Origin of the sequence: Enterobacter asburiae (assembly GCF_008080435.1) — a bacterium.
Classification (GTDB): Bacteria; Pseudomonadota; Gammaproteobacteria; order Enterobacterales; family Enterobacteriaceae; genus Enterobacter; species Enterobacter asburiae_C.
In genome coordinates, this window is the sequence record NZ_VRKN01000011.1 from 1 (window position 1) to 57,671 (window position 57,671).

The window sequence follows — 57,671 nt, forward strand, 5'->3', positions numbered from 1 at the left end:
GCGGGGGCCGGATTTGAACCGACGACCTTCGGGTTATGAGCCCGACGAGCTACCAGGCTGCTCCACCCCGCGTCCGTGGATGCGCACTATACTCGGATAGGTTTGTGATGCAACCCCTTTTTCACATAAATCATGATTTTGTATGCAAATTGAACGACATGGCTTTGTTTGGACTATTTTTTGCGCAAAATTTGCCAAAGGGCATGCGATCGCATTTCATTAGCCCTGGCGGTTTGTTATCTTCATCACGCGGAAATGGGCAACTTAAAGACGAGATATAATGAAAGGACGTTGGGCGAAGTATCTTATGGCGGGCGCAATGGTAGCGATTCTTGCGGCCTGTTCTTCCAAACCGACCGATCGCGGTCAACAGTATAAAGACGGGAAGTTATCCCAGCCTTTCTCTTTAGTTAATCAGCCTGATGCTGTCGGCGCACCGATTAATGCCGGTGATTTCTCTGAACAGGTCTACCAGATCCGCAACGCGTCGCCGCGTCTGTATAGCTCACAGAACAGTGTTTATAGCGCGGTACAGGACTGGCTGCGTGCAGGCGGCGATACGCGCAACATGCGCCAGTTTGGTATCGACGCCTGGCAGATGGAAGGGGCCGATAACTACGGCAACGTCCAGTTTACCGGCTATTACACTCCGGTTATCCAGGCACGACACTCGCGTCAGGGCGAGTTCCAGTATCCTATCTACCGTATGCCGCCAAAACGCGGTCGTCTGCCGTCTCGTGCTGAGATCTACGCCGGTGCGCTGAGCGAAAACTACGTTCTGGCCTACAGCAACTCCCTGATGGATAACTTCATCATGGACGTTCAGGGCAGCGGCTACATTGATTTTGGCGACGGTTCGCCACTTAACTTCTTCAGCTATTCCGGTAAAAACGGCCACGCCTATCGCAGTATTGGCAAGGTGCTGATCGACCGCGGCGAAGTGAAGAAAGAAGACATGTCGATGCAGGCTATCCGCGAGTGGGGCGAGAAACACAGCGAAGCCGAGGTGCGTGAGCTGCTGGAGCAGAACCCGTCGTTCGTCTTCTTCAAACCGCAAAACTTCGCGCCGGTGAAAGGGGCGAGTGCAGTTCCGCTGATTGGCCGCGCGTCGGTAGCATCGGATCGTTCGATTATTCCTGCAGGCACCACGCTGCTGGCTGAGGTTCCTCTGCTGGACCATAACGGTAAGTTCAGCGGCCAGTATGAGCTGCGTCTGATGGTGGCGCTGGACGTCGGCGGGGCGATTAAAGGCCAGCACTTCGACATCTATCAGGGTATTGGCCCTGACGCAGGCCATCGCGCGGGCTGGTATAACCACTACGGACGCGTGTGGGTACTGAAGGCGGCTCCGGGTGCTGGAAACGTATTCAGCGGCTGATTGTGGTATTCTGAACGCAATATGGATTACTGTTCAGGGTGAGGAAAACCTCACCCTTTTTACATCTGAGGTTTTATGTCTGTGGTAATCAGCGACGCCTGGCGCCAGCGTTTTGGCGGTACGGCACGTTTATATGGTGAAAAAGCCCTGCAGCTGTTTGCGGATGCGCATATCTGCGTCGTGGGCATTGGTGGTGTGGGGTCGTGGGCGGCAGAAGCGCTGGCGAGAACCGGTATTGGCGCAATCACGCTGATTGACATGGATGACGTTTGCGTCACCAACACCAACCGCCAAATCCACGCCCTGCGTGATAACGTCGGTCTGGCGAAATCTGAGGTCATGGCGGAGCGTATCCGTTTGATCAACCCGGAGTGCCGCGTGACGGTGATTGATGACTTTGTGACGGCAGATAACGTCGCGGAGTACATGAGCAAAGGCTACAGCTATGTGATTGACGCCATCGACAGCGTGCGGCCAAAAGCGGCGTTGATCGCATACTGCCGTCGCTACAAGGTGCCGCTGGTCACGACGGGCGGTGCGGGCGGGCAGATCGATCCGACGCAGATCCAGGTGGCCGATCTGGCGAAAACCATTCAGGATCCGCTGGCGGCCAAGCTGCGTGAGCGCTTAAAAAGTGACTTTAACGTGGTGAAAAACAGTAAAGGCAAGCTGGGTGTGGACTGCGTGTTCTCCACCGAAGCGCTGGTCTACCCGCAGGCGGACGGGTCAGTGTGCGCAATGAAGAGTACAGCGGAAGGGCCAAAACGGATGGACTGCGCCTCCGGTTTCGGTGCGGCCACCATGGTGACCGCCTCCTTCGGCTTTGTGGCGGTGTCTCACGCCCTCAAGAAAATGATGGCGAAGGCGGAACGTCAGGCCTGAGCCTGACGTGCGGCATCCAGTACCGCGTCGCTGAGCGCGATCAACCCCTGACCGCGCGAGGCGCTCAGCTGCGCGCGCAGCCCAAGCTCATCAAATAACGCCAGCGGCGAATGTGCCAGCAATTCCGCCGCGCTTTTCCCTTCCACAGCGGTCAACAAGACTGCCAGCAGACCCCTGACGATGCGGCCTTCGCTGTCGCCGAAGAAGTGCAGCTTCTCGCCGGAGACGCTCACGCCCAGCCAGACGCGGTTTTCACAGCCTGCGATCTCTTTCGCCTGCGCTTTGAGATCGTCTGAAAGCGCAGGGAGCTGTTTACCCAGCAGGATCAGCTGACGATATTTATCTTCCCACTGTTGGAGCGGGGCGAAGGTCTGTTTTAAGGTCTCTTCTGTGATGACCGTGCCAAACGGATGTCCGGCTAAAGCAGCGCTAGTCATTAATCCACCAGTATTTCAAGGGCGCGGTCAACGGCGGTAACCAGCGCGTCGACATCGCTTTGGGTATTATACGGCGCAAACGAGGCGCGCAGCGTACCGCTCACGCCTAGCGCTGCCAGCAGCGGCTGGGCGCAGTGCTGTCCGGCACGCAGGGCAATACCATACCCGGCCAGCAGCGTCACCATGTCGCTATGATGAACGCCCGCAAAATCAAAGGCGAGCAGGCTTGAGTCCTGAACGCGGAACGAGCGGAAACCCGGGCGCTTTTTGAGTTCTTCTTCTGCCAGTGTCGCCAGTCCCCGGCTCCAGCTTTCAGCCTGAACAATGTCTGTTTCAGCCAGCCACTCCAGCGCCGCGCTTAAGCCAATCACCCCCGCCACGTTCGGCGTACCGGCCTCCAGACGATAGGGAACATCCTGAGTTTTGAAGCCATCGAACGACACTTCGGTAATCATTTTGCCGCCACCGAGCCACGGCGTCATTTTTGCCAGCAGTTCTGGCTTACCGTACAACGCCCCTATACCGGTTGGCCCGTAGAGCTTATGTCCTGAGAAGGCATAGAAGTCGATATCAAGCGCCTGCACATCAGCAGGGAAGTGCACCACGCCCTGAGCGCCGTCGACCATCACCACCATCCCGCTGGCATGGGCAATGCGAATGGCCTGAGCCAGGTCCGGGCAACCACCCGTGACGTTCGACATCTGTCCGAGCGCCAGAATGCGGCTGCGGGGGGTAATCAGCTCAGGGAGACGAGCCACATCGGGCAGAAGGTCTGCACCCAGTGGAAGTTTCACCACGCGTGCACCCGTTTGCTCGGCCACCATCAGCCATGGCACCAGGTTGGCGTGATGTTCCGCCTCGCTGACGACGATCTCATCGCCCGGCTGAAGCAGTGGGCGCGCGTAGCACTGGGCCACCATATTGATGGCCTCGGTCGTGCCGCGCGTCCAGACGATGTTTTTCCCGCTTTCGGCATTGATCAGGCGCGCGACCTGATCGCGTGCGGCTTCGTAGCGCGCGGTTAATCGCTGCGCTTCGGCAAACTGGCTGCGATGCACATTCCCGGCGCTCAGGCTGTAGAAGTGCTGTGTGGCCTCAATCACCGCCTGCGGCTTAAGGGCGGTGGCGGCGCTATCCAGGTAAATACCGGCATCGGCCAGCGCCGGAAACTGTGTGCGGAACTGCGCAGGACTGAAAGCGTTCATGGGATTCCTCATTTCAATATAGCGATCGTCGCGCAATTTCAGCGGCAGGGCAAGGAGGTTGATATCTATCAGAATTGTCTGCTTATCCTGATGACCCCAAAAAAGCAGGTTATGCTAAATAGTGTTAGGCGGATGTTTTAGCCTGTTATAAATCGAGGTTTGAATAGCATTAATTGCTAAAGGAGAATAATCATGAATAAGACAGCTGCAATCATTTCTGCCTGTGCGTTTACTTTTGCCCTGAGCGCCTGTTCTGGTAACAACTACGTGATGCACACCAACGATGGTCGTTCTATCGTTTCGGAAGGGAAACCGACTACCGATAATGATACCGGGATGATTTCGTACAAAGATGCTAACGGGAACAAGCAGCAGATCAACCGCACGGACGTGAAAGAGATGAAAGAGATCGCGCATTAACAGATCGCAGGCGAAAAAAAAGCACCGCAAATTGGCGGTGCTACATTAATCACTATGGACAGACAGGGTAAATGTACAGGAAGTGAAAAATTGGTAGCGTTGCTACCGTGGTCTGAATCGCAGACCAATTGCAAACACAACAACACAACATCACAACCGTAAGCCAAAAGCCCTTCAGAACACGCATTCCGAAAAAAGCTCTTCGTTCCGGCTCAGGAAGTGCCGCCACTATAGGTATTTGCTGGTAGTTCCTCAACGGACAAATTATAATGGCTCAGATAAAAAAAACTAATAGGTTAAACGTTGTTTCCTGTTTGTTAAAATCCGTTAACATCTAAGCCAGATAACCATGTCAAAGCGATTGCCACCCCTTAATGCATTACGTGTTTTTGATGCAGCAGCACGTCACCTGAGCTTTACCCGCGCAGCAGATGAGCTTTTTGTGACACAGGCCGCAGTAAGTCACCAAATCAAGTCTCTGGAGGATTTTCTGGGCCTTAAGCTGTTTCGTCGACGCAACCGTTCGTTGCTGTTGACCGAAGAGGGGCAGAGCTATTTTCAGGATATTAAAGAGATTTTTTCCCAGCTTACGGAAGCCACGCGTAAGCTGCAGGCTCGCAGTGCAAAAGGTGCCCTGACTGTCAGTTTATTGCCCAGTTTTGCCATTCATTGGCTGGTGCCCAGACTCTCAAGCTTTAACTCAGCTTATCCGGGGATCGACGTTCGCATCCAGGCGGTAGATCGTCAGGAGGACAAGCTGGCCGATGACGTGGATGTCGCCATTTTTTATGGTCGCGGTAACTGGCCGGGCTTGCGTGTTGAGAAATTATACGCAGAATATCTCCTGCCGGTCTGTTCTCCTCTGCTTTTAACAGGTGAAAAGGCGCTGAAGTCACCCGCGGACCTGGCTCAGCATACGCTTTTGCATGATGCCTCTCGCCGCGACTGGCAAACTTATACCCGTCAATTAGGTCTTACACATATAAACGTGCAGCAGGGACCCATCTTTAGCCACAGTGCGATGGTGTTACAGGCTGCCATTCACGGGCAGGGCGTGGCGTTGGCGAACAACGTCATGGCGCAGTCCGAAATTGAGGCAGGCCGCCTGGTTTGCCCTTTTAATGATGTACTGGTCAGCAAGAATGCGTTTTATCTGGTTTGTCATGACAGTCAGGCAGAACTGGGTAAAATAGCCGCCTTCCGGCAGTGGATACTGGCGAAAGCGGCAACCGAGCAAGAAAAATTCCGCTTCAGGTATGAGCAATAACGTTTGTGTGCCGGGCACGCATCAATTCAGGACTTAAACATGACCAGCCGATTCATGCTGATTTTTGCCGCGGTGAGTGGCTTTATTTTTGTTGCACTGGGCGCCTTCGGCGCACATGTATTAAGTAAGTCTTTGGGCGCAGTAGAGATGGGCTGGATCCAGACCGGCCTTGAATATCAGGCATTCCACACGTTGGCTATTTTTGGGCTGGCGGTGGCGATGCAGCGCCGTATCAGTATCTGGTTTTACTGGAGCAGCGTGTTTATGGCGCTGGGTACCGTGTTGTTCAGCGGTAGCCTGTACTGCCTTGCGCTCTCACATCTGCGCCTGTGGGCGTTTGTTACACCTGTCGGCGGCTTCAGCTTCCTGGCGGGTTGGGTATTAATGTTTATCGGAGCTATCCGTCTGAAACGCAAGGGCGTTGTTCATGAATAAGGTTGTTTTATATTGTCGCCCGGGGTTTGAGAAAGAGTGCGCCGCGGAAATTACCGATAAAGCGGCGAAGCGCGAAGTCTTCGGCTTTGCCCGCGTAAAAGAGAACGCGGGCTATGTGGTATTCGAGTGCTATCAGCCTGAAGACGCAGACAAGCTGGCACGCGAGCTGCCGTTCAGCTCGCTGATCTTTGCTCGCCAGATGTTTGTTGCGGGTGAGCTGCTGAAGGATCTTCCGCCGGAAGACCGCATCACGCCTATTGTCGGCATGCTACAGGGCGTGGTGGAGAAGGGTGGCGATCTGCGCGTTGAAGTGGCGGATACCAACGAAAGTAAAGAGCTGATGAAGTTCTGCCGTAAGTTCACCGTGCCGCTGCGTGCGGCGCTGCGTGATGCGGGCGTGCTGACGAACTACGAAACGCCGAAGCGTCCGGTGGTGCATATCTTCTTTATCGCACCGGGCTGCTGCTATACAGGCTATTCGTACACCACCAACAACTCTCCCTTCTTTATGGGCATCCCGCGTTTGCGCTTCCCGTCCGATGCGCCAAGCCGTTCCACGCTCAAGCTGGAAGAGGCGTTCCACGTCTTTATCCCGGCGGATGAGTGGGATGAGCGTCTGGCAAACGGCATGTACGCGGTCGATCTCGGCGCGTGCCCGGGCGGCTGGACCTATCAGCTGGTGAAACGCAATATGTGGGTATCGTCCGTTGATAACGGCCCAATGGCGCAAAGCCTGATGGACACCGGACAGGTGACCTGGCTGCGTGAAGACGGTTTCCGCTATCGTCCAACGCGTAACAACATCTCCTGGATGGTGTGCGATATGGTCGAAAAACCGGCGAAAGTGGCCGCGCTGATGGCTTCCTGGCTGGTGAACGGCTGGTGCCGTGAGACCATTTTCAACCTCAAGCTGCCGATGAAAAAGCGCTACGAGGAAGTGTCTCAGAACCTGGCGTACATTCAGGAGCAGATGGATGAGCACGGTATTAACGTGGTCATTCAGGCGCGCCAGCTGTATCACGATCGCGAAGAGGTGACGGTACACATTCGTCGCTGGTGGGCGGCTGTGGGCGGGCGTCGCGACGAGCGATAGTACGTGCTTTGTTTTGCCCGGTGGCGCTGCGCTTACCGGGCCTACAAAACCGTGTAGTCGTTTTAACGTTCTAACCGTAACTGCTGTAAATTCCCGTCCAGCTGTAAATCCGTCTGTAGCGTTGCGATTTCCCGGCAGATAAACGCCATCTCTTTATGCGCCTCCAGTTTCTTGCGCCACTTTTCTGGCACCTCATCCAGACGGGCGTAAATCCCTTCCAGACTCTGAAAATCGGTCAGCAGCTGCGCGGCGCTCTTCGGCCCAATACCGGCGACGCCAGGCACCTTAGAACTGCTGATGCCTGCCAGCCCCCAGTAATCCGGCAGTTGCTCAGGCGAAACGCCGAACTCGCTGGCAATAAACGGCGCGTCCAGCCAGCGTTTTTGAAAATAGTCGCGAATGCGGATAGTCGGAGAGAGCAGCTGGCAGTAGCCTTTGTCAGTTGAAACGATAGTGGCCTGATGCCCGGCACTCGCCACCTTTACGGCCAGGGTGGCCGCGAGATCGTCGGCTTCATTTCCCTGTGCACCCCAGCAGGGGACGCCCCGCTGTTCAAATGCAGCGCGCAGCATGGGCATTTCGGCGTGAAGATCGTCCGGCATCGGTGCGCGTCCGGCTTTGTAGTCCGGCAGAAGCTGGTGTCGCCAGCCGGTATTGCGCGCTTCGTCGTCGAAGACGGCAACGACATGCGTGGGTTCACTGTGGCGGATAAGCTGTTCCAGCGCGTGCAGGCAGGTGTCTTTACAAGGCGTCCCCTGTACCGCATGGATACGGCGAATCAGGTTAAGTGCATCGACAATAAGTAAATGAACGGCCACAGATAATCTCCCTTCTATCTCATGCGTGAAGGGTAACACTGTCAGCAACGTGAAACTATGGATGGTGGGGAAAACAGGAAGAAGCCTCGCAAAACGAGGCTTCCTGAGAGGCTTAATCGCAGGTCACGATCTTCATTGCCAGGCCGCCGCGCGAGGTTTCGCGGTATTTGGCGTTCATATCTTTACCGGTTTCGTACATGGTTTCGATAACCTTATCGAGACAGACGCGCGGTTCGCTGGTACGGCGCAGCGCCATACGTGCCGCGTTCACCGCCTTCACGGAGGCAATCGCGTTACGTTCGATGCACGGCACCTGAACTTGTCCGGCGACCGGATCGCAGGTCAGCCCCAGGTTATGTTCCATGCCGATTTCTGCTGCAATGCACACCTGTGTCGGGCTTGCACCCAACAGTTCGGCCAGACCCGCCGCCGCCATGGAGCACGCCACGCCGACTTCACCCTGACAGCCCACTTCCGCACCGGAAATGGAGGCGTTCATCTTATACAGCGAACCAATCGCACTGGCGACCAGCAGGTAGCGGGCCAGTGAGTTCGCGTTCACTTCACGAATAAACTTGTCGTAGTACGCCAGCACCGCCGGAACGATACCGCAGGCACCGTTAGTCGGCGCGGTGACCACGCGGCCCCCAGCGGCGTTCTCTTCGTTCACCGCCAGTGCGAACATGTTGATCCAGTCTACGACGGCCATCGGGTCCGTTGTCGTTTTGTCGGTGCTCACCAGCATACGGCGCAGCGCGGCAGCACGACGCGGCACGCGAAGCTTGCCCGGCAGAACGCCTTCGGTGGTGATCCCGCGCTCAATACCGCCGCGCATCACTTCCCAGACGTTAGTGAAGTGCTGTTCGAGCTCTTCTTTGCTGTGAAGTGCCAGCTCGTTTTTCATCATCAGGCCGGAGAGGGAAAGGCCCGTCTCCTGGCAGTGACGCTGAAGATCCGCCGCCGTTTTGTACGGATACGGCACCTCGACAGAAGCGTTATCGGTTTGACCAAAGTGGTCTTCGTCGACGATAAAACCGCCGCCGATAGAGTAATACGTCTGGCTGTATACCGCTTTGTCGCCGGCCAGCGCGGTAATGCGCATACCGTTTTCGTGCAGCGACAGGTTGTCCGCATGGAAATTCATGCAGTGATCAACCGGGAATTCAACCTCATGCTCACCGTTCGCCAGTAGCAGGCGACCGTGGGTGTTCACATCCTGGATGAAGCCAGGGATCGCATCAATATCAACGGTATCCGGCAGATTTCCCGCCAGGCCCATGATAATGGCGATATCGGTATGGTGGCCTTTCCCGGTCAGGGAAAGCGAGCCGTACACATCGACAACCACGCGGGTGATGTCATGCAAGATGCCGCGTGCAATCAAGTCATCCGTGAACTGCTTACCGGCTTTCATTGGTCCGACGGTGTGAGAGCTGGAAGGACCAATACCGATTTTGAAGATATCGAATACGCTAATCATGATGCGTCCATTGCTTTCAGTCAGAGAGGGAGGAGTGCGCCGTCCGAAGACGGCGCGGGTGATAATCAGAACATGGTGTACAGGGAGTAGAAGATCGCAGAGATTGCGATAAGCCCCATGATAACCACAAAGACATTGCTCACATGACCGCTGTACTTGCGCATAGCAGGGACTTTCTGAATCGCGTACATCGGCATCAGGAACAGAATCATCGCGATGACCGGGCCGCCCAGGGTTTCAATCATGCCCAGGATGCTTGGGTTCAGGGTCGCTACCGCCCAGGTGGTGAGCAGCATGAACAGCGCAGTGATTTTGTTCAGCTTGTTGATTTCAATGCTCTTGCCTTTACCGCGCAGAGATTTAATCACCATACCGTTGAAGCCTTCACGTGCGCCGAGGTAGTGGCCCAGGAAGGATTTGGTGATGGCGATAATCGCGATGATCGGTGCCATCCACGCAATAACCGGTGCGTTAAAGTGGTTCGCCAGGTAAGACAGAATAGAGATGTTCTGCTCTTTCGCTGCCGCCAGATCCACCGGGGAGAGGCTCAGTACGCAGCTGAAGACGAAGAACATAACGGTCAGTACCATCATGATGTGAGCGCGTGCCAGGATGCTGGAGCACTTCTTCTCTGCGCCATTACCGTACTCTTCACGTTTCGCAACAGCGAAAGAAGAGATGATTGGGGAGTGGTTGAAAGAGAACACCATCACCGGAATCGCCAGCCAGAGGGTCATCAGCAGGCCGTTACCGGTTACCGATGCGTTGCTCAGAGACAGGGTTTCCAGCGCTGCACTGTTCCACTGTGGGATCAGGTAGCAGGCCAGCACCATCAGAGCAATCACGAACGGGAAGACCAGTACGCTCATTGCTTTCACAATCATCTGCTCACCGAAGCGCACGATGGTCATCATGCCCACAATCAGGATCAGAGACAGAATCGCACGCGGAGGCGGCGTCATGTGCAGCTGGTGCATCATGAAGCTTTCAACGGTGTTGGTGATCGCCACGCTGTAGACCAGCAGAATAGGGTAAATCGCGAAGAAGTAGAGCAGGGTAATCAGTTTGCCTGCGCCAACGCCGAAATGCTCTTCAACCACTTCAGTGATGTCTTCTCCCGGATTTTTACCGGACAGCACGAAGCGGGTCAGACCGCGGTGTGCAAAGAAGGTCATCGGGAAAGCAATGATAGCCATAATGATCAGCGGGATCAGACCGCCGACGCCTGCGTTGATAGGAAGGAACAGTACACCAGCGCCGATTGCTGTGCCATAAAGGCCAAGCATCCACATGGTATCCGTTTTGCGCCAACCACTTCGGGATTCAATCGAAGCAACGGTGCTGGTTTGAGTGGTTTCCATCTGTATCTCCTGGAGGAAGCGAATTGTCAGGTTTTTTAGTCAAATCCGATGAAAAAGTGCCTGACGGTAATATGAAATTCGTTCAGTGACGGTTTTTTAATAATTTTCACCCGTAACTATTGGCGGGCGGAAAGATACATTCTAGTTATGAATCTATCAGTGATCCTGATCCCAAATGCAATAATCCACTTATGATGTGGGCATCTTTAGACCATTTATCTGTTAAAAAAACATCAAAGAGAATTTACGGGCGCGAAGGCTACCACCAACGACATGTGAGCTGAAAGACTGACCCGTGATATAGGTGTCTTTAGCTGTAAAGAATTGGGTTTTTAGGATTTTCTGGCGGGTAATTTGGATTAAGGCTGATAACTTACGGTTGTAAAAATGAGGTAATCGTTTGCGTTTGTGAATAGTTTGTAAAAGACATAAGTGATGCCTATGAATTGCTTCAGTAAAAAAAAACCGGGACGCGCAAGAGGGCGACCCGGTTTGATGAGATGCTGCAAAGCGTTAGGTGCAGATTTCGTAGCAAGGAATGTAGGCGGAGCCTGGCAGCTTCATGCGGTGCTGAGCGACAAAGCCCTGCAGCATGTCATCCATACGGCGCATCATCTCCGGGTCGCCGTGGATCTTGTACGGACCGTACTGCTCGATTGCGCGGATGCCCATCTCTTTGACGTTGCCTGCCACAATCCCGGAGAAGGCGCGACGCAGATCGGCGGCCAGAACTTCCACCGGCTGGTCCGGGTAGAGTTTCAGGTTCGCCATATTCTTGTGCGTTGGTTCGAACGGGATCTGCAGGTCCGGCGCAATACGGATTGACCAGTTAAAACTGTACGCATCGCCGGTATCGCGACGGTTCTCCTTCACCAGCGGCATCGCTTTTTTCATCTGGCGCGCCACTTCTGCGGCATCGTCAACGATGATGCGATAGTGACGACGCGCGGCTTCACCCAGCGTGTGCACGATAAACTCGTCCAGCACGCGGAAGTAGTCGGCGCTCTCTTTTGGCCCGGTCAGGATCAGCGGCAGAACCTGATCTTTGTTGGCCGGGTTCATCAGAATACCCAGCAGATAGAGCAGCTCTTCCGCTGTCCCCACGCCGCCCGGGAAGATGATAATGCCGTGGGCGATACGGACAAACGCTTCAAGACGTTTCTCGATATCCGGCATGATAATCAGCTCGTTAACCAGCGGGTTAGGTGGCTCAGCAGCGATGATTGACGGCTCGGTCATGCCGATAAACCGCCCCTCTTTATAACGCTGTTGCGCATGCCCGACTGCCGCTCCTTTCATGGGCGCTTCCATCGCACCTGGACCACAGCCGGTACAAATGTTCAGTTCACGCAGGCCGAGCTGGGTGCCCACCCGACGGGCATAAAGGTATTCGGTTTCGTTAATGGAGTGACCACCCCAGCAGACGACCATGTTCGGTGCTTCACCAACGTGCAGGGCACGGGCGTTACGCAAAATGGAGAACACCAGGTTGGTAATATGGACCGAGCTTTCCAGGTCGAGATGCTGGAAACGGCCTGCGTTGTGGATCTGCCCGTTAACAAACAGGATGTCACGCAGCACGGCAAACAGGTTAGCCTGAAGTGAACGAATGATGCGCCCGTCGACGAAGGCCTCTTCCGGCGGGTTGATGACTTCAAGCTTCACGCCACGCTCGCGACGCAGCACGTTGATATCAAAGCTTTCGAAGCGGGACAGCAGTTCTTTACTGTTATCTGTCAGGCTTCCGGAGTTCAGTACGGCAAGTGAACAGTTACGAAACAGTTGATAAAGATCGCTGCTGGCCGTGCGCTTAAGCATGTCCACTTCCAGCTGCGACAACATATCCATTGAGCCAAGCGGGCTAATATGTGTAATCAAGTGAGCTCCTTACGGGACGATTATCGTCTTTCCCTGTTGATTACAATAGCCCTGGCGCGTGACGTTTCACAACCTAAAGCGCGGAAGATACCGCGCATATTGTGAAAATATTTATATTATTGACGCACCAGCCGTCCCGTTGCTGGCACAAAATCAGTGTTGGTGCGCCACGGGTTAATGTCCAGACCGCCACGGCGGGTGTAGCGCGCATAAACGCTCAATTTTTCTGGCTGGCAGAAACGCTGAATATCGCTAAAGATACGCTCCACGCACTGCTCGTGGAATTCGTTGTGATGGCGGAAAGACACCAGATAGCGCAGCAGTTTTTCCCGGTCGATTTTCGGGCCGCGGTATTGGATCTGCACCGAGCCCCAGTCCGGCTGGTGGGTGATCAGGCAGTTGGATTTCAGCAGATGGCTGACCAGCGTCTCTTCGACCACCTTTCCGCTCGCCGCGTTTTCGAGGTAATCGGCGCTGAATTCATAATTCTCCACCTCAATATCCTGATCGTCGATGCAGGTCCCGTTGAAGTGGGCGACTGGCTGCCCTTCCAGCTCGTACAGGCGATACAGTGAAACGCTTGCCTTTCCCTGCGCGCAGGCGCTTAAATCACGTTCCAGGGTGTGCTGAACGTCGTCCCAGCTGTTGAATTTTGTCTGGTTAAAACTGTTGAGATAGAGCTTAAAGCTTTTGGACTCGACGAGATTAACGCTGGCGTAATCCAGCTCAACGTGGCCCACCGCCACCTGCGGCAGACCGCGTGCGTTGAGCCAGGAGAGTTCGTACAGCGTCCAGATATCACCGCCGACAAACGGCAATGCGTCCGCATGCAGACCCAGAGGATCGCGATTCAGGCTGCGCGGCACGCCCTGCAGCAGGCTTGCATCGTAGGTATCGCGGTAATCGGTCGATTTACCCAGCGTTAAGCCGGTTAACGCATGATGATTTTCGTAAGACATGTTTCATAGCCACTTTGCAGGTACACTTATGGCCTGAGTTTATCCTGTCTGACAAGAAGAGAGAAATCGGTGGACATCGAAACTGCAAATGCCCTCACTACCTTCACGACCCGCTATTGCGACGCATGGCATGAAAAGCAGGGCTCGTGGCCGCAAAGTGCTGATTTATATGGCGTACCCTCGCCGTGCATTATCTCTTCTCTCGAGGATTACGTTATCTGGCAGCCGAAGCCCAATACCGGCGAGCAAAACGTAAATGCGGTTGAACGGGCAATGGACATTGTGGTACAACCAGCGGTTCATGCGTTTTATACCACGCAGTTCGCAGGGGATATGCCTGCGCGCTTTGCTGATATCACGCTGACGCTGTTGCAGACCTGGAGCGAAGACGATCTGCAGCGTGTTCAGGAAAACCTGATTGGTCATCTGGTCACGCAAAAACGCCTTAAGCTTTCTCCGACGCTCTTTATTGCCACGCTGGACAGCGAACTTGACGTTATCTCCGTTTGTAACCTGTCAGGCGAAGTGGTTAAAGAGACTATCGGTACCCGCAATCGCGAAACTCTCGCCCCCTCTCTTGCGGATTTCCTCACCCGACTTGAGCCACTTCTGTAATCCATGATGCCATAGCGCGTGTGAGAGATCTCTTACAAGGTTTGTGAGAGATCGCTGGAACATTCAGTATCGCCTCATTTAATTCAGATTAATATCACGCTGTTTTTCAATGAATTACTGATTCATTACATCGTTTTTAGGGATTTCTTACGGCTTACAACCCTAAAGGGGTGGGTTGTAAGACGAAGCGGAATAGCGGATTCTATCTCCGTCGACAGGAAGCCGACACGAGAAACGAACATCAGGATGATGGCGTTTCTCACTCAGGACTCGTCAGGACGGCGCTGCAGGAAGGCTTCAGGATGAAGCGAAGTGAATAACGCAGGATGCGTAAGGGACACCTCCAGGAAGGAGAACGAGAGCCGGTCAGGATGGTCGGTGGGTCAGGAAGGCCAGGACGTTTCAGGATGAAACAAACACGTCAGGAAGATGTGTGCAGGATGCTTGGGTTTACGGATGACCAGGCCTTCGGGCTTCAGGAAAAGTTGTCACGGATGAGCAGGGAGCACGAATTGTAGCTGGAATGCTGCGGAACGAACCGGGAGCACTGTTTTTACAGTGCTCCCTTTTTTTATTTCTGCCTTCCGCAATGCTATGCTGCGCGCCGTTCACTTTTTCAGTTGAGGTTACTATGACGCAACACGATAGCGTTCGTGCTCAGTTGCACGCCATCGAAGCCCTTTTGCGCCAACATCAGCTGTGGCAGGAGACCGCGCCGCAGCCAGAAGCGTTCGCGAGCACCCAGCCCTTCTGCCTGGATACGCTGGCCCCGTTTGAGTGGCTGCAGTGGGTGTTAATTCCACGCATGCGCGCCCTGCTTGAGGGCAGTCACCCGCTGCCGCTGGCGTTTGCTGTCTCTCCCTACTATGAAATGGCGCTTGAGGCGACGCACCCTGCGCGCGACGTGATGCTGGTCGAACTGGAAAAACTGGATGCCCTGTTTGCCGGTGAAGATGTATGACGCTTGAGATCCTCTATCAGGACGAGTGGCTGGTGGCGGTGAATAAACCGTCAGGCTGGCTGGTACACCGCAGCTGGCTCGATCGCGATGAGAAAGTGGTGGTGATGCAGACCGTGCGCGACCAGATTGGTCAGCATGTTTTTACCGCCCATCGTCTCGACAGGCCGACCTCCGGCGTGCTGCTGATGGGGCTTTCCAGCGAGGCGGGGCGTCTGCTGTCACAGCAATTTGAACAGCATCAGATGCAAAAACGCTACCATGCGATCGTCCGTGGCTGGCTGACCGAGTCCGCCACGCTGGACTACCCGCTGGTGGAGGAACTGGACAAAATCGCCGATAAATTTGCCCGCGATGACAAAGGTCCGCAGCCCGCAGTGACGGATTATCGCGGCATGGCGACGACCGAAATGCCGGTGGCAACCAGCAAATTTCCGACCACACGTTACAGCCTGGTTGAGCTTCTGCCTAAAACCGGGCGTAAGCACCAGCTGCGACGCCATCTTGCGCATCTGCGCCACCCGATTATTGGCGACAGCAAACACGGTGATTTGCGCCAGAACCGCAGCGCGGCCGAACACTTTGGCTGTCATCGTCTGATGCTGCACGCCAGCGAGCTGAGCCTGACGCACCCGTTTACCGGCGAACCGCTGACTATCCGCGCGGGGCTGGACGACGTCTGGATGCAGGCGCTGTCACAGTTTGGCTGGCTGGGACAACTCCCCGAAAATGAAAGGGTTGAGTTTGTATCGGGCAACGTTCAGGATGAACAGTAAACGCATTCATTATGGGAAAATATCATGGCTGAAGTAGGCATTTTTGTCGGCACAATGTACGGCAACTCGCTGCTGGTAGCGGAAGAGGCTGAGGCAATACTCGCCAGCCAGGGCCATAAAGCCACGGTCTATGAAGACCCGGAACTGGCAGACTGGGAAAAGTATAAAGATAAATACATTCTGGTGGTGACCTCCACCACCGGGCAGGGCGATCTGCCGGACAGCATCGTGCCGTTGTTCCAGGGTATTAAAGACCAGCTTGGCTATCAGCCGGACGTGCACTACGGCATCATTGCCCTGGGCGACAGCTCTTACGCCAACTTCTGCGGCGGCGGCAAGCAGTTCGATGCGCTCCTGCAGGAACAGAGCGCGCAGCGCGTCGGCGAGATGCTGCTGATTGATGCCGGGGAGCACCCGGAGCCAGAAAGCGAGTCGAACCCGTGGGTGGAGCACTGGGCAACGCTTCTTAAATAGCACTCTGCCCGGCGGCGCTTCGCTTGCACGGGTCTACGGGTTTTCCAGGCCGGGTCAGGCGGAGCCGCCACCCGGCGCTACATACCGCACCAAACGCCAATTCCGTGAACCATCTTCCACTCCATTAGGCTTATGCCCCAAATTACGTCTTCTTCCTCCTGCAATGTTGTGTTTTTGCACGGTGAGGAGAAGAGGCACTCCTTCATATACTTTCCCGGTCACTATAAAACGGCTTCAGGCCGTACCAAAACGACAAAACACAAATCTCATTCTGATTACCCTACCGGTGCTGTACAGAATGAACCTGGCGAAAGCTATGTTTCAGGAGTGCAACAATGAGTACATTAAGCCACGCAGCGAGCAGCGCTGAAAAGCGCACCAATGCCCGCTACTGGATAGTGGTGATGCTGTTTATCGTCACGTCCTTTAACTATGGTGACCGCGCCACGCTGTCGATTGCCGGCTCGGAAATGGCAAAAGATATCGGCCTTGATCCCGTGGGCATGGGTTACGTTTTCTCCGCATTCTCATGGGCCTACGTCATCGGGCAAATTCCTGGCGGCTGGCTTCTGGACCGTTTTGGATCTAAACGCGTCTATTTCTGGTCCATCTTTATCTGGTCGATGTTTACCCTGTTGCAGGGTTTCGTCGATATTTTCAGCGGCTTCGGCATTATCGTGGCGCTCTTCACGCTGCGCTTCCTGGTAGGCTTAGCGGAAGCGCCTTCCTTCCCGGGGAACAGCCGTATTGTGGCGGCATGGTTCCCGGCGCAGGAGAGGGGGACGGCGGTGGCTATTTTCAACTCCGCACAATACTTTGCGACGGTGATCTTCGCGCCAATCATGGGCTGGCTGACGCATGAGGTGGGCTGGTCACACGTCTTCTTCTTCATGGGCGGGCTTGGGATCGTCATCAGCTTCGTCTGGCTGAAAGTGATCCACGAACCCAACCAGCATCCTGGCGTGAACAAAAAAGAGCTGGAGTACATCGCGGAAGGTGGCGCGCTGATCAACATGGATCAGAAATCCGCAAAAGCAAAAGTCCCGTTCAGCCAGAAATGGGCGCAGATCAAGCAGCTCATCGGCTCGCGCATGATGATCGGTATCTATCTGGGCCAGTACTGTATTAACGCCTTAACCTACTTCTTCATCACCTGGTTTCCGGTATACCTGGTGCAGGCACGCGGCATGTCGATTCTGAAAGCGGGATTTGTCGCCTCGATCCCGGCAATCTGCGGCTTCGTCGGCGGCGTACTCGGCGGGGTGATTTCCGACTGGCTGATGCGCCGCACGGGGTCACTGAACATCGCGCGTAAAACGCCGATTGTGCTCGGCATGCTGCTCTCCATGACCATGGTGTTCTGTAACTACGTCAGCGCCGAATGGATGATTATCGGCTTTATGGCGATGGCCTTCTTCGGCAAAGGCATTGGCGCGCTGGGCTGGGCGGTGATGGCGGATACGGCACCGAAAGAGATCAGCGGCCTGAGCGGCGGTCTGTTCAACATGTTCGGCAACATCTCCGGGATTGTTACGCCAATTGCTATCGGCTACATCGTCGGCACGACCGGCTCTTTCAACGGGGCGCTGATCTACGTGGGTGTGCATGCACTGGTGGCGGTACTGAGTTACCTGGTGCTGGTAGGGGATATCAAACGCGTCGAACTTAAACCTGTTGCGGAGCGTGGATGATGACAACGCAATCGAGTCCAACCGTCACTGAGATGAAGGTCATCCCGGTGGCCGGTCAGGACAGCATGCTGCTCAATATTGGCGGGGCGCATAACGCCTGGTTTACCCGAAATATCGTCGTACTCACTGACAGCGCAGGAAATACCGGCGTGGGCGAGGCGCCGGGCGGAGAGGTAATTTACCAGACGCTGGTGAATGCCATTCCGCAGGTGGTGGGCCATGACGTGGCCCGTCTGAACAAGGTGGTTCAGCGGGTGCATAAGGGCAATCAGTCGGCAGACTTTGATACGTTCGGTAAAGGTGCCTGGACGTTCGAACTGCGCGTGAATGCGGTTGCCGCGCTGGAAGCCGCGCTGTTGGATTTACTCGGCAAAACGCTGAACGTTCCGGTCTGTGAACTGCTGGGACCCGGCAAACAGCGCGATGCGGTCACCGTGCTGGGCTATCTGTTCTACGTTGGCGATCGCAATAAAACCGATCTCCCCTATCTGGCTCGAACGACGGGCGACCACGACTGGTATCGCCTGCGCCACCAGGAAGCGCTCTCCAGCGACGCGGTGGTGCGTCTGGCGGAAGCTGCGCAGGATCGCTACGGCTTTAAAGATTTCAAACTGAAGGGCGGCGTCCTGCCGGGCGAGCAGGAAATCGAAAGCGCCCGCGCGCTGAAAAAACGCTTCCCGGAAGCGCGCATCACCGTCGATCCGAACGGTGCCTGGCTGCTGGATGAAGCAATTAGCCTGTGCAAAGGGCTGGGGGATGTCCTGACCTATGCGGAAGACCCTTGCGGCGCGGAACAGGGCTTTTCGGGCCGTGAAGTGATGGCTGAGTTCCGCCGTGCCACCGGGCTGCCTGTCGCGACCAACATGATCGCCACCAACTGGCGTGAAATGGGTCATGCGGTGATGCTGAACGCCGTCGACATACCGCTGGCGGACCCGCACTTCTGGACGCTTTCAGGCGCAGTGCGCGTGGCGCAGCTGTGCGATGACTGGGGGTTGACCTGGGGCTGTCACTCGAACAATCACTTTGATATTTCGCTGGCGATGTTTACCCACGTTGGCGCGGCGGCGCCGGGTAACCCGACCGCCATCGACACCCACTGGATTTGGCAGGAAGGGGAAGCTCGCCTGACGAAAAATCCGCTGGAAATCATAAATGGCAAGATTGCCGTACCGAATGCGCCGGGCCTGGGCGTGGAGATTGACTGGGATCAGATCCATAAAGCCCATGAGGCGTATAAAAAACTACCGGGCGGCGCGCGTAACGACGCGGGCCCGATGCAGTACCTTATCCCCGGCTGGACATTTGACCGTAAGCGCCCTGTTTTCGGACGTCACTGATAAAAGGATTGAACGATGAGTACTTTTTCTACCCCAGTAGTCACCGCCATGCAGATCGTTCCGGTTGCGGGCCATGACAGCATGTTGATGAACCTGAGCGGCGCGCATGCGCCATTCTTTACCCGCAACATTGTCATTATCAAAGACAATTCCGGCCATACGGGCGTGGGCGAAATTCCGGGTGGGGAGAAGATCCGCCAGACGCTGGAAGATGCCATTCCGCTGGTGGTGGGCAAAACGCTGGGTGAGTACAAAAATGTCCTCAACACCGTGCGCAACACCTTTGCCGATCGCGATGCCGGTGGCCGTGGCCTGCAGACCTTCGATCTGCGCACCACCATTCACGTGGTGACCGGGATTGAATCCGCAATGCTGGATCTGCTGGGTCAGCATCTGGGCGTTAACGTTGCGTCGCTGTTAGGCGAGGGTCAGCAGAGAAGCGAAGTGGAAATGCTGGGCTATCTGTTCTTTGTTGGCGACCGCAAGCTGACGCCATTGCCTTATCAGCACCAGCCGGATGAACAATGCGACTGGTACCGTCTCCGCCACGACGAGGCGATGACCCCGGATGCGGTGGTACGCCTGGCGGAAGCCGCTTACGAAAAATATGGCTTCAATGATTTCAAACTGAAAGGCGGCGTGCTGGCGGGTGAGGAAGAGGCGCAAGCCGTCACCGCGCTGGCAAAACGTTTCCCGCAGGCGCGCGTGACGCTGGATCCGAACGGCGCATGGTCGCTTGATGAGGCCATTGCGATCGGTAAACAGCTGAAAGGCGTGCTGGCGTATGCGGAAGATCCCTGCGGTGCTGAACAAGGCTTCTCAGGGCGTGAAGTCATGGCGGAATTCCGCCGCGCCACGGGGCTGCCGACCGCGACCAATATGATTGCCACCGACTGGCGTCAGATGGGACACACCCTTTCATTGCAGTCTGTTGACATTCCGCTGGCGGACCCGCACTTCTGGACGATGCAGGGGTCGGTGCGCGTGGCGCAGATGTGCCATGAGTTTGGCCTGACCTGGGGCTCGCACTCTAACAACCACTTCGACGTGTCGCTGGCGATGTTCACTCACGTTGCCGCCGCCGCGCCGGGTACGATTACCGCTATCGACACGCACTGGATCTGGCAGGAAGGTAATCAGCGCCTGACTAAGCAGCCGTTTGAGATCAAAGGTGGCATGGTGCAGGTGCCTTCTACCCCGGGGCTGGGAGTTGAGCTGGACATGGACCAGGTCATGAAGGCCCATGAGCTGTATCAGAAACACGGTCTGGGCGCGCGTGACGACGCGATGGCGATGCAGTATCTGATCCCCGACTGGACATTCGACAATAAACGCCCGTGCATGGTACGATAAACGCATTGGGACCGCTCCCACTGGCGGTCTTTTACGTGGTGTATGCTTAACGTAACGACTATGCGTAAGGATGGCTTATGAAAATTGTTATCGCACCGGACTCGTATAAGGAAAGTTTGAGTGCGCTTGAGGTTGCGACGGCGATAGAACGTGGTTTTCGCGAGATCTTTCCCGAGGCGGTTTACGTCAAACTGCCGGTCGCGGACGGTGGCGAAGGGACGGTTGAGGCGATGATCGCGGCAACGCAGGGACGCATTGTGCATGTTCCGGTGACCGGCCCGCTGGGTGAGCGCGTGGAAGGGTTTTACGGCTTATCCGGTGACGAGCAGAGTGCCTTTATTGAAATGGCGGCGGCAAGCGGCCTGGAGCTGGTCGTCCCTTCGCAGCGTAATCCCCTGAAAACCACCTCGTGGGGCACGGGCGAACTTATTCGCCACGCGCTGGATGCTGGCGTTAAGCATATCATTATTGGCATTGGCGGCAGCGCCACCAATGACGGCGGAGCAGGGATGGTGCAGGCGTTGGGGGCAAAGCTGCTGGATGCCAGCGAGCAGCCCCTTGGTCAGGGCGGGGGCGAGCTGGGAAAACTCGCGCGTATCGACCTCAGCGGGCTGGACAGACGTCTGGCGGAGTGCCGGATAGAAGTCGCCTGTGATGTGACAAATCCGCTCACCGGAAAGGATGGCGCGTCAGCCGTATTTGGCCCGCAAAAGGGGGCCACTCCCGAGATGATCGTTACCCTGGACAACGCGCTGGCACAGTATGCGAGAGTCATTGCCCGGGATCTGGATATCGATGTGCTAAACCTTGCTGGCGGCGGCGCGGCGGGTGGCATGGGGGCCGCGCTATACGCCTTTTGCGGCGCGCAGTTGCGCCAGGGCATTGAGATCGTGACCGATGCGCTACACCTGGCCGACCAGGTGGCCGATGCGGATCTGGTGATCACGGGAGAAGGTCGCATCGACAGCCAGACGATCCACGGCAAAGTCCCGGTGGGCGTGGCGAAAGTAGCTAAACGCTTTAACAAACCCGTCATCGGCATTGCAGGAAGCCTGACGGCAGACGTTGGCGTGGTGCACGATCACGGCATTGATGCGGTGTTTAGCGTGATCTACACCATCTGCTCACTGGAAGATGCGCTGGAAAATGCCAGCGAGAATGTCAGGATGGCCGCAAGGAATATCGCGGCGGTACTAAAAGCGGGGCAGGGAATGTAGTTCTCCCTCTCTCTGTGGGAGAGGGGCGGGTGAGGGCATCAGGCCGCACCCGTAATTGTAGGCCCGGTAAGCGCAGCGCCACCGGGCTTTTACCTCAGCTCCCCAGCACCTTCATCGCTTCCCGCGTTACGTTATCCATTTCATCCAGCAGCTCCAGGAACTCCGGTTCAAGCTCTGATTCCGGCGTACCGGCACGCAGCTGCTGCTCCAGCAGCTGGCAAAGATTTTTCAGCCGCGGCACGCCGCTATACCCGCAGCTGCCGTGCAGCTTGTGGATTGCTTCCAGCAGCTCTTCCGGGTTTTCACCTACCAGCTGCTCTTCCACCTTATTGCGAATTTCCGGCAGAAACGCGACCAGCATCTGCAGCATTTCGCGGGCCAAATCCGGTTTACCTGCCGCCTGGCGCAGCGCAAGCTGCCAGTCAAAGGTCGCGTTCTGGTTGACGCTGATTTCAACCGGCTCGCTGGAAACCGTGTACGACCCGCCAATATGACCCGGCTTATAGCGTAACAGCAGGTTATGAAGTTTCTCTTCATCGATGGGCTTTGCCAGATAATCATTCATCCCGGCGCTCAGCAGCTTCTCTTTCTGACCGGCCATCGCGTGGGCGGTGACCGCAATGACCGGCGTTTGCTGCTGATGCGGCAACTGGTGGATCAGCTCGCAGGCCCGAATGCCATCCATGCCCGGCATCTGAATATCCATCAGTATTAAATCGAACTGCATCTGCTTAGCCTGTTCAACTGCCTGTGCGCCGCTGGTGCACAGCTCAACATGCTGAACCTGATCTTCAAGCAATGCGCCAATGAGCTTCAGGTTGGCCGGATTATCATCCACCGCCATCACGCTCATCGGCAATTTTTGCTCATCGTTAATCAGCGGGAGAGCATGCTGGCTAAGACGGCAATACTCCGTGAGCGCGGGCAGCAGGCGGGTCGCGGTGAGCGGTTTCAGCAGACACGCGGCGGCCCCGTCATTTTTCAACTCTTCTGCATTGAGCTGAGCATGGCAGGGCAGCGCCAGCAGCAGATAGTCGGTCATTGACGCGGCTTTCGCCAGCCGCTCCTGCTGCATGGTCAGTTCGCCGGTGAAGGTGACCGGGATCCCCATCAGCAGAATGTCGTAGTGCTCAACGGCAAGCGCCGAGAAGGTTGGGCTGTAGACCACCTCCAGCGGCGTGGTGCTTAAAATATCGAGCGCGCACTGCGCGGCCGCCGCGTTAGGTTCGACGTAGGCCAGACGCTTGCCTTTCAGGCAGTCCGTCACCGGGCCATCGGTCAGTACGTTCGGATTGAGGTCCAGATTAATGTGGAACCAGAAGGTTGATCCGCGGTTCGGCTGGCTGTGGAAAGAGATATCGCCGCCCATCTCGTTCACCAGGCGTTGCGTGATCACCAGACCCAGGCCGGTACCGCCATGACGGCGGGAGATACTGGCATCCGCCTGACGGAACGCCTGGAACAGACGCGACTGATCCCGCTCCGGAATCCCGATGCCGGTATCACGGATCTGGACTTCAATCTGGACCTTATTGCTGCTGATAGAGCGTTTTTCGACCAGAATGTCGATGTTACCGCTTTCGGTGAATTTAATCGCATTCCCGACAAGGTTAGTAATGACCTGCTGCAGGCGCAGCGGATCGCCAATAACGTTATCCGGCACGTCGTTTTTAATGTTGAGCGTCAGCTCAAGGCCTTTGTCGTGCGACGAATGTGCGAGCAGCGTCACCACCTCATCCAGCGTACTGCGCAGCGGGAAGGGAATGCTTTCCAGGATCAGCTTGCCCGCTTCCAGCTTGGAAAAATCCAGCACGTCGTTGATGATCGCCAGCAGGTTGTTAGCCGAGCGTTCAATAGTGTGCAGGTGATCGCGCTGAGTCGGGTTGAGCTCGCTTTTCAGGGTCAGGCGGGTGAAGCCGATCACGCCATTGAGGGGCGTACGCAGCTCGTGCGACATATTGGCAAGGAATTCAGACTTAATACGTGCCGCTTCCTGAGCGCGCTTTTTCGCCAGATCCAGCTCAACGTTCTGGATCTCCATCTGCTCCAGCGTTTCGCGCAGGTCGGACGTCGCCTGGTCAACGTTGTGCTGCATCTCTTCGTGATACGCCGCCAGCGACATGGCCATTGAGTTGATGCCGTTCTTTAGCATATCCAGCTCGCCCAGCATAAACCCTTCCACCCGGCTGTCGAGCTGTCCCCGGCGGATGCGGTCAACCGTGTTAACCATGTTGCGGATGGGGCCCGTCACGTCGCGCATCAGGCGCCAGCCGAAGATCAGCGCAATGCCAATGCAGAACAGCATCATCACGCCAGAGATGAAGATTTCTTTATACTGCTGTAGCCGGACCGACTTGAGATCCAGCTCCAGCGCCACATATCCCAGCATATTGTTGCTGGATTTAGCGTCGGATTGCGCAGACTCATCGGGTGAATAGCTTTCCGATACGATAGGCGTACGCAGGATCATGATATCGCCGCGCCGCAATACGGTGAGGTGGCGCGGGAAGGGCGTACCGTCCGGGATCTTCAGGGCCGCCGGATCGAGATGAAAATTCGAGGTGACAAACAGGCGGTTATGTTCGTCGTAAACGGAAATGGCGCGTACGATGTCCGAGTGACGGCGGTGGAGTACGCTGATTAACTGACCAATGGATTCGCGGTTTTGCAGGTTCATCCCGTACTCGCTGGAAACGGCAAGCGGTTCGATAATGCTGGCGCCTGCATCCTCCAGTTGTCGCTGCAAATCGTTATAGCGGTGCACCACAAAGAAGATACTCAGCAGCAAACCGATGAGAACGGTGGGGGCGAGGATCAAAATCATCATGCGCGCGCGCAGGCTGTAGTTGGTCATGGCGTTCCGTTATGGGACAATTAAGATAATTATGTTTATGTGAGAAAAATCTCGGCGATGGCGCAATTCTACTCTGCAAAGCGACGCGTGACGACGCGTCAAATCATCACTGTTGAAGCCACGGACCTCGATCCGTTTGGTCAGGGAGTGGCACGTCACAATGGTAAGGCTCTGTTTATAACAGGTTTACTGCCAACAGAACGAGCAGAAATTACGCTGACGGAAGATAAACGCCAGTTCGCGCGCGGACAGGTTAAGCGTCGCCTCAACGATAGCCCGGAGCGCGTGAAGCCCCGCTGCCCACATTTTGGCGTTTGCGGGGGCTGCCAGCAACAGCATGCGAGCACAGAATTACAGCAAAAAAGCAAAAGCCGTGCGCTGGCGCGTCAGCTTAAACATGACGTTAACGAAATTCTCGCCGATGAGCCCTGGGGCTATCGTCGGCGCGCCCGCCTGAGCCTCAGCTATCAGCCAAAAACGGCGCGGCTGGAGATGGGGTTTCGCAAGGCCGGTTCCAGTGACATCGTCGATGTGAAGCAGTGCCCCATTTTGGTGCCCCATCTTGAGGCATTGCTTCCGGATGTGCGCACCTGTCTTTCCGGGCTGGACGGCGTTCGCCACCTCGGACATGTCGAACTGGTCATGGCCAACAATGGACCGCTGATGGTCCTGCGCCATACCGCGCCGCTGTCGAAAAAAGATCGCGAAAAACTGGAACGCTTTTCGCATTCCCACGACCTGGCGCTTTTCCTTGCACCACAAAGCGAGATACTTGAGCAGGTTACCGGTGAGGCGCCCTGGTATGCGTCAAACGGGCTACGCTTAACGTTCAGCCCGCGGGATTTCATTCAGGTGAATGATGGCGTTAACCAGCAGATGGTTGAGAAAGCGCTGACGTGGCTGGATGTTCAGAAAAGCGATCGGGTGCTCGATCTGTTCTGCGGAATGGGCAACTTCACGCTGCCGTTGGCGCGAAAAGCGGCCAGCGTTGTCGGCGTGGAAGGCGTTGAGGCGCTGGTGGCTAAAGGGCAGGAGAACGCACAGCAGAACGGCTTGCAAAATGTGACATTCTTTCATCAAAATCTTGAGGAAGATGTCACCCAACAGCCTTGGGCAAAACAGGGCTTTGATAAAATTTTGCTCGACCCGGCGCGTGCCGGTGCCCCGGGTGTGATGGCACATATTATTAAACTCGCGCCGAAGCGTGTGGTCTATGTTTCCTGTAACCCGGCAACGCTTGCCCGCGACAGTGAGGCATTAATCAGCGCGGGTTACCAGATTCAGCGTCTGGCAATGCTGGACATGTTCCCGCACACTGGTCATCTGGAATCGATGGTGTTGTTCGAGCACATATAATGAGTTTGGCTTGTCGACTTCGACAGGCCCAGGTCCCTAAAGGAGAGGACAATGGTTGCGGTAAGAAGTGCACATCTCAATAAAGCTGGGGAGTTTGACCCACAAAAATGGATCGCAAGTCTGGGAATTTCCAGCCAGCAGTCGTGTGAACGCTTAACCGAAACCTGGGCCTATTGTCTGCGCACCACGCAGGGGCATCCCGACGCCGATCTTCTTCTGTGGCGCGGCGTGGAGATGGTTGAAATCTTATCCATGCTGAACATGGACATCGAAACGCTGCAGGCCGCGCTTCTCTTCCCCCTCGCGGATGCGGACGTGGTCAGCGAAGACGTGCTGGGTGACAGCGTCGGGAAATCCGTCGTCGCGCTGATCCACGGCGTGCGCGATATGGCGGCCATCCGCCAGCTCAAAGCTGCGCACACCGATTCCGTCTCCTCAGAACAGGTCGATAACGTTCGCCGGATGCTGCTGGCCATGGTGGATGATTTCCGCTGCGTGGTCATCAAGCTTGCCGAGCGTATTGCCCACCTGCGTGAGGTGAAGGATGCGCCGGAAGACGAGCGCGTGCTGGCGGCCAAAGAGTGTACAAACATCTATGCGCCGCTGGCGAACCGCTTAGGGATTGGTCAGCTGAAATGGGAGCTGGAAGATTATTGCTTCCGTTATCTGCACCCGGCGGAATATAAACGTATTGCCAAACTCCTGCATGAGCGCCGTATCGACCGCGAGCACTATATCGAGGAATTTGTCGGCGGTTTGCGCCAGGCGATGAAAGAAGAGAATGTGCGCGCCGAAGTCTACGGTCGGCCTAAGCATATCTATAGCATCTGGCGCAAAATGCAGAAGAAACACCTCGCGTTTGACGAGCTGTTTGACGTGCGCGCCGTGCGTATCGTGGCGGAGCGTCTGCAGGACTGCTACGCCGCGCTGGGGATAGTACACACTCACTTCCGTCATCTGCCCGATGAGTTCGATGACTATGTCGCCAACCCCAAACCGAACGGCTATCAGTCTATCCATACCGTTGTGCTTGGCCCGGGTGGCAAAACGGTCGAGATTCAGATCCGCACCAAACAGATGCATGAAGACGCCGAGCTGGGCGTGGCCGCGCACTGGAAATACAAAGAAGGCACGTCCGGTGGGGCGCGTTCTGGACACGAAGACCGCATTGCCTGGCTGCGCAAGCTGATTGCGTGGCAGGAAGAGATGGCCGATTCCGGCGAGATGCTCGACGAAGTGCGCAGCCAGGTCTTTGACGACCGGGTGTATGTCTTCACCCCGAAAGGGGACGTTGTCGATCTCCCAGCGGGCTCCACGCCGCTCGATTTTGCCTACCACATCCACAGTGATGTGGGACACCGCTGCATCGGGGCGAAAATTGGCGGACGTATCGTACCGTTCACCTATCAATTGCAGATGGGTGACCAGATTGAAATCATTACCCAGAAGCAGCCCAACCCGAGCCGTGACTGGCTTAACCCTAACCTGGGTTACGTCACCACCAGCCGCGGGCGCTCGAAAATTCACGCCTGGTTCCGTAAACAGGATCGTGACAAGAATATCCTTGCCGGCCGCCAGATCCTCGACGACGAGCTGGAGCATATCGGGATAAGCCTGAAAGAGGCGGAGAAATTCCTGCTGCCGCGCTACAACTTCAACGAGCTTGACGAGCTGTTAGCGGCCATTGGCGGCGGTGATATCCGTCTGAATCAGATGGTGAACTTCCTGCAGGCGCAGTTCAATAAGCCAAGCGCGGCAGAGCAGGACGCGGCGGCGCTGAAGCAGCTGCAGCAGAAAACCTACGCGCCGCAGCAGCGCAGCAAAGACAACGGCCGCGTGGTGGTCGAGGGCGTGGGCAATCTGATGCACCACATTGCCCGCTGCTGTCAGCCGATCCCGGGCGACGATATCGTCGGCTTTATCACTCAGGGCCGTGGGATCTCAATTCACCGTTCCGACTGCGACCAGCTTGCCGAGCTGCAGTCGCATGCGCCGGAGCGCATCGTGGAGGCGGTCTGGGGTGAGAGCTATTCCGCCGGCTACTCGCTGGTGGTGCGCGTCACTGCCAACGACCGCAGCGGCCTGCTGCGCGACATCACGACCATTCTCGCCAACGAGAAGGTCAACGTGCTGGGCGTTGCCAGCCGCAGCGATACCCGCGAGCAGCTTGCCACCATTGATATGACCATCGAAATCTACAACCTGCAGGTGCTGGGCCGCGTGCTCGGCAAACTGAACCAGGTGCCGGATGTGATTGACGCGCGTCGTCTGCACGGCGGTTAAACACACTCTTCTGTAGGCCGGGTAAGGCTTTGCCGCCACCCGGCTTGTTTTTTTTAATGGAAAACACTATGACTCAAATCGACCGCCTGCTCGGCATCATGAAACGCCTGCGCGACCCGGAAAACGGCTGTCCGTGGGACAAAGAGCAGACTTTCGCCACCATCGCCCCGTACACCCTTGAAGAGACCTATGAGGTGCTGGACGCTATTTCCCGTGAAGATTTTGACGACCTGCGCGGCGAGCTGGGCGATCTGCTGTTCCAGGTGGTGTTCTATGCGCAAATGGCGCAGGAAGAAGGGCGCTTTAACTTTGACGATATCTGCGCTGCCATCAGCGACAAGCTGGAGCGCCGTCATCCCCATATCTTCGGCGATGCCACCGCAGAGAACAGCGCGGAGGTGCTGGCCCGCTGGGAGCAGATCAAAAGCGCCGAGCGGGCGGAAAAATCTCAGCACTCGGCGCTGGATGATATTCCGCTGAGCCTGCCCGCGCTGATGCGCGCGCATAAAATCCAGAAACGCTGCTCCGCCGTGGGTTTTGACTGGACCTCCCTCGGTCCGGTGCTGGATAAAGTGCACGAAGAGATTGATGAGGTCATGCACGAAGCGCAGCAGGCGGTGGTGGATGAAGCAAAGCTTGAGGAAGAGATGGGCGACCTGCTGTTCGCGACCGTCAACCTTTCTCGCCACCTGGGTGTAAAAGCGGAAACGGCCCTGCAAAAAGCCAACATAAAATTCGAACGACGCTTCCGCGAAGTTGAGCGGATTGTCGCCTCACGAGGCCTGGAAATGACCGGAATTGACCTCGAGGCCATGGAAGAAGTCTGGCAGGAAGTAAAGCGCCAGGAATCTGATCTCTAACGAGATTTTGCGATCAAGCGCAATTTGTGTGATTTTTTAAATGACAAGCGCTTGATTTGCGTCAAAAACATTTACCCAAAAGGGGCTATTTTCTCACTCCTTATGTTTGTCATGGCCTGGAATGGAGACGGAGAATGAAAGTTTGTGGCGCTCGCCGTGTTCGGGTATACTACTTTCCCGTCCTGGTTATTCCATCGTTTCACCCTAACTTCTCAGGTTCAGCATGACAACGAACTATATTTTTGTGACCGGCGGGGTCGTATCCTCTCTGGGTAAAGGCATTGCCGCAGCCTCCCTCGCAGCCATTCTTGAAGCCCGTGGCCTCAATGTGACCATGATGAAACTGGATCCGTACATCAACGTCGATCCGGGCACCATGAGCCCAATCCAACACGGGGAAGTGTTCGTTACTGAAGACGGCGCTGAAACCGATCTGGATCTTGGCCACTACGAGCGTTTCATCCGCACCAAAATGACCCGTCGTAACAACTTCACGACTGGCCGCATCTACTCCGACGTTCTGCGTAAAGAGCGCCGTGGTGACTACCTGGGTGCAACCGTTCAGGTTATCCCGCACATCACGAACGCAATCAAAGAACGCATTGTTGCGGGTGGCGAAGGCCACGACGTGGTGCTGGTTGAAATCGGCGGTACCGTGGGTGATATCGAATCCCTGCCATTCCTGGAAGCGATTCGTCAGCTGGCGGTAGATATTGGCCGTGAAAACGCGCTGTTCATGCACCTGACCCTGGTACCGTACATGGCCGCCGCAGGTGAAGTGAAAACCAAGCCGACTCAGCACTCTGTTAAAGAGCTGCTCTCCATTGGTATTCAGCCTGATATCCTGGTTTGCCGCTCCGATCGCGCGGTTCCGGCGAACGAACGTGCGAAAATTGCATTGTTCTGTAACGTGCCTGAAAAAGCCGTTATTTCAATGAAAGATGTCGATTCCATTTATAAAATCCCGGGCCTGTTGAAATCGCAGGGCCTGGACGATTATATTTGCAAACGATTCAGCTTGAACTGTCCGGAAGCTAACCTGTCTGAATGGGAACAGGTTATTTATGAAGAAGCCAATCCGGCAGGCGAAGTGACTATCGGTATGGTCGGCAAGTACATTGAACTGCCGGATGCCTATAAGTCAGTGATCGAAGCGCTGAAACACGGTGGTCTGAAGAACCGTGTCTCCGTGAACATCAAGCTGATTGATTCGCAGGATGTTGAAACGCGTGGCGTTGAAATCCTGAAAGATCTGGATGCTATTCTCATCCCTGGCGGCTTCGGCTACCGTGGTGTAGAAGGCAAGATCGCTACCGCGCGCTATGCGCGTGAAAACAATATTCCATACCTCGGCATCTGTCTGGGTATGCAGGTTGCGCTGATCGAATTTGCGCGCAACGTAGCGGGAATGGAAAACGCGAACTCTACGGAATTTGTGCCAGACTGTAAGTACCCTGTGGTGGCGCTTATCACTGAATGGCGTGACGAAGAAGGTAACGTCGAAGTCCGTACCGAGAAGAGCGATCTGGGTGGCACCATGCGTCTTGGCGCACAGGCCTGCCAGCTGTCTGACGATAGCGTGGTTCGCAAGCTGTATGGCGAGCCAGTCATCACCGAGCGCCATCGTCACCGCTATGAAGTCAACAACATGTTGTTGAAACCTATTGAAGCCGCGGGCCTGCGTGTTGCGGGTCGCTCCGGGGATGATCAGTTAGTCGAGATCATTGAAGTGCCAAACCATCCTTGGTTTGTCGCCTGCCAGTTCCACCCGGAATTTACTTCAACGCCACGTGACGGGCATCCGCTGTTTGCAGGCTTCGTGAAGGCCGCCAGCGACTACCAGAAGCGTCAGGCGAAGTAAAAAAAGTTAGAACGGCAACGCGTACCTTTGGTACGCGTTGTTTGTCTGGAGTTTTAGTTTAACTTGTACTGAGGAAAATCTAATGTCCAAAATCGTTAAAGTCATCGGTCGTGAAATCATCGACTCCCGTGGTAACCCGACCGTTGAAGCCGAAGTTCACCTGGAAGGTGGTTTCGTTGGTATGGCTGCTGCTCCATCAGGCGCTTCTACTGGTTCCCGCGAAGCGCTGGAACTGCGCGATGGCGACAAATCTCGCTTCATGGGCAAAGGCGTACTGAAAGCGGTTGGCGCTGTAAACGGTCCTATTGCTCAGGCAATCCTTGGCAAAGACGCCAAAGACCAGGCTGGCATCGACAAGATCATGATCGATCTGGACGGTACTGAAAACAAATCTAACTTCGGTGCGAACGCAATCCTGGCTGTTTCCCTGGCGAACGCCAAAGCAGCAGCTGCAGCGAAAGGCCAGCCACTGTTCGAGCACATCGCTGAACTGAACGGCACCCCAGGCAAATACTCCATGCCTGTACCAATGATGAACATCATCAACGGTGGTGAGCACGCAGACAACAACGTTGATATTCAGGAATTCATGATTCAGCCAGTTGGCGCGAAATCCCTGAAAGAAGCGGTACGTATGGGTTCTGAAGTGTTCCACAACCTGGCTAAAGTTCTGAAAGCTAAAGGTATGAACACTGCTGTGGGTGACGAAGGTGGCTATGCGCCAAACCTGGGTTCTAACGCAGAAGCACTGGCTGTTATCGCAGAAGCCGTAAAAGCTGCTGGCTACGAGCTGGGCAAAGACATCACCCTGGCGATGGACTGTGCAGCATCTGAATTCTACAAAGACGGTAAATACGTTCTGGCTGGCGAAGGCAACAAAGCGTTCACCTCCGAAGAGTTCACTCACTTCCTGGAAGACCTGACCAAACAGTACCCAATCGTGTCTATCGAAGACGGTCTGGACGAGTCTGACTGGGATGGTTTCGCATACCAGACCAAAGTACTGGGCGACAAAATTCAGCTGGTTGGTGACGACCTGTTCGTAACCAACACCAAGATCCTGAAAGAAGGCATCGAGAAAGGCATCGTTAACTCCATCCTGATCAAATTCAACCAGATCGGTTCTCTGACCGAAACTCTGGCTGCGATCAAAATGGCGAAAGACGCTGGCTACACCGCTGTTATCTCTCACCGTTCTGGCGAAACTGAAGACGCTACCATTGCCGACCTGGCTGTGGGTACCGCTGCAGGCCAGATCAAAACCGGTTCTATGAGCCGTTCTGACCGTGTTGCTAAATACAACCAGCTGATTCGTATCGAAGAAGCGCTGGGCGAAAAAGCACCATACAACGGTCTGAAAGAGATCAAAGGTCAGGCATAATTGCTTAAGCCTTAAAATGAAAATGCCAGTCGAATGACTGGCATTTTTTTTGGACTATTTAAAATCGACCGCCATTTGTTCCGGAATGGTTAGCCCCTGGGTGGTTTGCACGCAGCGGGCGATGTAATCCGTAAACCGGGGTGGCTTCGGCATCCCCATGCTCAGCAGCTTATCGTTGCTGAAGCGCACGTTAAGCGTGGCAAACGCACCGTATAAACGCATGGCTTTCAGCATCAGACGTTCGTTGCACGGGCCAAAAATATGTTTCAACTCGCGGCGCATTCTGACCAGCGTTTCGTAGCTGACCTGCGCATATTTATCACCGACGGGGGCTTTCTCCAGCGCCTGCGCCATTGCCTGATCGATATCCGCAAAGCGAACGCTGTTCTCTTCTCCCGCAGAAATGTGTACTACTTCTCCCGGACGAGCGTTGCTGTTGAGCAGCATTAACATCGCGTCGGCGCAATAATCCACCGGAACAACGTCGATCCGGTCTTCCATTGAGCACATAAACTTTTGCAGCATCAGGCCCATGCTAAAGACCCAGAAAATGCTGCTCGACGGCGTGCAGCCATGACGGGTATGGCCGACGACGATGGACGGACGGGCGATGAGCAGCGGCAGGTTCGGACACTCCTGGCGCATCAGCTGTTCGATGGTTGACTTCGAAAACGTGTATTCCACCAGGTGTTCAGCATTCTCTCTGAATTCCGCACTTTCGGCGACCAGTGAATCCTGCTCCGGCGTGCATGACATCGCGGTGCCGACGTGGAGGAAACGCTGCAGTCCTGTGACCTGCTCCATACGGCGCGCCAGCGCGAGCGTACCTTCAACGTTGACCTTCCAGATCAGCGGGTTATTACCAAATGAGGCGACGGCCGCACAGTTAACGACATGCGTGACCCGATCCAGACGGGGATCGTTCAGAAAGGCTTCAGGCTGGCTGAGGTCGCCAATCAGGATATTATCCACATTCAGGGAGGCCAGTTTGTCCTCTGGAACGTTAAACTTGCGCATGTTCTCCTGCACGCGCTCCAGCCCGCCCTGCGGATCGCTGGCACGCGCAAGCAAAAGGAGTTTTACGGATTGATCGTTGGTCAGGATTTTTTCAAGAACTGCACCGCCCAGAAATCCGGTCACGCCTGTAATCAATAACATCTTCATTAATACCGTCTCATTATGATTGATGAGGCGGATTGTAGGCGCGCAAAAGTAAACGGCATTTAAATAATAAATCGCCGAAACCGACAGCATCTTAAGCTTATTTTAAGGAAAGGAAATCGGGTGGAGATATTGGACATTACTGTAAGGGTAAAAATTCACTCTATTAAAATTTAAATTTTAACCTATTGAATTTAATGTTTTTTATAGGTTCACCCTTGAGTAGCGAACTTAATTCAAAATGTAATAAATATAATAATTTGTTACATCAAACATTTACCAAACAAATGATTTAAACACCACTTAACTAAAATCAGACGATATAAATCGCAGGCCGATTTATTTAGCCTGCGAATGATTTTCAGAGCAAGAGAGGAAGCGTGGCGCTGGCTGTTTGTTGGCTAACGTCGCCGTAATGGCCATCCAGCGCAATCATGGACGTAGTCAGCAGCTCGACCAGCAACATGACCCCAACCTTAGCATTGAGTGCGCCTGCGCTAAGGGGACCCTCTGGTTTGGCGGCAACCAGCTGCATGTCGCTCAGGGACGCCAGCGGGCTGCGGGGCGTATTGCTGAGTGCCAGAACCTTAACGCCGCGCTTTCGGGCAAGCTTCACCACGTGGAGTAAATCCCGCGTTGAACCCGAGCTGGAGATGGCCACGACCAGGGTCTCTTTCGAAAGCGTTGTCGCATTCATGGCTGCGCGGTGCATATCGCTAAACAGCTGTGCGGGTTTGCCCAGCCGCAACAGCTTGTAATGCAGATACTCCCCGAGGATCGCGCTGGCCGCGACGCCATAAATCTGTACGGATTGCGCCTGGTGCAGCGCCAGCGCCGCCTTTTCAAGCAGCGTGCGGTCGAGGAGTCTGGCGGTATCCTGCAAAGCCTGCACCGACTCATCCACGACGTTATCAATCTCATCCCCCGCCTGACGCGCGGGCTGGCCCTGCTGAATATCCAGCGCAAGCGCCATTTTAAATTCGTTATAGCCTTTGCAGCCCAGCGTCCGGCAAAGACGCGTGACGCTGGCCTCGCTGGTGTGGCTCTCGCGCGCCAGTTCAGTGATCGTCAGGTAGAGCACCCGGCCAGGATCGCTGAGGACAAACTCGCCGAGTTTTTGTTGCGTTGGGCTGTACCCGGAAGCCTCCTGGCGGAGCTTCAGCAGCAGATTTTCATGGTCCGACATGCCACGTCCTTAATGTGTTTCGCTGCGACTAGTGTGGCGGAAAGGAGGGGAAAGATGCCAGTCATTTTGAAAAAGTATGATCGGCTTCCTGGTTTATGATGATAATTTTCACTTAATAATATTTATGTGGTAAAAATTTTCACCACTTAACGGGGAGATGAAAAAATGATGCAAATGTTCAGTGGCGCTTCTTCGGGAGGATGGTTTGAAAAAGCGCAGCGCTTTGGTAAATCCTTTATGCTGCCGATCGCCGTGTTGCCAGCGGCGGGTCTGCTGCTGGGGATAGGCGGCGCGCTATCGAATCCCAATACGCTGGCGGCTTATCCCTTTTTAGATGTGGGCTGGCTGCAGGCCATTTTCACCATCATGAGCAGCGCAGGTTCAATCGTCTTTGCGAACCTCTCGGTGCTGTTTGCGGTTGGGGTTGCCGTCGGGTTGGCAAAAAGCGATAAGGGCACGGCCGGGCTGGCGGCGCTACTCGCGTTTCTGGTGATGAATGCCACCATCAACGCGCTGCTGATCCTCACCGGCAAACTGGCGCATGAGAATCCGGGCGCTGTGGGGCAGGGCATGACGCTGGGGATTCAGACGCTGGAAACCGGCGTGTTTGGCGGCGTGGTCATTGGGCTGGTGACCTGCGCGCTTCATCATCGGTTCAATAAAATTGCGCTTCCGCAGTTCCTCGGGTTCTTTGGCGGCTCGCGCTTTGTCCCCATAATCAGCTCGCTGGCGGCGATACTCGTCGGCGCGCTCATGACCGTAGTCTGGCCGCATTTTCAGAAATTGATTTTTGGTCTCGGCGGGCTGGTGGATGCTACCGGTTATCTGGGCACCCTGCTGTACGGCTTCATTTTACGCATGCTGGGCCCGTTTGGTTTGCACCACATCTTCTATCTGCCGTTCTGGACCACCGCGCTTGGCGGCAGTGAGATTGTTAACGGTCACCTGGTTGAGGGCACTCAGCGGATCTTCTTCGCCCAGTTGGCCGATCCCACAACGCGTCAGTTTTACGAAGGTACGTCACGTTTCATGTCCGGGCGCTTTATTACGATGATGTTTGGCCTGCTCGGCGCGTGTCTGGCGATGTACCACACGGCAAAACCGGAGAACAAAAAGCGCGTTGCCGGGCTGCTGCTCTCTGCGGCGTTAACCTCGTTCCTGACCGGGATTACCGAGCCTATCGAGTTCTCCTTCCTGTTTATTGCGCCGGTGCTTTACGTTATTCATGCGCTGTTTGACGGCCTGGCGTTCATGCTCGCACATATGCTGCATATCACCATCGGCCAAACCTTCTCCGGCGGTTTTATCGACTTCGTGCTGTTCGGCATTTTGCAGGGGGAGGCCAAAACCCACTGGATGTTCGTTCCGCTGGTCGGCGTGCCGTGGTTCTTCCTTTACTACTTCACCTTCCGCTACCTGATTAACCGCTTCGATTTTGCCACGCCGGGTCGGGAAAAGGAGGCGATGGCCAATGAGGTGACCTTCTCGCAGAGCGAGCGCGCCGTTGCGGTGATCGCTGGATTAGGCGGAAAAGACAATCTGGAAGAGGTGGACTGCTGCGCCACGCGTCTTCGCGTCACGGTTAAGGACGGCAGCAAAGTGAATGACGCGGCGCTGAAAGCCACCGGCGCGCGCGGCGTTATCGTACGCGGTAACGGTGTTCAGGTCATTTATGGTCCGCACGTCACGATTATCAAAAACGAAGTGGAAGAGATCTTATCGTAATGAAAACTGTACTGGATAACCTGAAGGGAAAACTGGTCGTCTCCTGTCAGGCGCTGGAGAATGAACCGCTGCATAGCCCGTTTATTATGTCGCGGATGGCGCTGGCGGCGGCGCAGGGCGGGGCTGCTGCCATTCGTGCCAACAGCGTGGTGGATATCGAGGCCATTAAGCTGCAGGTGTCTTTGCCGGTCATCGGCATCATCAAACGGGATTACCCGGAAAGCGAGGTGTTTATCACCGCCACGATGAAAGAGGTGGATGAGCTCATGACCGTCTCTCCAGAAATCATTGCGCTTGATGCGACGGCGCGGGAGCGTCCCGGTGGGGAATCCCTGGAAACACTGGTCACGCGCATCCGCTCGCGCTATCCCGCGGTACTGCTGATGGCAGATATTTCCACCGTGGGCGAAGCCGTGACGGCGCAGGCGCTTGGCTTTGACTGCGTCGGCACCACGCTTTACGGCTATACGGCGGAAACGGCGGGCCATTCGCTTCCTGAGAACGACTGCGCTTTCCTGAAGGCTGTGCTGGCTGCCGTGACGGTTCCCGTGATTGCCGAAGGCAACGTGGATACGCCTGAACGCGCGGCCAGGTGTCTGGCGCTGGGCGCGCATACGGTCGTTGTCGGCGGCGCGATCACCCGTCCACAGCAAATTACCGAGCGTTTTATGGCGGCGATTGGCGCGCAAAGCACCGATGGAGCATGACCATCCGGCGGGGATCTGCGATACTAATCGTTTATCCCCTTTACTGAGATGACTATGCAGTACCCGATTAACGAGATGTTCCAGACCCTGCAAGGCGAGGGTTACTTTACCGGCGTTCCCGCTATTTTTATTCGTTTACAGGGATGCCCGGTTGGCTGTGCCTGGTGTGATACCAAACATACGTGGGATAAGCTCGCAGATCGGGAAGTGTCGCTGTTTAGTATTCTGGCGAAAACCAAAGAGAGCGATAAGTGGGGCGCGGGCAGTTCAGAAGATCTGCTTGCCATTATTGGTCGTCAGGGCTGGACGGCGCGCCACGTGGTGATCACCGGCGGTGAACCCTGCATCCACGATCTGACGCCGCTGACCGAGCTGCTCGAAAAGAACGGCTACAGCTGCCAGATTGAAACCAGCGGCACCCATGAAGTGCGGTGTTCACACACTACCTGGGTAACGGTATCGCCAAAGGTGAATATGCGCGGCGGGTATGACGTGCTGTCTCAGGCGCTGGAACGCGCGGATGAGATTAAGCACCCGGTAGGGCGCGTGCGTGATATCGAAGCGCTGGACGAGCTGCTGGCAACGCTGGCGGATGAAAAACAGCGCGTGATTGCGCTACAGCCGATCAGCCAGAAAGACGACGCGACGCGTCTGTGCATTGAAACCTGCATAGTGCGCAACTGGCGCTTATCGATGCAGACGCATAAGTACCTGAATATTGCATAAAAAAGCCCGGTGGCGCTAGCGCTTACCGGGCCTACAGTTCGAGGCTTTTGTAGGCCGGGTAAGGCGAAGCCGCCACCCGGCAAGCATCACTCTCCGCGATACACGCAGCCCGCCGTGCAGGTCTCTTTGATCATCACTGCGCTCAGCAGCGGTACCTGTGGTTTCATCTGATCCCAAATCCATTTTGCCAGCACTTCGCTGGTCGGGTTTTCCAGCCCTGGAATGTCATTAAGATAATAGTGATCCAGACGATCGTAGGTCGGCTTAAACGCGGCCTTCAGCTCGGCAAAATCCATGATCCAACCGGTATGCGGATCAACTTCACCGGTGATCTCAAGACGCACCATAAACGAGTGCCCGTGCAGACGGCCGCATTTATGCCCTTCTGGGACATGCGGAAGGTGATGGGCGGCTTCGAAGGTGAAATCTTTAAACAGTGTGGTGGACATGATCGCTCTCAGTAATGCGGAAAAAACCGCCGCATAGTACCGGAAAGCACAATTTTTAGCATTAACTAAAACGGCTCTGAAGCCTGGCGTCTCGTTAACAGGCGTTTTTTGTTGTTTTTATCTATAATTTTCAGAGGGTTAATTAATCGGTTTTATCGCTAAGTATGACAACTAAAACAGGTTAGTCCATTTGGTTATTTATTATTTCCATCCCTTCTTTAATTGTTATTATCCTCGCCGTTAACCTTATCTTCAGTTTGGATTTATTCGCTTAAAGTCCGCTTGGCTACTGGAACATAACGACGCATGACAACACAGGCCCCACCTTCAAATTTGCTTCCCCTGAACCCGGAGCAACTGGCGCGCCTTCAGGCTGCCACCTCTGATTTTTCTCCCACTCAGCTTGCCTGGGTCTCCGGTTATTTCTGGGGAATGCTCAATCAGCAGCCGGGCGCTGTGGCGGGTGCACCGGTAACGGCCGTTGAAATTCCGGCCATTACCCTGATTTCCGCCTCGCAGACGGGCAATGCCCGCCGCGTGGCCGAGGCGCTGCGTGACGACCTGCTGGCCGCCAAACTGAACGTGAACCTGGTCAACGCCGGGGATTATAAATTCAAGCAAATCGCGTCGGAAAAACTGCTGGTGGTAGTGGCCTCTACGCAGGGCGAAGGTGAACCCGCTGAAGAAGCGGTGGCACTGCATAAGTTCCTGTTCTCGAAAAAAGCGCCGAAGCTGGATGGCACCGCGTTTGCCGTCTTTGGCCTGGGCGATACCTCCTATGAATTCTTTTGCCAGTCCGGTAAAGACTTCGACAGCAAGCTGGCGGAGCTGGGCGCGGAGCGCCTGCTGGACCGCGTTGACGCGGATGTTGAATACCAGACCGCCGCCGCCGAATGGCGTGCGCGCATCGTTGAGGTGTTGAAAGCGCGCGTGCCGAAAGAGACGTCGGCGCAGGCCGCGTTCACCGCGACGGGTGCCGTCAACGACATCCACACCAGTCCGTACACCAAAGAGGCGCCGCTGACGGCGAGCCTGTCGGTGAACCAGAAAATTACCGGACGCGACTCGGAAAAAGACGTGCGCCATATCGAAATCGATCTGGGCGACTCTGGCCTGCGCTATCAGCCGGGCGATGCGCTCGGTATCTGGTATCAGAACGATCCGGCGCTGGTGAAAGAGCTGGTTGAGCTGCTGTGGCTGAAGGGTGACGAGCCTGTCACCGTTGACGGCAAAACCCAGCCGCTTTCTGACGCGCTGCAGTGGCATTTCGAGCTGACGGTGAATACCCCGAATATCGTCGAAAATTATGCCACCTTAACGCGCAGCGAATCCTTGCTGCCGCTGGTGGGCGACAAGGCGAAACTGCAGCATTACGCCGCGACGACGCCAATTGTCGATATGGTGCGTTTCTCTCCGGCTCAGCTGGATGCCGATGCGCTGATCGACCTGCTGCGTCCGCTGACCCCGCGCCTGTACTCCATCGCCTCTTCGCAGGTCGAAGTAGAGAGCGAAGTGCATGTGACCGTCGGCGTGGTGCGCTACGACATCGAAGGCCGCGCCCGCGCGGGTGGGGCATCAAGTTTCCTGGCGGATCGCGTGGAAGAAGAGGGTGAAGTGCGCGTCTTTATCGAGCACAACGACAACTTCCGACTGCCGACGCACCCGGAAACCCCGGTCATCATGATTGGCCCGGGTACCGGCATTGCGCCGTTCCGCGCCTTTATGCAGCAGCGCGCGGCAGACGGCGCGCCGGGTAAAAACTGGCTTTTCTTCGGCAACCCGCACTTTACTGAAGATTTCCTCTACCAGGTTGAGTGGCAGCGCTATGTTAAAGAAGGCGTACTGACCCGCATCGATCTGGCCTGGTCCCGCGACCAGAAAGAAAAAGTCTACGTACAAGACAAACTGCGCGAACAGGGCGCAGAGCTGTGGCGCTGGATCAATGACGGTGCCCACATTTATGTCTGCGGCGACGCCAATCGCATGGCGAAAGACGTTGAGCAGGCACTGCTGGAAGTGATTGCCGAATTCGGCGGTATGGATGCCGAAGCGGCGGATGAATTTTTAAGTGAGCTGCGCGTTGAGCGCCGTTATCAGCGAGATGTCTACTAATGAGCGAAAAACATCCAGGGCCACTGGTGGTCGAAGGTAAACTGACAGACGCCGAGCGCATGAAGCTGGAAAGCAACTATCTGCGCGGCACCATTGCTGAAGATCTGAATGACGGTCTCACCGGCGGTTTCAAAGGCGACAACTTCCTGCTGATTCGCTTCCACGGTATGTACCAGCAGGACGATCGCGACATCCGCGCCGAGCGTGCTGAACAGAAGCTGGAGCCGCGTCATGCGATGCTGCTGCGCTGCCGTCTGCCGGGCGGGGTGATCACCACTAAACAGTGGCAGGCCATCGACAAGTTTGCGGGTGAAAACACGATTTATGGCAGTATTCGCCTGACCAACCGTCAGACCTTCCAGTTCCACGGCATTCTGAAGAAGAACGTGAAGCCGGTGCACCAGATGCTGCACTCGGTCGGGCTGGACGCGCTGGCGACCGCCAACGACATGAACCGTAACGTGCTTTGCACTTCGAATCCGTATGAGTCCGAGCTGCACGCCGAAGCCTATGAGTGGGCGAAGAAGATCTCTGAGCACCTGCTGCCGCGCACGCGCGCCTATGCAGAGATTTGGCTCGATCAGGAAAAAGTCGCGACCACGGACGAAGAACCGATCCTTGGCCAGACCTATCTGCCGCGTAAGTTTAAAACCACGGTCGTTATCCCACCGCAGAACGATATCGACCTTCACGCCAACGACATGAACTTCGTGGCGATTGCCGAAAACGGCAAGCTGATTGGCTTTAACCTGTTGGTGGGCGGCGGCCTGTCCATTGAGCACGGTAACAAGAAAACCTACGCCCGCACCGCGAGCGAGTTCGGCTTCCTGCCGCTGGAGCACACGCTGGCTGTGGCGGAAGCGGTAGTGACCACGCAGCGCGACTGGGGCAACCGTACCGACCGTAAAAACGCGAAAACCAAATACACCCTGGAGCGCGTGGGCGTTGAGACGTTCAAAGAGGAAGTGGAGCGTCGTGCGGGCATCAAGTTTGAGCCGATCCGCCCTTACGAATTCACCGGTCGCGGCGATCGCATTGGCTGGGTGAAAGGTATCGATAATAAATGGCACCTGACGCTGTTTATTGAAAACGGCCGTATTCTGGATTATCCGGGCCGTCCGCTGAAAACCGGTCTGCTGGAAATTGCTAAGATCCATAAAGGTGAGTTCCGCATTACCGCTAACCAGAACCTGATTATTGCCGGCGTGCCGGAGAGCCAGAAGGCGAAGGTCGAGAAGCTGGCGCGCGATCATGGGTTGATGGATGCGGTTAAACCGCAGCGTGAAAACTCGATGGCCTGCGTGTCGTTCCCGACCTGCCCGCTGGCGATGGCCGAAGCGGAACGTTTCCTGCCGTCATTTACTGACAAAGTGGAAGCGATTCTGGAAAAACACGGTATTCCGGACGAGCATATTGTTATGCGCGTCACCGGTTGCCCGAACGGCTGCGGCCGCGCGATGCTGGCCGAGCTGGGTCTGGTGGGGAAAGCGCCGGGGCGTTACAACGTGCACCTTGGCGGCAATCGTATGGGGACGCGCATTCCGCGTATGTACCGTGAAAATATTACGGAACCGGAAATTCTCGATTCCATCGACGAGCTTGTCGGGCGCTGGGCGAAAGAGCGCGAAGCGGGTGAAGGCTTCGGCGACTTTACGGTGCGTGCGGGCATCATTCGCCCGGTGCTCGATCCCGCAAGGGATTTCTGGGAATAACCCATCCTTTGCCCGGTGGCGCTTCGCTTACCGGGTCTACGGGTTTTGTAGGCCGGGCAAACGCAGTGCCGCCCGGCAAAACAGGCAAACGAGGTTCTTATGTCCGTACTCGATCTAAACGCCCTTAATGACCTGCCAAAAGTCGAACGCATTCTGGCGCTGGCAGAAACCAATGCCCAACTGGAAAAGCTGGACGCCGAAGGGCGCGTGGCGTGGGCGCTGGAAAACCTACCTGGAGACTACGTGCTGTCGTCGAGCTTTGGTATTCAGGCGGCGGTCAGTTTGCACCTGGTGAATCAGATCCGTCCGGACATTCCGGTGATCCTCACCGATACCGGCTACCTGTTCCCGGAAACCTACCAGTTTATTGACGAGCTGACGGACAAGCTCAAGCTGAACCTCAAAGTTTACCGCGCGACGGAAAGCGCGGCCTGGCAGGAGGCGCGCTACGGTAAGCTATGGGAACAGGGCGTTGAGGGCATTGAGAAATACAATGAGATCAACAAAGTTGAGCCGATGAACCGGGCGCTGAAAGAGCTCAATGCGCAGACGTGGTTTGCGGGGCTACGCCGCGAGCAGTCCGGCAGCCGTGCAACCTTGCCGGTGCTGGCGGTCCAGCGCGGGGTGTTTAAAGTGCTGCCGATAATCGACTGGGATAACCGGACGGTGTATCAGTATCTGCAAAAACACGGGCTGAAGTACCATCCGCTGTGGGACCAGGGCTATCTGTCGGTTGGCGACACGCACACCACGCGCAAATGGGAACCGGGAATGGCGGAAGAAGAGACGCGATTCTTTGGGCTGAAGCGCGAGTGCGGATTGCACGAAGGGTGATTCCTTATCCTCCCTCTCCCTGTGGGAGAGGGTTGGGGTGAGGGCATCAGGCCGCGCTATGCTTAAAAACCTCAGGCTTTCCCCGCTTTCGCCAGCTCCTTCACCAGCGGCAGCATCACCTTCACCACATCACGGCTGCGGTGTTCAATCCGCTGCGGCAGCGCGCTATCAATGTGCTGCTGATTATCCAGCATCACGTTGTGCCAGCTTGTCCCGTCCGGGAAGGCTTTCGATTTAGCCCGCTGCTGATAGCCATCTTTCTTGCCCAATCCCCAGTTTGTCGCTTCCACGTACAGCACCGGAATGCCCGCTTTATCGAACACTTCCCCGTCGTTGCAGCAGCCTGTTCCTCGCGGATAACCCGGGTTACCGCCGGGGTTGCTGGTGGCATAAACCCCATGGCTGCGGGCAATCGCCAGCGCCCGGTCACGCGTCAGTTTCCGCACGGTACCCGGCGTACTCTGCCCGCTGTTGAAATAAAGCTTATCGCCGACGATCAGGTTATCGAGGTTGATCACCAGCAGCGTATTTTTCTTCTCCTCAGCACTCATGCGTTTAAGGAGATTCTCAGCGCCGAGTTTGCCCTCTTCTTCACCGCTGGTGGCCACGAAACGAATACCATACTCGGTTGGAATATCTTTCATCCGCTCGGCCAGTTCGAGCATCACGCCCAGGCCTGCCGCGTTGTCGTCCATGCCCTGCAGCGTCAGCCCGCCGAGGTTATTATCCGTATCGGCATCGCTCATCGGGGCGTAGGTATCAAGGTGCGCCATAATAATAATCTGTTCAGCCGCGCTACCTTCATGCGCCGCGATAACCGTACTGCCGGTCACGTTATGCCAGTTTTTCGTTTTATTTCGTGAGGTATAGACGTAGCGGCTGTGAAACGACCGGATGTCGCTCTGGTAGCCCATGTCGGCAAACTGCTGGCGAAGATAGTCCGCGGAGAGCATCTCCGCAGGCGAACCGGTCATGCGGCCAGGGAAGACGGTGGCAATATGCCGCGCCTGCATAGTGGCGATTTCACCATAAGGTTGGTTTTTTGCCTGAGCCGGAAGAATAAAGCAAACGCCGAGCGCCAGGGCAGCAATACGGTGGCGCGTTGCGGAAAACATAGTGAGTCCTTAAAAAAAGAGCAAAATAATAACCCGCTTAGTATGAAACTGTGATCGTCCATACACAATTTGAATTGCTCTTAAATGCCCGAAATTGCGCGTGTTAAGCACTTTTTGGTATTAGCTTTTTCACGGCGTTATTCCATTGAGTAACTACTCATTCCAATTCGTAATTTCATTCGGTCTAAGCCGCCCCCTATAGTCCCTTTATTCCTCGTTGTTAGTGAGTTGTTGCTTGTGGACTATCTGCCCTTATTTGCCGCGATAAAAGAGAAGCCGGTGCTGGTTGTTGGCACGGGTGACATTGCCGATCGCAAAATCGCGTTTCTGCAGCGCGCAGGGGCGCAGGTGCGGGTAGTAGCAGAAGCGGATTTTGACGAATCACAAATCGACAGCGTCGTGCTGGTGATTGCGGCGACCGAAGATCGCGAACTGAACCGGCGGATTTCCGACGCCGCTCAGGCTCGTTACCGCCTGGTGAACGTGGTGGACGACCAGTCTTTATGCTCGTTTATCTTCCCGTCGATCGTTGACCGTTCGCCGCTGCTGGTGGCGATCTCCTCCGGCGGTACCGCACCGGTGCTGGCGCGCGTGCTGCGTGAAAAAATTGAAGCGCTGCTGCCAACCAGCCTTGGGCGCATGGCGGAGAAAGCCAGCTACTGGCGCAACCATCTGAAAACGCGCCTGACCAGCGTGACGGAACGCCGTCGCTTCTGGGAACGCGTGTTTCGCGGCCGCTTTGCCAGCCTGATGCATGCCGGTAATGAGACGGCGGCGCAGAAAATCCTCGAGGACGAACTGGATAACCCCGGCAGCACGGGCGGGGAGATCATTCTGGTGGGGGCAGGGCCGGGCGATGCCGGGCTTCTGACGCTGCGTGGCCTGCAGGTGCTGCAGGATGCGGACGTGGTGTTCTACGACCATCTGGTCACCGACGGTGTGCGCGAGCTGATCCGTCGCGACGCGGAGCAAATCTGCGTCGGCAAACGGGCTGGCGAGCACTCGGTGCCGCAGCACGACACCAACCAGATGCTGATTGACGCCGCCAAAGCGGGTAAAACCGTGGTTCGCCTGAAAGGGGGCGATCCGTTCATCTTTGGTCGCGGCGGTGAAGAGTTGCAGGCGGCAGCCGAAGCGGGCGTACCGTTCCAGGTGGTGCCCGGCATTACGGCGGCCTCTGCGGTAACGGCTTACGCCGGTATCCCGCTGACCCACCGCGATTACGCCCAGAGCGTCACCTTTGTGACCGGCCACTACAAGGCCGACAGCACGCCGTTCGACTGGTCGCATCTCGCCCAGAGCCGCCAGACGCTGGCGATTTACATGGGCACGATGAAGGCGGCGGACATCAGCGAACAGCTTATTCAGCACGGTCGCGAGGCGACGACGCCCGTTGCCGTCATTTCTCGCGGCACGCGCGTCGATCAGCACGTTGCGACGGGTACGCTGGAACATCTTGCAACCCTGGCGAAAGACGCCCCGATGCCCGCCCTGATCGTGGTGGGAGAAGTGGTGCAGCTGCACAGCACGCTCGCCTGGTTCCAACACACAACCGATACAGAAGGCTTTGGTTCTTCTGTCGTAAATTTGGCTTAAGGAACGGTTATGGACCAAAAACGTCTTACACACCTGCGGCAGCTTGAAGCGGAGAGTATCCATATCATCCGCGAAGTGGCCGCCGAGTTTTCTAACCCGGTGATGATGTACTCCATCGGTAAAGATTCCAGCGTCATGCTGCATCTGGCGCGTAAAGCGTTTTATCCAGGTACGCTGCCGTTCCCGCTGCTGCACGTGGATACCGGCTGGAAATTCCGCGAAATGTACGAGTTCCGCGACCGTACCGCGAAAGCCTACGGTTGCGAGCTGCTGGTGCATAAAAACCCGGAAGGGGTGGCGATGGGCATTAACCCGTTCGTGCACGGTAGCGCCAAACACACCGATATCATGAAAACCGAAGGGCTGAAGCAGGCGCTGAATAAATACGGTTTTGACGCGGCCTTCGGCGGCGCGCGCCGTGACGAAGAGAAATCCCGCGCCAAAGAGCGTATCTACTCCTTCCGCGACCGCTTCCACCGCTGGGACCCCAAAAACCAGCGCCCGGAGCTGTGGCACAACTACAACGGTCAGATCAACAAAGGCGAGAGCATTCGCGTCTTCCCGCTCTCCAACTGGACCGAGCTGGATATCTGGCAGTACATCTATCTGGAAAACATCGAGATCGTTCCGCTGTATCTGGCCGCCGAGCGCCCGGTGCTGGAGCGCGACGGCATGCTGATGATGATCGACGACGATCGCATCGACCTGCAGCCGGGCGAAGTGATCAAAAAACAGATGGTGCGTTTCCGTACTCTCGGCTGCTGGCCGCTGACCGGCGCGGTGGAATCCAGCGCGCAGACGCTGCCGGAGATCATCGAAGAGATGCTGGTGTCCACCACCAGTGAGCGACAGGGGCGCGTGATTGACCGCGACCAGGCAGGCTCGATGGAGCTGAAGAAACGTCAGGGTTATTTCTAAGGAGCCGCCATGAACACCACTATTGCTCAACAAATTGCCAACGAAGGCGGCGTGGAAGCGTATCTGCACGCGCAACAACACAAAAGCCTGCTGCGTTTTCTGACCTGCGGCAGCGTGGATGACGGGAAAAGTACCCTGATTGGCCGCCTGCTGCACGATACGCGCCAGATTTACGAAGATCAGCTCTCTTCTCTGCATAACGACAGTAAACGTCACGGCACCCAGGGTGAAAAACTCGACCTGGCCCTGCTGGTGGATGGCCTGCAGGCGGAGCGCGAGCAGGGCATCACCATCGACGTGGCCTACCGATACTTCTCTACCGAGAAGCGCAAATTTATTATTGCCGACACGCCAGGGCACGAGCAGTACACCCGTAACATGGCAACCGGCGCCTCCACCTGCGACCTGGCGATCCTGCTGATGGACGCGCGTAAAGGCGTGCTGGATCAAACCCGTCGCCACAGCTTTATCTCGACGCTGCTGGGGATCAAACACCTGGTGGTGGCGGTCAACAAGATGGATCTGGTGAACTTCAGCGAAGAGAAGTTCGAAGAGATCCGCCAGAGCTATCTGACCTTTGCCGAACAGCTTCCGGGCAACCTGGATATTCGTTTTGTGCCGCTTTCGGCGCTGGAAGGGGATAACGTCGCCTCCCAGAGCGCGAACATGCCGTGGTACAGCGGCCCGACGCTGCTGGAAGTGCTGGAAACCGTTGAAATTCAGCGCGTGGTCGACACCCAGCCGATGCGCTTCCCGGTGCAGTACGTGAACCGTCCAAACCTCGATTTCCGCGGTTTCTCGGGCACCCTCGCGTCAGGCTCCGTGAAGGTAGGTCAGCGCGTCAAGGTGCTGCCATCCGGCGTGGAATCCACCCTCGCCCGCATCGTCACCTTCGACGGTGACCTGCAGGAGGCGGGCGCCGGTGAAGCCGTAACGCTGGTGCTGAAAGACGAAATTGATATCAGCCGGGGCGACCTGCTGGTAGACGCGCAGGAAACGCTGGCGGCAGTGCAGGGTGCCTCCGTGGATGTGGTGTGGATGGCGGAGCAACCCCTGACCGCTGGCCAGAGCTATGACATCAAAATTGCCGGCAAGAAAACCCGCGCCCGCGTGGACGGTATTCAGTTCCAGGTGGATATCAACAACCTGACCCAGCGTGACGTCACCGAGCTGCCGCTAAACGGCATTGGTCTGGTCGATCTGACCTTCGACGAACCGCTGGTGCTGGATCCGTATCAGCAGAACCCGGTCACGGGAGGGCTGATCTTTATCGACAGGCTGACCAACGTTACCGTCGGTGCCGGTATGGTACGCGAACCGATTAAACAGGCTGCCGTGGCGTCTGAATTTAGTGCCTTCGAGCTGGAACTGAACGCGCTGGTGCGTAAACACTTCCCGCACTGGGGCGCACGCGATCTGCTGGGAGGCAAGTAATGGCTGCCCATGATGAGAACGTCGTCTGGCATGCTCATCCGGTCACCGTCGCCCAGCGCGAACGGCTCCACGGTCACCGTGGGGTTGTGCTGTGGTTTACCGGGCTGTCCGGCTCGGGTAAATCGACGGTGGCGGGCGCGCTGGAAGAGGCGTTGCATCAGCAGGGGGTAAGCACGTACCTGCTGGATGGCGACAACGTGCGTCACGGCCTGTGCAGCGATTTAGGGTTTAGCGACGATGACCGCAAAGAGAACATCCGCCGGGTGGGTGAAGTCGCCAGCCTGATGGCTGACGCCGGGCTGGTGGTGCTGACCGCATTTATCTCTCCGCACCGCGCCGAGCGCCAGATGGTGCGCGAACGCGTCGGTCAGGATCGCTTTATCGAGGTGTTTGTCGATACGCCGCTGGAGATTTGCGAAGCGCGCGACCCGAAAGGGCTGTACAAGAAAGCGCGTGCCGGAGAACTGCGCAACTTCACCGGAATTGACGCGGTATACGAAGCGCCTGAATCGCCTGAGATTCACCTTGAAGGTGAACAATTGGTAACAAATTTAGTAAGCCAATTATTAGACCTGCTCAGACGGGACGATATTATCAGATCCTGAGACGGTATCGTTCGGGAGCTGTCTTCCCGAACGATGAGTCACGGTCACAGGATTAGCTATGCGCAACAGTGAACATTACATCATCACCACCACCGGGTCGGAGCCGCTCGCGACCGACGACGAAACGACCTGGTCATTTCCTGGGGCCATCATTGGCTTCGTCTCATGGTTGCTGGCGCTTGGCATTCCGTTTCTCCTCTACGGCGGCAACACGCTGTTCTTCTTTCTCTACACCTGGCCTTTCTTTCTGGCGTTGATGCCCGTGGCGGTTGTCGTCGGCATTGCGCTGCACTCGTTGCTCAATGGTAAGCTCCTGTACAGCACCGTGGTCACGATTGTGACGGTGGTTCTGATGTTTGGTCTGTTATTTTTGTGGCTCATGGGCTAACTTCAGCCATAATTCAAACCGTAACCAACTGTGTAACGATATTGTGCAGGACGATTCTGCGGAAAAAATGTGGTACATTTGCCCGCGATGTTGCGGCATCTCTGTTACCCCGGCGTAGTGCTCTGGGGAAGTCTTGGGATGAGGATGCCGTTTTTCAGGGGGCAGGATGGGTAAACTAACGCTGCTGTTGCTGGCTTTGCTAATCTGGCTGCAATATTCGCTGTGGTTCGGTAAGAACGGACTGCACGACTATAGCCGGGTAAGCGATGACGTCGCGGCTCAGCAGGCAACAAACGCCAAACTTAAGGCGCGAAACGATCAACTCTTTGCTGAAATTGATGACCTCAATGGCGGGCAAGAGGCGATTGAGGAACGCGCACGCAATGAACTCAGTATGACTAAGCCGGGCGAAACCTTTTATCGTCTGGTTCCGGATGCGTCTAAACGCAATCAGGGCTCAGCACAAAACAATCGATAATCAGGCCCAGGATTACGACATGGCAGTAACTTTTTCGGACGTATGCGCCGTGGTGCCGGCCGCAGGTTTTGGCCGGCGCATGCAAACAGAATGTCCCAAGCAGTACCTCTCTATTGGCGATAAAACGATCCTCGAGCACGCTGTGGCAGCGCTGCTGGCGCACCCACGGGTGACGCGTGTGATCATCGCCATCAGCCCTGGCGATGCGCGCTTCGCGCAGCTGCCGCTGGCAAATCATCCACAGATTACCGTCGTTGACGGTGGCGCCGAGCGCGCCGATTCCGTGCTGGCGGGCATTCAGGCCGCCGGAAACGCGCCGTGGGTGCTGGTACATGACGCGGCGCGTCCGTGTCTGCATCAGGACGACCTTGCGCGCCTGCTGGCCCTGAGCGAAACAAGCAAGGTTGGCGGGATTCTGGCCGCGCCGGTGCGCGACACCATGAAGCGCGCCGAGCCGGGCAAACAGGCTATCGCTCACACCGTCGATCGCGTCGATTTATGGCACGCGCTAACGCCACAATTTTTCCCCCGCGAGTTACTCCACGACTGCTTAACGCGCGCGCTTAAAGAAGGTGCGACCATCACGGACGAAGCCTCTGCGCTGGAATATTGCGGTTTCCACCCAACGCTTGTTGAAGGACGTGCTGATAATATTAAAGTGACGCGTCCGGAAGATTTACAGCTTGCGGAATTCTATCTTACCCGTTCGACCCATCAGGAGAAGGCATAATGCGAATTGGACACGGTTTTGATGTACACGCCTTTGGCGGAGAAGGCCCAATTATCATTGGCGGCGTGCGCATTCCTTATGAAAAAGGACTGCTGGCGCATTCTGATGGCGACGTGGCTCTGCATGCGCTGACCGACGCGCTGTTGGGCGCTGCCGCGCTGGGTGATATCGGCAAGCTGTTCCCGGACACCGACCCGGCATTTAAAGGGGCGGACAGCCGCGAACTGCTGCGCGAAGCGTGGCGTCGCATTCAGGCGAAAGGCTACACCCTCGGCAACGTCGACGTGACGATTATTGCTCAGGCCCCGAAAATGCTGCCGCATATTCCGCAGATGCGCGTGTTTATTGCAGAAGATCTGGGCTGCCATATGGACGACGTGAACGTCAAAGCGACGACGACCGAGAAGCTGGGCTTTACCGGGCGTGGCGAAGGGATTGCCTGTGAAGCCGTGGCGCTGCTGCTGAAGGCGAGCAAATGACAGACTTCGACAACCTGACATACCTGCACGGTCAACCGCAGGGGAACGGGGTGCTGAAAGCCAGCCCGGAAGATTTCCTCGTGGTGGAGGATCTGGGCTTTGAGCCGGATGGCGAAGGCGAACATATCCTGGTACGTATTCTGAAAAATGGCTGCAATACCCGCTTTGTGGCCGACGCGCTGGCAAAATTCCTCAAAATTCACGCCCGCGAAGTGAGCTTTGCCGGGCAGAAAGATAAACACGCCGTCACTGAACAGTGGCTCTGCGCGCGCGTTCCTGGCAATACGATGCCTGATTTAAGTAAATTTGAGCTTGAAGGCTGTAAGGTACTGGAGTTCGCCCGCCACAAGCGCAAACTGCGTCTGGGGGCATTGAAGGGGAACGACTTTACGCTGGTACTGCGTGAAGTGTCCCACCGCGAAGACGTTGAAAAACGTCTGAACGCCATCAATGAACGCGGTGTACCGAACTACTTTGGCGCGCAGCGCTTTGGCATTGGCGGCAGCAACCTGCAGGGCGCGCTGCGCTGGGCGCAAAGCGATACACCGGTGCGTGACAGGAATAAACGCAGTTTTTGGTTGTCGGCGGCCCGCAGTGCGTTGTTTAATCAGATTGTGAGCGAAAGGCTGAAAAAACCGGACGCGAATCAAGTTGTTGTTGGCGATGCGCTACAATTAGCGGGACGCGGAAGCTGGTTTGTGGCAACGGCCGAAGAAATGGCCGATGTGCAGTCGCGCGTGGACGCAAAAGCGCTGATGATTACCGCCGCGTTGCCCGGTACGGGCGACTGGGGAACACAGGGCGACGCGCTGGCCGCTGAGCAGTCAGCCGTAGCGGATGCGCCAGAATTGCAATCCTTACTGGTGCGGGAAAAAGTCGAAGCGGCACGCCGCGCGATGCTGCTCTATCCGCAGCAGTTAAGCTGGAACTGGTGGGATGACGTGACCGTCGAGTTACGCTTCTGGCTACCGGCAGGTAGCTTTGCCACCAGTGTTGTCAGGGAACTTATCAACACCTCGGGTGATTATGCGAATATTGCTGAGTAACGATGACGGGATCCACGCGCCAGGCATTCAGACCCTGGCGAAACACCTTCGCGAATTTGCGGATGTGCAGGTCGTGGCACCCGATCGTAACCGCAGTGGAGCGTCTAACTCTCTGACGCTGGAGTCGTCGCTTCGCACCTTTACCTTTGAAAATGGCGATATTGCCGTGCAGATGGGCACGCCAACCGACTGCGTTTTTCTGGGCGTGAACGCGCTGATGCGACCGCGTCCTGATATCGTCGTCTCCGGCATCAACGCCGGTCCTAACCTTGGCGATGACGTGATTTACTCCGGTACCGTGGCGGCCGCAATGGAAGGGCGCCATCTGGGGTTCCCGGCGCTGGCGGTCTCGTTAAACGGCCACACGCACTACGACACCGCTGCCGCGGTGACCTGTTCGATCCTGCGAGCGCTCGGCCGCGAGCCGTTGCGTACCGGGCGTATCCTCAACATCAACGTGCCGGATCTTCCTCTTGATGAAATTAAGGGCATTCGCGTCACCCGTTGCGGGAGCCGACATCCTGCCGATCAGGTGATCCCGCAGCAGGATCCTCGCGGCAACACGCTTTACTGGATTGGCCCTCCCGGCGATAAGTGCGATGCGGGTCCGGATACCGACTTCGCCGCCGTGGAGGAAGGCTATGTTTCGGTTACCCCGCTGCACGTAGATTTAACCGCGTATAGCGCGCATGATGTGGTGTCGGGCTGGCTGGATCGCGCAGGAGTGAACGCGCAATGGTAAACAAACGTGTACAAACTCTTCTGGAACAACTCCGCGCGCAGGGGATCCGCGACGAGCACGTGCTTGAAGCGCTTGCTCAGGTTCCGCGTGAGAAATTTGTAGATGAGGCGTTTGAACACAAAGCGTGGGAAAACGTGGCGCTGCCCATCGGGCAGGGCCAGACGATTTCGCAGCCTTACATGGTGGCACGCATGACGGAGCTGCTGGAGCTGACGCCCGACTCCCGCGTGCTGGAGATTGGCACCGGGTCGGGGTATCAGACCGCGATCCTGGCGCATCTGGTTCATCATGTATGCTCCGTTGAGCGGATTAAAGGTTTGCAGTGGCAGGCGCGTCGTCGCCTGAAACAACTTGATTTACATAATGTTTCGACACGACACGGTGATGGCTGGCAGGGTTGGAAGGCTCGCGCCCCGTTTGACGCGATCATCGTGACGGCGGCCCCGCCAGAAATTCCTGCTGCCCTGTTGTCGCAGCTGGATGAGGGGGGCATTCTTGTTCTGCCTGTCGGGGACGAGCAGCAGCTTTTGAAGCGCGTTCGTCGGCGCGGCGGCGAGTTTATTATCGACACCGTGGAAGCCGTGCGCTTTGTGCCTCTGGTAAAGGGGGAGTTGGCCTGAGACTCGGAATTATCCAGGGTTATTAAGGCAAATTCAGCGTATGGTGTGGCGCGAAAGATTCGTGCCATCACGGTAAATTTTAAGTCACTGGTAGTTAACACATTCCTGGGGGATAAATGAGCGCGGGAAGCCCTAAATTCACCATCAGCCGTGTTGCGGCATTATCACTGGTTTCGCTCTGGCTGGCAGGCTGTACAAGTTCTAACAACGCGCCTGCGCCCGTCAGTTCTGTCGGCGGAAACAGCGGTTCGGGTAACACGTCCAGCGGAATGTTGATCACACCTCCGCCTAAAATGGGTACCTCTACGGCGAAACAAAATCCGCCTATTCAGCCGGTTCAACGTCCAATGACGCAGCCGACGCAGATTCAGCCAGTGGAACAGCCTGTTCAGACTCAAAATGGCCGCATAGTCTATAACCGTCAGTATGGGAACATTCCGAAAGGCAGCTATACCGGCGGCAGCACCTATACCGTGAAACGCGGCGATACGCTGTTCTACATTGCGTGGATCACCGGGAACGATTTCCGTGACCTCGCGCAGCGCAATAACGTCCAGGCCCCGTATGGCCTTGAAGTCGGGCAAACGCTCCAGGTGGGCAACGCGACAGGCACGCCGCTGACGCCTGGCAACACCGTTTCAGCGGCCGATGTGACGGCTCAAAATAACAGCGTTAAGCCTGCACAAAAATCCACCACGGTGGTTGCTTCACAACCTGTAATTACGTATTCTGAGGATTCAGGTGATCAGACTGCTAACAAAATGTTGCCGAATAATAAAGGTACTGCGACTGTTGTCACAGCACCGGTGACGGCACCTGTGGTTAGCTCTACTGAACCGACTGCCAGCAGTATGACCTCCAGTTCGCCAATCTCTGCATGGCGCTGGCCAACTGACGGCAAGGTTATCGAGAACTTCTCTTCTTCCGAAGGGGGAAATAAAGGGATCGATATCGCAGGGAGTAAAGGACAGGCTATCATCGCGACCGCAGACGGACGCGTTGTGTATGCCGGTAACGCTCTGCGCGGTTACGGTAATCTTATTATCATCAAACATAACGATGATTACCTGAGTGCCTACGCCCATAACGACACAATGCTGGTCCGGGAACAACAAGAAGTTAAGGCGGGGCAAAAAATCGCTACCATGGGTAGCACCGGAACCAGTTCTACACGCTTGCATTTTGAAATTCGTTACAAGGGGAAATCCGTAAACCCGCTGCAGTACTTGCCGCAGCGATAATTTGACGGGGCATGCCAGCCAGGGTGTCTCGTTCAGGGATCACGGGTAGGAGCCACCTTATGAGTCAGAATACGCTGAAAGTTCATGATTTAAATGAAGACGCGGAATTTGATGAGAACGGAGTAGAGGCTTTTGACGAAAAAGCCTTAGTAGAAGAGGAACCCAGTGATAACGATTTGGCTGAAGAAGAGCTGTTATCGCAGGGTGCCACACAGCGTGTACTGGACGCGACTCAGCTTTACCTTGGGGAGATTGGTTACTCCCCACTGCTAACGGCCGAAGAAGAAGTCTATTTCGCACGTCGTGCTTTGCGTGGTGATGTGGCCTCGCGTCGTCGCATGATAGAAAGTAACCTGCGACTGGTCGTGAAAATTGCCCGCCGTTACGGCAATCGTGGTCTGGCTCTGCTGGATCTGATTGAAGAGGGCAATTTAGGTCTCATCCGCGCAGTTGAGAAGTTTGACCCGGAACGTGGGTTCCGCTTCTCAACCTACGCGACCTGGTGGATTCGTCAGACTATCGAACGGGCTATTATGAACCAGACCCGTACGATCCGCCTGCCGATTCACATCGTCAAAGAGTTGAACGTTTATCTGCGCACCGCGCGCGAGTTGTCCCATAAACTGGACCACGAGCCAAGCGCAGAAGAAATTGCCCAACAACTCGATAAACCGGTTGATGACGTGAGCCGTATGCTGCGTCTCAACGAGCGCATTACCTCTGTTGACACCCCGTTGGGTGGCGACTCCGAAAAAGCGCTGCTGGACATCCTGGCCGATGAAAAAGACAACGGTCCGGAAGACACCACGCAGGACGATGACATGAAGCAGAGCATCGTCAAATGGCTGTTCGAACTGAACGCCAAACAGCGTGAAGTGCTGGCACGTCGTTTCGGTTTACTGGGGTATGAAGCTGCGACACTGGAAGACGTCGGCCGCGAAATTGGCCTGACCCGTGAACGTGTTCGTCAGATTCAGGTTGAAGGTCTGCGCCGCCTGCGTGAAATCCTGCAGGGGCAAGGTCTGAATATCGAAGCGCTGTTCCGCGAATAAGCAACCTTTCGTCAAAAAAAGGCCCGTCGTGAGACGGGCCTTTTTCTTTTGTGCTACGGCTGCGCCGTTTCGTGCAGCAGACGCCACTCTATCCGATCGCCTTCCTGATTGAGCACCGCGGTTGACCAGCGCACGTTGACGGGCAGGTCTGGCCGGGTTTGCGTCTCACGATAGTGCAGCACCGCGCCACGATCCCAGCGCTGGATCGTGGATAATTCGTCAATGACGATCTTCAGTCCGGGACGGCTTCCACGCTGTTTTTCCAGAAAGCTGACAAGGCCGTCATAGTCAACATGAACTCCCCCGGGCGGGATCATCAGAAAATCTGGACTGAAGCGGGCGAGCAGGGCATCGAAATCGCCTTCACCTTTGCCTAACCAGTTTTCAAGCGCAATGTGGAGGTCGATAATGTCGTGTTCGAAAGGCGTCATGAATTCTCCTGTCGCAGTTGGGTGAGCACCTGCGTATTGTTAAGACGAAAAACGTACAGTACAGGCAATAAGGTCATGCCTGCGGCAAAAATAAACATCCCGTGCCATGCGGCGATCGGTGTCAGCCAGGCCTGCGCCAGGTTCAGCGCCTGCGCCAGCAGCAGGGCACCGGCAAAAAAGCTCAACTGACGATTAAGGTTCCACAGCGCGCTGGCATCCGGCATCTCTTCCCGGCGCGTCGTCAGAAAAGCGCTGCTCTGAGCCGTACTGCTGCAAAGGCTTCCCCCCGCACCCATCAGGGTAAACGCAACGGCAGGTAACAGCGTAGCCGAACTGACGTTAATCAAAAGCAGAATACCCGTCGCCTGCAACAGGCAGCCGATGATGATAAGCGGTCGGGGGCCGATACGGTTAAAATAGCGTCCCGTTGCCGTGATGGCGATAAACGATGCCACAGACCACGGCAGCATGAGCATCCCCGTTGTGGCTGGGCTCATGTTCGCCACGTGCTGAAGATAAAACATGCCCGTGACGTTCACCCCAATAAACATGCCGGGTACACAGAGATAGACAAGCATGGAAAAACGCAAAAGTGGGTCCGCGAGCAACGGCAGGTTTAGCAGTCTGGCTGCTTTCATTGTGGGCATTTCGTGTTTAAGCCACAGGCAGGCCAAAACAAAGGTCACGATAGCGACCGGGAGCGTGGCGAAAAATATCCATCGCCAGCTTAGCGTTTGCACCAGCAGTCCCCCGATAGCAGGGGAGCAGGCCGGGGCAAGCAACGCGACCAGCATCACCGCCGAGGAGAGTCTGGCACGCTCGTGAGGCTTAAACTGTTGCCAGGTCAGCGCCTGTCCGACGGGGATCAGTAAGCCCCCTCCCATGCCCTGGAGCACTCGCCATGCGATCAGACTTTCAAGCGTTGCAGACAAGCCCGCCGCAGCAGAGGCTGCGCTGAACAGAAAAAGCGAGAGCAGGATGACGCGCTTTGGCCCGATGCGTCGCGTGAGCACGCTGCTGAACGGGATCACCAGCGTCAGGCCGGCAATGTACCCGTTACTGACCCAGGCAAGGCTGAAGGCGTGGTGTTAAAGGCGTGAGCCATTGCCGGGAAGGCGACGCTGGCAATAAACATGTTGATCAAATCAAGAAAAAAGCCCAGCAGATAAACAACGGCGACTTTGCTGCGATACGTCATGGTGGATCCTCCGGTGAGGTGGCGTATCGTATCGATCCGGCAAGCACGGATAAACCTGACAAAGCGCGATATACTGTCAAAAATATTTTGACAGTAAAAGGCGTGATGATGATTAACTTACAGCGGACGCAGATGTTTGTTGCGGTGGCCGATACCGGCAGTTTCACTGCCGCAGCCGAGGCAATGGGGCTGACAAAAGCTGTGGTCAGCTTTAATATTCGCCAGCTTGAAGATGAGCTGGGCGTTACGCTGCTGCTGCGCTCTACCCGCCGCCTGACGTTAACCGAGGCGGGTGCGCTTTTTCATCAACGCAGCGTGGCGCTTTTGAAGGATGCAGAACGATTGCAGGATGAT

At 56.0% G+C, this 57,671-nt stretch carries 52 protein-coding genes and 1 pseudogene (1 of these 53 running past the window's edge); 39 read left to right on the plus strand and 14 right to left on the minus strand.

What is annotated here, in order from left to right; all coding sequences use genetic code 11:
* The first annotated feature begins 280 nt into the window (after positions 1 to 280).
* Both mltA and tcdA read left to right on the plus strand, forming a co-directional pair.
* Positions 281 to 1,378: a murein transglycosylase A gene (gene mltA / locus FU672_RS18185; protein ID WP_148244294.1), complete on the plus strand. Its 1,098-nt coding sequence runs from the start codon at positions 281 to 283 to the stop codon at positions 1,376 to 1,378.
* A gap of 75 nt (positions 1,379 to 1,453) precedes the next feature.
* Positions 1,454 to 2,260, plus strand: a complete 807-nt coding sequence (gene tcdA, locus FU672_RS18190) for a tRNA cyclic N6-threonylcarbamoyladenosine(37) synthase TcdA (RefSeq protein ID WP_148244295.1) — start codon at positions 1,454 to 1,456, stop codon at positions 2,258 to 2,260.
* Here tcdA and csdE read toward each other — a convergent pair.
* Positions 2,251 to 2,697 (minus strand): cysteine desulfurase sulfur acceptor subunit CsdE, encoded by a 447-nt coding sequence (gene csdE, locus FU672_RS18195; RefSeq protein WP_023333259.1) that lies wholly within the window; start codon positions 2,695 to 2,697, stop codon positions 2,251 to 2,253. The genes tcdA and csdE overlap by 10 nt on opposite strands.
* A complete protein-coding gene (gene csdA / locus FU672_RS18200) occupies positions 2,697 to 3,902 on the minus strand; it encodes a cysteine desulfurase CsdA (protein WP_148244296.1) in 1,206 nt (401 codons plus the stop codon). The genes csdE and csdA overlap by 1 nt, the downstream gene beginning before the upstream one ends.
* A gap of 192 nt (positions 3,903 to 4,094) precedes the next feature.
* Between csdA and FU672_RS18205 the strand changes: the two genes are divergently transcribed.
* The 4 genes from FU672_RS18205 to rlmM all read left to right on the plus strand — a co-directional run bounded on the left by FU672_RS18205 (position 4,095) and on the right by rlmM (position 7,117).
* Complete coding sequence (locus tag FU672_RS18205; RefSeq protein WP_032643159.1) at positions 4,095 to 4,322, plus strand: YgdI/YgdR family lipoprotein; 228 nt, start codon at positions 4,095 to 4,097, stop codon at positions 4,320 to 4,322.
* Positions 4,323 to 4,671: 349 nt separating this feature from the next.
* A complete protein-coding gene (gcvA, locus tag FU672_RS18210; protein ID WP_023309032.1) occupies positions 4,672 to 5,589 on the plus strand; it encodes a glycine cleavage system transcriptional regulator GcvA in 918 nt (305 codons plus the stop codon).
* Positions 5,590 to 5,628: 39 nt separating this feature from the next.
* On the plus strand, positions 5,629 to 6,024 hold the full coding sequence (locus FU672_RS18215) for a DUF423 domain-containing protein (RefSeq protein ID WP_023309031.1): 396 nt from the start codon (positions 5,629 to 5,631) through the stop codon (positions 6,022 to 6,024).
* Positions 6,017 to 7,117, plus strand: coding sequence for a 23S rRNA (cytidine(2498)-2'-O)-methyltransferase RlmM (rlmM, locus tag FU672_RS18220; RefSeq protein ID WP_148244297.1), 1,101 nt, complete (start codon positions 6,017 to 6,019; stop codon positions 7,115 to 7,117). Before FU672_RS18215 ends, rlmM begins: the two co-directional genes overlap by 8 nt.
* Before the next feature lie 62 nt (positions 7,118 to 7,179).
* Here rlmM and xni read toward each other — a convergent pair whose 3' ends face one another.
* From xni to queF, 5 genes are all read right to left on the minus strand, one after another.
* The gene (gene xni, locus FU672_RS18225; RefSeq protein ID WP_148244298.1) at positions 7,180 to 7,935 is read right to left on the minus strand and encodes a flap endonuclease Xni; all 756 of its coding nucleotides are present in this window, start codon (positions 7,933 to 7,935) and stop codon (positions 7,180 to 7,182) included.
* A 112-nt stretch (positions 7,936 to 8,047) separates the two neighbouring features.
* Positions 8,048 to 9,415 carry an L-serine ammonia-lyase II gene (gene sdaB, locus FU672_RS18230; protein ID WP_023333255.1) on the minus strand — a complete coding sequence of 456 codons (1,368 nt, stop codon included), beginning with the start codon at positions 9,413 to 9,415 and terminating at the stop codon, positions 8,048 to 8,050.
* A 65-nt stretch (positions 9,416 to 9,480) separates the two neighbouring features.
* A complete protein-coding gene (locus FU672_RS18235) occupies positions 9,481 to 10,776 on the minus strand; it encodes an HAAAP family serine/threonine permease (protein ID WP_148244299.1) in 1,296 nt (431 codons plus the stop codon).
* Positions 10,777 to 11,289: 513 nt separating this feature from the next.
* Positions 11,290 to 12,654, minus strand: coding sequence for a nucleotide 5'-monophosphate nucleosidase PpnN (ppnN, locus tag FU672_RS18240; protein ID WP_148244300.1), 1,365 nt, complete (start codon positions 12,652 to 12,654; stop codon positions 11,290 to 11,292).
* A 116-nt stretch (positions 12,655 to 12,770) separates the two neighbouring features.
* Entirely contained in the window at positions 12,771 to 13,613 is an 843-nt protein-coding gene (gene queF, locus FU672_RS18245; protein WP_148244301.1) for an NADPH-dependent 7-cyano-7-deazaguanine reductase QueF, read from the minus strand.
* A 69-nt stretch (positions 13,614 to 13,682) separates the two neighbouring features.
* Between queF and syd the strand changes: the two genes are divergently transcribed.
* The 8 genes from syd (at position 13,683) to FU672_RS18290 (ending at position 22,037) form a co-directional block, all read left to right on the plus strand.
* Positions 13,683 to 14,228, plus strand: coding sequence for a SecY-interacting protein (gene syd / locus FU672_RS18250; protein ID WP_148244302.1), 546 nt, complete (start codon positions 13,683 to 13,685; stop codon positions 14,226 to 14,228).
* Between the two features lie 631 nt (positions 14,229 to 14,859).
* The gene (locus tag FU672_RS18255) at positions 14,860 to 15,189 is read left to right on the plus strand and encodes a YqcC family protein (RefSeq protein WP_148244303.1); all 330 of its coding nucleotides are present in this window, start codon (positions 14,860 to 14,862) and stop codon (positions 15,187 to 15,189) included.
* Positions 15,186 to 15,962: a tRNA pseudouridine(65) synthase TruC gene (truC, locus tag FU672_RS18260; protein ID WP_148244304.1), complete on the plus strand. Its 777-nt coding sequence runs from the start codon at positions 15,186 to 15,188 to the stop codon at positions 15,960 to 15,962. The genes FU672_RS18255 and truC overlap by 4 nt, the downstream gene beginning before the upstream one ends.
* A 24-nt stretch (positions 15,963 to 15,986) precedes the next feature.
* Complete coding sequence (locus FU672_RS18265) at positions 15,987 to 16,436, plus strand: flavodoxin (protein WP_029741558.1); 450 nt, start codon at positions 15,987 to 15,989, stop codon at positions 16,434 to 16,436.
* Between the two features lie 335 nt (positions 16,437 to 16,771).
* Positions 16,772 to 18,127 carry a galactarate/glucarate/glycerate transporter GudP gene (gene gudP / locus FU672_RS18275; RefSeq protein WP_148244305.1) on the plus strand — a complete coding sequence of 452 codons (1,356 nt, stop codon included), beginning with the start codon at positions 16,772 to 16,774 and terminating at the stop codon, positions 18,125 to 18,127.
* Complete coding sequence (locus FU672_RS18280; RefSeq protein WP_148244364.1) at positions 18,127 to 19,467, plus strand: enolase C-terminal domain-like protein; 1,341 nt, start codon at positions 18,127 to 18,129, stop codon at positions 19,465 to 19,467. The genes gudP and FU672_RS18280 overlap by 1 nt, the downstream gene beginning before the upstream one ends.
* Positions 19,468 to 19,482: 15 nt before the next feature.
* The gene (gudD, locus tag FU672_RS18285) at positions 19,483 to 20,820 is read left to right on the plus strand and encodes a glucarate dehydratase (RefSeq protein WP_148244306.1); all 1,338 of its coding nucleotides are present in this window, start codon (positions 19,483 to 19,485) and stop codon (positions 20,818 to 20,820) included.
* Between the two features lie 77 nt (positions 20,821 to 20,897).
* Positions 20,898 to 22,037: a glycerate kinase gene (locus FU672_RS18290; RefSeq protein ID WP_148244307.1), complete on the plus strand. Its 1,140-nt coding sequence runs from the start codon at positions 20,898 to 20,900 to the stop codon at positions 22,035 to 22,037.
* A gap of 94 nt (positions 22,038 to 22,131) precedes the next feature.
* On the opposite strand, the gene barA is transcribed toward FU672_RS18290, so the two are convergent.
* Positions 22,132 to 24,891 carry a two-component sensor histidine kinase BarA gene (gene barA / locus FU672_RS18295; RefSeq protein ID WP_148244308.1) on the minus strand — a complete coding sequence of 920 codons (2,760 nt, stop codon included), beginning with the start codon at positions 24,889 to 24,891 and terminating at the stop codon, positions 22,132 to 22,134.
* 57 nt (positions 24,892 to 24,948) lie between these two features.
* Between barA and rlmD the strand changes: the two genes are divergently transcribed.
* The 5 genes from rlmD (at position 24,949) to eno (ending at position 32,632) form a co-directional block, all read left to right on the plus strand.
* Positions 24,949 to 26,247 (plus strand): 23S rRNA (uracil(1939)-C(5))-methyltransferase RlmD, encoded by a 1,299-nt coding sequence (rlmD, locus tag FU672_RS18300; protein ID WP_148244309.1) that lies wholly within the window; start codon positions 24,949 to 24,951, stop codon positions 26,245 to 26,247.
* Between the two features lie 51 nt (positions 26,248 to 26,298).
* Positions 26,299 to 28,530: a GTP diphosphokinase gene (relA, locus tag FU672_RS18305; RefSeq protein ID WP_148244310.1), complete on the plus strand. Its 2,232-nt coding sequence runs from the start codon at positions 26,299 to 26,301 to the stop codon at positions 28,528 to 28,530.
* Between the two features lie 68 nt (positions 28,531 to 28,598).
* Positions 28,599 to 29,390, plus strand: a complete 792-nt coding sequence (gene mazG, locus FU672_RS18310) for a nucleoside triphosphate pyrophosphohydrolase (RefSeq protein WP_148244311.1) — start codon at positions 28,599 to 28,601, stop codon at positions 29,388 to 29,390.
* Positions 29,391 to 29,613: 223 nt separating this feature from the next.
* A complete protein-coding gene (pyrG, locus tag FU672_RS18315) occupies positions 29,614 to 31,251 on the plus strand; it encodes a glutamine hydrolyzing CTP synthase (RefSeq protein ID WP_063144726.1) in 1,638 nt (545 codons plus the stop codon).
* 82 nt (positions 31,252 to 31,333) lie between these two features.
* Complete coding sequence (gene eno, locus FU672_RS18320) at positions 31,334 to 32,632, plus strand: phosphopyruvate hydratase (protein ID WP_148244312.1); 1,299 nt, start codon at positions 31,334 to 31,336, stop codon at positions 32,630 to 32,632.
* A gap of 54 nt (positions 32,633 to 32,686) precedes the next feature.
* Here the strand turns inward: eno and FU672_RS18325 are convergent, their stop codons facing one another.
* Positions 32,687 to 33,796: an SDR family oxidoreductase gene (locus FU672_RS18325; RefSeq protein ID WP_148244313.1), complete on the minus strand. Its 1,110-nt coding sequence runs from the start codon at positions 33,794 to 33,796 to the stop codon at positions 32,687 to 32,689.
* A 358-nt stretch (positions 33,797 to 34,154) separates the two neighbouring features.
* Positions 34,155 to 34,979, minus strand: a complete 825-nt coding sequence (locus tag FU672_RS18330) for a MurR/RpiR family transcriptional regulator (RefSeq protein ID WP_032660262.1) — start codon at positions 34,977 to 34,979, stop codon at positions 34,155 to 34,157.
* Positions 34,980 to 35,144: 165 nt separating this feature from the next.
* Here FU672_RS18330 and FU672_RS18335 point away from each other — a divergent pair, with 165 nt between their 5' ends.
* From FU672_RS18335 to queE, 3 genes are read left to right on the plus strand one after another with little or no spacing between them, the layout of a single operon-like run.
* On the plus strand, positions 35,145 to 36,704 hold the full coding sequence (locus FU672_RS18335; protein ID WP_148244314.1) for a PTS transporter subunit EIIC: 1,560 nt from the start codon (positions 35,145 to 35,147) through the stop codon (positions 36,702 to 36,704).
* Positions 36,704 to 37,411, plus strand: a complete 708-nt coding sequence (locus FU672_RS18340; protein ID WP_148244315.1) for an N-acetylmannosamine-6-phosphate 2-epimerase — start codon at positions 36,704 to 36,706, stop codon at positions 37,409 to 37,411. The genes FU672_RS18335 and FU672_RS18340 overlap by 1 nt, the downstream gene beginning before the upstream one ends.
* 54 nt (positions 37,412 to 37,465) lie before the next feature.
* Positions 37,466 to 38,137, plus strand: a complete 672-nt coding sequence (queE, locus tag FU672_RS18345; protein WP_148244316.1) for a 7-carboxy-7-deazaguanine synthase QueE — start codon at positions 37,466 to 37,468, stop codon at positions 38,135 to 38,137.
* Between the two features lie 86 nt (positions 38,138 to 38,223).
* On the opposite strand, the gene queD is transcribed toward queE, so the two are convergent.
* Positions 38,224 to 38,586, minus strand: a complete 363-nt coding sequence (gene queD, locus FU672_RS18350) for a 6-carboxytetrahydropterin synthase QueD (RefSeq protein ID WP_148244317.1) — start codon at positions 38,584 to 38,586, stop codon at positions 38,224 to 38,226.
* Positions 38,587 to 38,892: 306 nt separating this feature from the next.
* On the opposite strand from queD, the gene cysJ reads away from it, so the two are divergent.
* From cysJ to cysH, 3 genes are all read left to right on the plus strand, one after another.
* On the plus strand, positions 38,893 to 40,698 hold the full coding sequence (gene cysJ, locus FU672_RS18355; RefSeq protein ID WP_148244318.1) for an NADPH-dependent assimilatory sulfite reductase flavoprotein subunit: 1,806 nt from the start codon (positions 38,893 to 38,895) through the stop codon (positions 40,696 to 40,698).
* The gene (gene cysI / locus FU672_RS18360; protein ID WP_148244319.1) at positions 40,698 to 42,410 is read left to right on the plus strand and encodes an assimilatory sulfite reductase (NADPH) hemoprotein subunit; all 1,713 of its coding nucleotides are present in this window, start codon (positions 40,698 to 40,700) and stop codon (positions 42,408 to 42,410) included. Before cysJ ends, cysI begins: the two co-directional genes overlap by 1 nt.
* A gap of 99 nt (positions 42,411 to 42,509) precedes the next feature.
* Entirely contained in the window at positions 42,510 to 43,244 is a 735-nt protein-coding gene (cysH, locus tag FU672_RS18365) for a phosphoadenosine phosphosulfate reductase (protein WP_063146470.1), read from the plus strand.
* Between the two features lie 71 nt (positions 43,245 to 43,315).
* Here the strand turns inward: cysH and FU672_RS18370 are convergent, their stop codons facing one another.
* Positions 43,316 to 44,359: an aminopeptidase gene (locus FU672_RS18370; RefSeq protein WP_148244320.1), complete on the minus strand. Its 1,044-nt coding sequence runs from the start codon at positions 44,357 to 44,359 to the stop codon at positions 43,316 to 43,318.
* Between the two features lie 237 nt (positions 44,360 to 44,596).
* Here FU672_RS18370 and cysG point away from each other — a divergent pair, with 237 nt between their 5' ends.
* From cysG to rpoS, 13 genes are all read left to right on the plus strand, one after another.
* Positions 44,597 to 45,955 carry a siroheme synthase CysG gene (cysG, locus tag FU672_RS18375; RefSeq protein WP_148244321.1) on the plus strand — a complete coding sequence of 453 codons (1,359 nt, stop codon included), beginning with the start codon at positions 44,597 to 44,599 and terminating at the stop codon, positions 45,953 to 45,955.
* A gap of 9 nt (positions 45,956 to 45,964) precedes the next feature.
* Positions 45,965 to 46,873, plus strand: coding sequence for a sulfate adenylyltransferase subunit CysD (gene cysD / locus FU672_RS18380; protein WP_006811770.1), 909 nt, complete (start codon positions 45,965 to 45,967; stop codon positions 46,871 to 46,873).
* 9 nt (positions 46,874 to 46,882) lie between these two features.
* Positions 46,883 to 48,307 (plus strand): sulfate adenylyltransferase subunit CysN, encoded by a 1,425-nt coding sequence (gene cysN, locus FU672_RS18385; RefSeq protein ID WP_148244322.1) that lies wholly within the window; start codon positions 46,883 to 46,885, stop codon positions 48,305 to 48,307.
* Entirely contained in the window at positions 48,307 to 48,912 is a 606-nt protein-coding gene (gene cysC / locus FU672_RS18390) for an adenylyl-sulfate kinase (RefSeq protein ID WP_148244323.1), read from the plus strand. Before cysN ends, cysC begins: the two co-directional genes overlap by 1 nt.
* 58 nt (positions 48,913 to 48,970) lie before the next feature.
* Positions 48,971 to 49,300, plus strand: coding sequence for a DUF3561 family protein (locus FU672_RS18395; RefSeq protein ID WP_148244324.1), 330 nt, complete (start codon positions 48,971 to 48,973; stop codon positions 49,298 to 49,300).
* Between the two features lie 166 nt (positions 49,301 to 49,466).
* Positions 49,467 to 49,778, plus strand: coding sequence for a cell division protein FtsB (ftsB, locus tag FU672_RS18400; protein ID WP_008499609.1), 312 nt, complete (start codon positions 49,467 to 49,469; stop codon positions 49,776 to 49,778).
* Positions 49,779 to 49,797: 19 nt separating this feature from the next.
* The gene (gene ispD / locus FU672_RS18405) at positions 49,798 to 50,508 is read left to right on the plus strand and encodes a 2-C-methyl-D-erythritol 4-phosphate cytidylyltransferase (RefSeq protein WP_032643093.1); all 711 of its coding nucleotides are present in this window, start codon (positions 49,798 to 49,800) and stop codon (positions 50,506 to 50,508) included.
* Entirely contained in the window at positions 50,508 to 50,987 is a 480-nt protein-coding gene (gene ispF, locus FU672_RS18410; protein ID WP_029741541.1) for a 2-C-methyl-D-erythritol 2,4-cyclodiphosphate synthase, read from the plus strand. The genes ispD and ispF overlap by 1 nt, the downstream gene beginning before the upstream one ends.
* Entirely contained in the window at positions 50,984 to 52,033 is a 1,050-nt protein-coding gene (truD, locus tag FU672_RS18415; RefSeq protein ID WP_148244325.1) for a tRNA pseudouridine(13) synthase TruD, read from the plus strand. Before ispF ends, truD begins: the two co-directional genes overlap by 4 nt.
* Complete coding sequence (gene surE / locus FU672_RS18420; RefSeq protein ID WP_023333225.1) at positions 52,014 to 52,775, plus strand: 5'/3'-nucleotidase SurE; 762 nt, start codon at positions 52,014 to 52,016, stop codon at positions 52,773 to 52,775. The genes truD and surE overlap by 20 nt, the downstream gene beginning before the upstream one ends.
* Positions 52,769 to 53,395, plus strand: coding sequence for a protein-L-isoaspartate(D-aspartate) O-methyltransferase (locus FU672_RS18425; RefSeq protein ID WP_023333224.1), 627 nt, complete (start codon positions 52,769 to 52,771; stop codon positions 53,393 to 53,395). The genes surE and FU672_RS18425 overlap by 7 nt, the downstream gene beginning before the upstream one ends.
* A 116-nt stretch (positions 53,396 to 53,511) precedes the next feature.
* Positions 53,512 to 54,636 carry a murein hydrolase activator NlpD gene (nlpD, locus tag FU672_RS18430; protein WP_148244326.1) on the plus strand — a complete coding sequence of 375 codons (1,125 nt, stop codon included), beginning with the start codon at positions 53,512 to 53,514 and terminating at the stop codon, positions 54,634 to 54,636.
* A 59-nt stretch (positions 54,637 to 54,695) separates the two neighbouring features.
* Complete coding sequence (rpoS, locus tag FU672_RS18435) at positions 54,696 to 55,688, plus strand: RNA polymerase sigma factor RpoS (protein WP_148244327.1); 993 nt, start codon at positions 54,696 to 54,698, stop codon at positions 55,686 to 55,688.
* A 53-nt stretch (positions 55,689 to 55,741) separates the two neighbouring features.
* On the opposite strand, the gene FU672_RS18440 is transcribed toward rpoS, so the two are convergent.
* Both FU672_RS18440 and FU672_RS18445 read right to left on the minus strand, forming a co-directional pair.
* A complete protein-coding gene (locus tag FU672_RS18440; protein ID WP_148244328.1) occupies positions 55,742 to 56,119 on the minus strand; it encodes a DUF4440 domain-containing protein in 378 nt (125 codons plus the stop codon).
* Positions 56,116 to 57,317: pseudogene (locus FU672_RS18445) on the minus strand (MFS transporter). The gene FU672_RS18440 and the pseudogene FU672_RS18445 overlap by 4 nt, the downstream one beginning before the upstream one ends.
* Before the next feature lie 108 nt (positions 57,318 to 57,425).
* Here FU672_RS18445 and FU672_RS18450 point away from each other — a divergent pair.
* Positions 57,426 to 57,671 carry the 5' portion of a LysR family transcriptional regulator gene (locus FU672_RS18450; protein WP_148244365.1) on the plus strand. It continues 642 nt past the right edge of the window, so only the first 246 of its 888 coding nucleotides appear in the window; it begins with the start codon at positions 57,426 to 57,428; the stop codon falls past the right edge of the window.

Excerpts from the sequence above, each read along its gene's own strand:
- mltA (WP_148244294.1), top strand. The coding sequence starts at position 281 with ATGAAAGGACGTTGGGCGAAGTATCTTATGGCGGGCGCAATGGTAGCG.
- tcdA (WP_148244295.1), top strand. The coding sequence starts at position 1,454 with ATGTCTGTGGTAATCAGCGACGCCTGGCGCCAGCGTTTTGGCGGTACG.
- csdE (WP_023333259.1), bottom strand. The coding sequence starts at position 2,697 with ATGACTAGCGCTGCTTTAGCCGGACATCCGTTTGGCACGGTCATCACA.
- csdA (WP_148244296.1), bottom strand. The coding sequence starts at position 3,902 with ATGAACGCTTTCAGTCCTGCGCAGTTCCGCACACAGTTTCCGGCGCTG.
- FU672_RS18205 (WP_032643159.1), top strand. The coding sequence starts at position 4,095 with ATGAATAAGACAGCTGCAATCATTTCTGCCTGTGCGTTTACTTTTGCC.
- gcvA (WP_023309032.1), top strand. The coding sequence starts at position 4,672 with ATGTCAAAGCGATTGCCACCCCTTAATGCATTACGTGTTTTTGATGCA.
- FU672_RS18215 (WP_023309031.1), top strand. The coding sequence starts at position 5,629 with ATGACCAGCCGATTCATGCTGATTTTTGCCGCGGTGAGTGGCTTTATT.
- rlmM (WP_148244297.1), top strand. The coding sequence starts at position 6,017 with ATGAATAAGGTTGTTTTATATTGTCGCCCGGGGTTTGAGAAAGAGTGC.
- sdaB (WP_023333255.1), bottom strand. The coding sequence starts at position 9,415 with ATGATTAGCGTATTCGATATCTTCAAAATCGGTATTGGTCCTTCCAGC.
- FU672_RS18235 (WP_148244299.1), bottom strand. The coding sequence starts at position 10,776 with ATGGAAACCACTCAAACCAGCACCGTTGCTTCGATTGAATCCCGAAGT.
- queF (WP_148244301.1), bottom strand. The coding sequence starts at position 13,613 with ATGTCTTACGAAAATCATCATGCGTTAACCGGCTTAACGCTGGGTAAA.
- FU672_RS18255 (WP_148244303.1), top strand. The coding sequence starts at position 14,860 with ATGACGCAACACGATAGCGTTCGTGCTCAGTTGCACGCCATCGAAGCC.
- truC (WP_148244304.1), top strand. The coding sequence starts at position 15,186 with ATGACGCTTGAGATCCTCTATCAGGACGAGTGGCTGGTGGCGGTGAAT.
- FU672_RS18265 (WP_029741558.1), top strand. The coding sequence starts at position 15,987 with ATGGCTGAAGTAGGCATTTTTGTCGGCACAATGTACGGCAACTCGCTG.
- gudP (WP_148244305.1), top strand. The coding sequence starts at position 16,772 with ATGAGTACATTAAGCCACGCAGCGAGCAGCGCTGAAAAGCGCACCAAT.
- FU672_RS18280 (WP_148244364.1), top strand. The coding sequence starts at position 18,127 with ATGACAACGCAATCGAGTCCAACCGTCACTGAGATGAAGGTCATCCCG.
- gudD (WP_148244306.1), top strand. The coding sequence starts at position 19,483 with ATGAGTACTTTTTCTACCCCAGTAGTCACCGCCATGCAGATCGTTCCG.
- FU672_RS18290 (WP_148244307.1), top strand. The coding sequence starts at position 20,898 with ATGAAAATTGTTATCGCACCGGACTCGTATAAGGAAAGTTTGAGTGCG.
- barA (WP_148244308.1), bottom strand. The coding sequence starts at position 24,891 with ATGACCAACTACAGCCTGCGCGCGCGCATGATGATTTTGATCCTCGCC.
- rlmD (WP_148244309.1), top strand. The coding sequence starts at position 24,949 with ATGGCGCAATTCTACTCTGCAAAGCGACGCGTGACGACGCGTCAAATC.
- relA (WP_148244310.1), top strand. The coding sequence starts at position 26,299 with ATGGTTGCGGTAAGAAGTGCACATCTCAATAAAGCTGGGGAGTTTGAC.
- mazG (WP_148244311.1), top strand. The coding sequence starts at position 28,599 with ATGACTCAAATCGACCGCCTGCTCGGCATCATGAAACGCCTGCGCGAC.
- pyrG (WP_063144726.1), top strand. The coding sequence starts at position 29,614 with ATGACAACGAACTATATTTTTGTGACCGGCGGGGTCGTATCCTCTCTG.
- eno (WP_148244312.1), top strand. The coding sequence starts at position 31,334 with ATGTCCAAAATCGTTAAAGTCATCGGTCGTGAAATCATCGACTCCCGT.
- FU672_RS18325 (WP_148244313.1), bottom strand. The coding sequence starts at position 33,796 with ATGAAGATGTTATTGATTACAGGCGTGACCGGATTTCTGGGCGGTGCA.
- FU672_RS18330 (WP_032660262.1), bottom strand. The coding sequence starts at position 34,979 with ATGTCGGACCATGAAAATCTGCTGCTGAAGCTCCGCCAGGAGGCTTCC.
- FU672_RS18335 (WP_148244314.1), top strand. The coding sequence starts at position 35,145 with ATGATGCAAATGTTCAGTGGCGCTTCTTCGGGAGGATGGTTTGAAAAA.
- FU672_RS18340 (WP_148244315.1), top strand. The coding sequence starts at position 36,704 with ATGAAAACTGTACTGGATAACCTGAAGGGAAAACTGGTCGTCTCCTGT.
- queE (WP_148244316.1), top strand. The coding sequence starts at position 37,466 with ATGCAGTACCCGATTAACGAGATGTTCCAGACCCTGCAAGGCGAGGGT.
- queD (WP_148244317.1), bottom strand. The coding sequence starts at position 38,586 with ATGTCCACCACACTGTTTAAAGATTTCACCTTCGAAGCCGCCCATCAC.
- cysJ (WP_148244318.1), top strand. The coding sequence starts at position 38,893 with ATGACAACACAGGCCCCACCTTCAAATTTGCTTCCCCTGAACCCGGAG.
- cysI (WP_148244319.1), top strand. The coding sequence starts at position 40,698 with ATGAGCGAAAAACATCCAGGGCCACTGGTGGTCGAAGGTAAACTGACA.
- cysH (WP_063146470.1), top strand. The coding sequence starts at position 42,510 with ATGTCCGTACTCGATCTAAACGCCCTTAATGACCTGCCAAAAGTCGAA.
- FU672_RS18370 (WP_148244320.1), bottom strand. The coding sequence starts at position 44,359 with ATGTTTTCCGCAACGCGCCACCGTATTGCTGCCCTGGCGCTCGGCGTT.
- cysD (WP_006811770.1), top strand. The coding sequence starts at position 45,965 with ATGGACCAAAAACGTCTTACACACCTGCGGCAGCTTGAAGCGGAGAGT.
- cysN (WP_148244322.1), top strand. The coding sequence starts at position 46,883 with ATGAACACCACTATTGCTCAACAAATTGCCAACGAAGGCGGCGTGGAA.
- cysC (WP_148244323.1), top strand. The coding sequence starts at position 48,307 with ATGGCTGCCCATGATGAGAACGTCGTCTGGCATGCTCATCCGGTCACC.
- FU672_RS18395 (WP_148244324.1), top strand. The coding sequence starts at position 48,971 with ATGCGCAACAGTGAACATTACATCATCACCACCACCGGGTCGGAGCCG.
- ftsB (WP_008499609.1), top strand. The coding sequence starts at position 49,467 with ATGGGTAAACTAACGCTGCTGTTGCTGGCTTTGCTAATCTGGCTGCAA.
- ispD (WP_032643093.1), top strand. The coding sequence starts at position 49,798 with ATGGCAGTAACTTTTTCGGACGTATGCGCCGTGGTGCCGGCCGCAGGT.
- ispF (WP_029741541.1), top strand. The coding sequence starts at position 50,508 with ATGCGAATTGGACACGGTTTTGATGTACACGCCTTTGGCGGAGAAGGC.
- truD (WP_148244325.1), top strand. The coding sequence starts at position 50,984 with ATGACAGACTTCGACAACCTGACATACCTGCACGGTCAACCGCAGGGG.
- surE (WP_023333225.1), top strand. The coding sequence starts at position 52,014 with ATGCGAATATTGCTGAGTAACGATGACGGGATCCACGCGCCAGGCATT.
- FU672_RS18425 (WP_023333224.1), top strand. The coding sequence starts at position 52,769 with ATGGTAAACAAACGTGTACAAACTCTTCTGGAACAACTCCGCGCGCAG.
- nlpD (WP_148244326.1), top strand. The coding sequence starts at position 53,512 with ATGAGCGCGGGAAGCCCTAAATTCACCATCAGCCGTGTTGCGGCATTA.
- rpoS (WP_148244327.1), top strand. The coding sequence starts at position 54,696 with ATGAGTCAGAATACGCTGAAAGTTCATGATTTAAATGAAGACGCGGAA.
- FU672_RS18440 (WP_148244328.1), bottom strand. The coding sequence starts at position 56,119 with ATGACGCCTTTCGAACACGACATTATCGACCTCCACATTGCGCTTGAA.